Genomic DNA, 47,113 nt, shown 5'->3' with positions numbered 1-47,113 from the left:
CACACTATTGAGTTCTCAAACATCGTTCGCACACTCAGCGCAATGAATCTTTATCATTCACCGTCTTGAGCGGCTGGAGTTCACACTCTAGTAAACAAGTTTAAACCTTGTCAACTGGGAGTTAATCTCCGTGTCACCAGCGTCTCGCGGCGACTTCGATAAATATACGCACACCCCCAACAAACAACAAATCCCCAGGTATTCATGCTTTTTCGAGCAGTTCTTATCCCGGTTGTGAATCGCAGGTCTAGAAAAACGACGAATCCCGCCGCACAAGGCGGCGGGATAGGCATGGTCTGCTCCGACTAAGAAGACCGGTTGTTAGCTGAGCTTGGCACCGGCGAAGTTCTTCTTTCCTCGTCGCAGAACAAGCCACGAACCGTGAAGCAGATCCGTAGCGTCCGGCTCCCACTCATCAGACTCAATGCGCTTGTTGTTGACGTACGCGCCACCTTCCTTGATGGTGCGTCGGGCAGCGCCCTTCGAATCGGCCAAGCCAGCGGCAACCAACAAATCAACAATGGTTCGCGGCTCCCCTGCGGAAATCTCTGCCACAGTGGTCTCAGACAAGGCACCAGCCAGGGTATTTTCGTCCAAATCAGTGAGCTCAGCTTTGCCGAACAGTGCCTGCGCTGCTAGCTCCACAGCCTTCGTAGCCTCTTCACCGTGCACCAATGTGGTCATCTCCTGGGCCAACCTGCGCTGCGCTTCACGACGGAATGGTTCGTCCGCGACCTTCTGTTCGTAGGAAGCAATCTCTTCCTGATCAAGGAAGGTGAACCAACGCAGGTAGTCGATGACCACAGAGTCGCCAGCGTTTAGGAAGTACTGGTACCACGCGTACGGGGACGTCTTCTCCGGATCCAACCACAGCTTTCCGCCACCGGTGGATTTACCGAACTTCTGCCCCTGGGCGTCCGTAACCAACGGAACGGTAAGGCCGTGAACCTTCGCACCGTTGACACGTCGGTTGAGATCCACGCCGGATACGATGTTGCCCCACTGGTCGCCACCGCCGATCTGCAGGACACAATTCAGCTCGTTATGCAGGTGCACGTAGTCGTTGGACTGAAGCAGCATGTAGGAGAACTCAGTGTACGAGATTCCGTCGGACTCCAAGCGACGCTTGACCGTGTCACGGTCCAGCATCGTATTCAAAGAAAAGTTCTTTCCCACGTCGCGCAGGAAGTCAATGACAGACATCTGAGAAGTCCAGTCCGCGTTGTTGACCATGGTCGCCGCGTTCTCACCCTCGAAGTCAATGAACTGGCGCAGCTGCTTCTTGATAGCCACCATATTCTCATTGATGGTCTCCTGCGAAAGCATGGAGCGCTCCCCCACATCCCGCGGGTCGCCGATTTGCCCCGTAGCGCCACCAGCGAGGGCGATTGGGTGATGCCCGGCCTTTTGAAAACGGCGCAGCATAATCATCGGCACCAAGTGGCCCGCGTGCAAGGAGTCACCCGTGGGGTCGAAACCGCAATATAGAGTGATGGGTTCCTCGCAAGCCGCGCGGAGGGCGTCGAGATCTGTGGACTGGTTAATGAGGCCGCGCCACTGCAGCTCATCAATGATGTTCATGGAGGCTCCTTTTACTTCGATTCCGGCTGGACGGGATAAGTGTTCGCAAAGACCACTAAATTCGCGGGATGCGTCTTAGGCATCGTCGTCAGTTGGCGGCCACGGTGTTGCGTGATCGGCCAGCATGACGGGAATACCGTTTTCAATGGGATAGGCCACCCCTAGCCGGTCATTGACCAGTACCTGTTCTTCTTCCAGGTAGTTCAGCGGGCCTTTGTCCTGCGGACACACCAAAATGTCGAGCAGCTTCGGATCAAGACTCATACCCGCCAACCCTACACCTCCTTGGAATCTGCAGAAGGAGTGGTCCCACCAAATTGCAGCTTCAGCGCCATGGAGTGATCCTGCAGGCCACGGACCGAGTTCTGGGCAATGGCGTCACGAATCTCCGTCATCTCTCGATTGAGTATCCCCAGCGCCTCAGTTACCTCTTTGACCGCTGCGGGCTCGTTGAGTTCCGTTACTTCTAAATAGGACTTCACCAAACTGCTCGAGTGCTCCTCAATCATGTCGCGGACAAGGGACTGCTGACTTGGGGCATCATCGAGCCTGTCCCAGTTGTTGAGCACCCACGTTGCCGAGGCGTCGAACTCCGTCCACGCGCGATCTACGGGCGCCGGAATGTCTCGGTGGTGCAGGCTGTAGCGAGTGCTCTTCAGGCTTGTGGTCAGCCGGTCCGCCTCAGACACCGGAGGGGCCGGAAGCTCCTTGCCCTGCCTCTCCGGCGGGATGAGAAATCCGGCTGCCGCGCCGCAGCTGGCCGCCACGATTGGCCAAAGGAATCCCAGGCCGCCGCCAGTGAGGAAGTGCAAGGCAGCGACGAGCACCGTCACTACAACTGCGGCAATTACCTTGCGAGGGGTTACGTCGTCCATGGATGCCTGCCTTCCTTGACAATGGAGAGGGTGATTTACTGATAAGCGCGAATTTCTTCGAAGGCCCCGGCCAGATCACCGTCGATGGCGTTGAAGGTTTTGCCGCCGGTGAGTTGGGCTAGCTCCTCCATCTCTTGAACATTGGCTTCACCGTACAAGATGACGAACACCGGGATATCCTTCTTGTCCGGTGGGAGCTGTTCATACGCCTCCTTAAACTGAGCAAAGGTTCGGCCGCGAGTGACCTCACCGTCGGTCATGAGCACCACGGTGCCAATATCGCCGTCGCCAGTGCTCAGCTCATCAAAGGCTTTAAGCACTGAGTCGAACGTGGCGGTTTCTCCGTCGGCCTGCAAATCCTCTACTCGATCCGCCAGTTCTTTGACCGAGCCCATGTTTTCGGTATCCATCACCGCGCGGGTCACTGGCTGAGGTTCGGACGAGTACGGCATGAGCTTGATTTGCTCGCGGTTACGGAAGGCAACCTGGCCTTGTTCTGCGGTATTGCCGTCCGCAGAGCCGTCGATAAGCGGGCGCAAGCTGCTCTTGAGAAGCTCGATACGCTCACCTTCCATAGAACCCGAGGTATCCAGCACAAGAGACGTGTTGCCGGGTTTGCGCAGCTCGTGGGCGAATGCGGCCTCCAGCGCCTGTGCAGTCTTCTCGTTAGCGGGATAAGGAAGCTCGAACATGGTGCCCGGCAGATCGGAATTGTCCACACGCAGGTGGTAGCTCTTCAGCAGCTGGGAAGAATCACGCAACCAATCAGCCAACGCCTGCACCTTAGCTTCTGCGTCATCGTCTGGGGAGCTATGAAGGGCCGTGAGTGGATAATCCGCGGAAATGACACCATCGGAAGGAATGACCACTTGTAGGTCTGCGCCTTCGTCCTGGAGCTGATAGAGCACGGATTCGTAGTTAATAATCGCGTCCGCTTGCTCCGGATGCTCGCGGAAGCGATCCGCCAACCACCCCGAGGAGCCAGAGGTGAGCGTCTGATTACCAAACAGGTCTTGGACCTTGTCCGAAGCCTTGTAGATATCCTCCTCCGTTAGCGCTCGGCCAGTGTCCGCGAAAGCGGTGGTGGCCGCAGACAAGGCGGAGAAACCCGAGTTCGACGTTGATGGGTCGGTCATCCCAAAGGTGATACCTGAATCTGAAATCTCCTGCCAGGTCGGCTGCGTGGTGTCCCATCCGTGCTTGCGTGCGATATCCTTATGCACGCCCAACGCCACAGGTGAGCGCGCGACGCTGAATTCCTTTCCCAACTTGCTATCGGCACCAATGATGCGGGCGTAGCGGTTGGTGGCGAACCACGTGGCGTCATAGTGACGGTCAAAGGTTCCTTGTTGCAGCGAACGGGAGTTCTCCAACGTGCCTGACTCCGTGGTCATGGTGATATCAAAGCCGAGCTCCTCGGAGGCCTGTTCCAGGACCGGCTCCAGCGGTGCAAGCTCCGTTGCGGCGACAATCTTCAGGTCACCGTCTTGCTCTTGCTCGCTTGAGGTTGAGTCGTCGAGCCAACTGTTTCCACTGACAGCGGAACAAGCAGCAAGAGTCATCATGCACGACACGGCGACGAATGCCTTCAGGGATCGCAACATTCACATCATCCTTTCCGGGAGTTCGTTTCCCGTGATTAATCCCAGCTCTTGCTGAATGGCTTCAAAGTCTTGCCAAGACGTGGGAGGTTGTTGAGTTGGCAGAGGGAGAGGGCTGTACTCCACGTCGGCGACCAGCTTGTCGAAGATGCTGGTCGGCTCCGTGCGGTATCCCTGCATCGCGGCAACACCTTGAATTGAACGGTCACTCACGGCGGCGGCGAAAGCCTCACCTTCCTCCGTTTGCGGGACGACGGTGGAGGTCAGCATTGCACCTGGGACGAGAGCTAAGGGAGTGTAGTCCTTGAGCTTCGTACTGCCCTCAGAATCTGATTGCTTTATAAGTTCGGCTACGTACTCGGCTTCGGTGGCCAACACCATGGGCATCTCGCCCTTCCCAAGACGCAGGTAGGTATCAAAAATTCCCTGCGTGCTAGCCTCTCCGTGTCCTTGACCGACGAGTAGTCGCTGCATGGCATCATCACCGCCTGCTCCTCCCCCGACGGAACGAATCAGGGCGGCATACTGCAGAGCTGCATTGGATTCGCGGAGGCTGGGAACCGCAACATCGACAACGCGAGGAGATCCAAAAGACGGGCTAATATCGCGCCAGCGTGTGCCTTCCTTTGACATCTCGTTCAATTTTGCAAGATCGAGGGACTTGTTACCGCCGTTGTCAACCACCAAGCCTTGAGATTCCATATCACCCACCAAATCCGTATAGACCAGTGCGATGAGTGGCGTAGAGAATGCAACCACCGAGCCGGGGTCGGCCCCAGTGATGGTCGTGAATTTATCTTTCGTCTCAGCAACACGTGCCGCGCCATCCACGACGGGCATGACGAAGTCATAGTCAGGGTCGGGCCTGCTAGCAATCTCTACCAAGTCCTGGGGCGAGAAAACGTCATACGCCACCGAGATGCCAACCTCTGCAAATACTTGTTGCTGCTCCGCGGCTTTAAAAAACTCCTCATCTTCCGGACTGATGGCACCCTTCACGTGGAGGAGGTCGCGATGCGAGGAGGGCGAACTGGGAAAGCTAAAGCTGGGCATCGAAATCCAGCCACGCCCCACGACCACGGAGACGATAGCGACAACCAGGAAGGCGAGGGCTACGATAACTGACTTCTTTCGTCCACCCGGCTGTGCGCTACTCATGACCTAAATCATAAAAGGCACTCCGCCATGGTGCTCGACTTACCGATCGCGCACCCCCGATGCAGTCCCCCGCTGCTGCTATCCGAAAGCGGTTGCCTTAATAAGAACTGCAGAGATCAATGCGGCCACAGCGGGACAGAGAAAAGGGCGGCGACTCTGTCCCGACCATTGGGCTAAAGAAGCGAAGGCACGTTCGCGACCAATGAGAAGAGATCCTTAGGATCCTCCGGGTTGGCAATGATATCGATCTCTGACTCCAAGTCAGTGCCTCTTACAGAATCACGAAGGTAGCGAAGGGCAGAAAAGTCATTGATGGCGAATCCGACATCGTCGAAAAGCGTGATCTGGTCATCGCTTTCGCGGCCCGTCGCCTGCCCAGTAAGTACCTGGTAGAACTCGACCACTGGAAAGTCTGCCGGCTTCTGTTGAATCTCGCCCTCGATGCGCGTCTGTTCTGGGAACTCAACAAAGACCTTGGACTTGTCCAAGATTGAGCTCTCTAGCTCGGTCTTGCCCGGGCAGTCACCGCCGACCGCATTGAGGTGCACGCCAGGTGTGACGTGATGCTCGGCCAGGATTTGGTTCTGGGCTTTATCGGCCGTGCAGGTGGTGATGATGTCGGCGCCCTGTACGGCTTCATCAACACTTGAGCAAGCTGTGATGTTGAATCCCAATGGCTCCAAGTTTCGCTGGAACTTTTCTACTGCCTTCGGGTCAATGTCATAAATAGCGATGTCATCGATCCCCATTACACCGCGGAATGCAAGGGCCTGGAACTCTGACTGCGAGCCAGCCCCCACCATGGCCATACGCTTGGAGTCTTTTCTGGCTAGGTGCTTTGCCACCATGGCGGAGGTGGCCGCCGTGCGCAGTGCCGTAAGCAAAGTCATTTCGGCCTCGAACGTGGGGTAACCGTTGTCGACGTCAGCAAGCACGCCAAAAGCAGTTACCGTCTGAAAGCCACGTGCGGGGTTCGAAGGATGACCATTGACGTACTTGAAGGAGTACTCCTTGCCATTGGAGGTAGGCATGAGTTCGATGACGCCGAACGGGGTGTGAGAAGCCACGCGTGCGATTTTGTCGAATCGCTCCCATTCGCGGTAGTCCGCCTCAAGGTAGTCCACCATTCCGATAATGATGTTTTCTACTCCCTCACGCTGTATCCAGCGCGCCATATTCTCTACATCTACGAACTTGACAGCATGGTTCATTGCAATCTCCGATCTTGATTCTTGTATTAGTTCTTCGGGTGAAGGTCCGTCTGCGGCGCGGCTGGGAAGCGTGAGGTGGGAAGGTGCTTGGCCTTCCTCTCCGCCGCGATGGTGTAGATACGCTCACGCCAGGCAAACCACATGGCAGCGAACACCGGAATGAGAAGCAGCGTAGAGGCCAGAGCGAAGGTTCCGATTGGGTAGTCAAAAGCCATAAGGATAATGACCACCGCGATGAAGGCAAGCACAGACCAATCACCTGCTTGGCCGAAGGGCGAGCGATAATTTGGACGGGTATAGCGCCCCTTCTTTGCCAGGTGCACAAATTTGATGTGCGACATGGCCACGGCGGCCCACGACGCCAACGTGCCCAGCGCGGCCAGATTCAACACGATCTCGAAAGCCATCTCGGGCACCACATAGTTAAGAAACACACCAGCGAGACCGACGAAGGCGGCCATCACGATGCCTCCATAAGGAACGCCAGATTTGGACATGCGGGCACCGAATTTGGGCCCGGAGCCAGCAGTAGACATGTTGTACATGATGCGGCCCGTCGAATACAGACCGGCATTCAATGAGGAAATCGCAGCGGTGATTACCACCAGCTGGAAGATAGGCGCAGCATAACCTGCGCCAAGTGACTCAAAAAAGGTCACGAATGGCGATACTTCTGTGACGTAGGTGGTGCAGGGCAAAACCAGGGTCAGCAGCAGCACGCTGCCGAAATAAAAGACCACGATACGGAATAGAACACTATTCACCGCACGCGGAATATGCTTTTCGACGTCCTTTGTCTCACCCGACGTGGTACCTACCAACTCGATGCCTGCATAGGCAAAGACAACGCCCTGGATGACAATTACTGCAGGCAACAGGCCATTAGGAAGCCAACCACCGGCATCAGTAATAAGGCTGAACCCGGTTGGATCACCGTTGGGGTGGCCTAGTATGACCACACCGATCGCCACGACCATGAAGATGATCAGCGCAACGATCTTGATCATGGAGAACCAATACTCCAGTTCGCCAAAGATCTTCACCGAGAGCATGTTGAACAAAAGGATGCTACATACGACGCCGAGGGCGAGCAGCCACTGCGGAACCGCGTCCAACCACGAGGTATATTGCCCAAACCATTTGATGTAGATAGCCACCGCGGTACCATCCGCCACCAAGGTGGCTGCCCAATTTCCCCAGTAAAGCCAGCCCGTCACGAAGGCAGTCTTTTCACCGTAGAACTCACGCGCATAAGAGACGAAGGAACCCGAACTCGGGCGATACACGATGAGTTCGCCGAGCGAGCGCAGAATGATGTAGCCGAAGAATCCACACACCAAGTACAAGACGGCGAGGAACGGTCCCGCCGTTTGTAGGCGCCCGCCGGTGCCGAGCAGCAACCCGGTGCCGATGGCAGAGCCAATGGCAATCATCTGCAGCTGACGGTTGCTCATCCCCTTCTGGAGACCGTGGTCTTCCGAAGCATAGACCGCTTTCTCTTTCTCATGAGACTCCGTGTTGGGCGGCCGAAGTGTTTCAGTCATAAGGAAAATAGTCCTTTCCGAATCCGGAACGCGATGGAGCTTCGCATTCCCTAAGGAAACGTTATAGGAACCTTATGAGACACACCTCACGTGTACCCCCGTTTTGTGGTGCACGACAACTATGTGCAGTGGAAAAGAGCGCTCTGCGTCACCCCCACATAAGAAAAGAACCGCATGGTCATAAGGACCATGCGGTTTAAGAAGCTGGCGGGTTTAGCGCAGCGGAATCTGCGCCCATTCGCGCGCGCCACGAGCACGCTCGCGAACCTTTTCGCGCTGTTCCACCACGCGGATACCGGCGGTGCCGCCCTTAGTGGAGCGCGACGCCACTGCCCCATCAATGGTCAGCACCTCGCGAACCTCTGGGAGCAGGCGCTTGTCGACGCCCGCCAATTCCTCATCAGTGAGATCCACCAGGTCAACGCCGCGGGACTCTGCAATCTGCACGCACGCACCGGAGGCCTCATGAGCCTCGCGGAAAGGAACGCCTTGGCGCACCATCCACTCAGCCAGATCAGTGGCCAAAGTGAAACCGCGCGGTGCGAGCTCGCGCATGCGATCTTCGTGGAAGGTCAGGGTTTCGACCAATCCGGTCATCGCCGGCAGCAAGAGGTTCAACTGCGCCACCGAGTCGACGATGGGCTCCTTATCCTCCTGCAGATCACGGTTGTAGGCCAAGGGCTGCGCCTTAAGCGTTGCCAGCAGCCCGGTAAGGTTGCCGATGAGCCGGCCGGTCTTGCCGCGGGTCAACTCCGGTACGTCCGGGTTCTTCTTCTGCGGCATGATCGACGAGCCCGTGGACCAGGCATCATCCAAGGTGACGTAGCCATACTCTGGAGTACACCAGTAGATGATCTCCTCGGATAGGCGCGACATGTCCACGGCAATCTGGGTAAGGACGAAGGCCGTTTCGGAAGCAAAGTCCCGTGCTGCCGTGCCATCCAGAGAGTTCTCTGCGGAGGAGTCGAAACCGAGCTCCTCGGCGATAGCCTCCGGGTCCAAGTGCAGCGAGGAACCAGCGAGTGCACCCGAGCCATAAGGAGACACGGCTAAGCGCTTGTCCAGATCCTGGAGGCGCTCAATATCACGCAGCAACGGCTGGGCGTGTGCGAGCAGCTCGTGCGCTAGCAGAACTGGCTGCGCTGCTTGGGAGTGGGTCTTGCCCGGCATGATGGCATCCGGGTGAGCCTCGGCCTGATCAGCCAGGGCTTCCACTAAGTCGGTGACTTGGAGCGCGATATCGCGGATGGCGTCACGAATCCACATCCGGAACAGGGTGGCTACCTGGTCGTTGCGGGAACGTCCAGCGCGCAGGCGTCCACCAACCTCGGGGCCAACAATGTCGATGAGCCCGCGCTCCATCGCGCCGTGGACGTCCTCGTCTGTCGGCAGCGGGGTGAATTCACCAGAAGCAACCTTCTCCCCTAATTCGCTCAGGCCGTTGAGCATGGTGTCCAGGTCGGCGTCGGACAGCAGTCCAGCCTTGTGCAGGACCTTAGCGTGGGCCTTGGAGGCCAGCACATCATAGGGGGCGAGGACCCAGTCGAAGTGGGTGGATACGGACAGGGCAAACATCGCCTCGGAAGGGCCGCCCGAAAAGCGGCCTCCCCACAACGCGCCCTCGTTAGTCTTGTGCATCGTTTCCTTATCTTGACCTTGGCTGTGCTGGTTTACTTGCCTGTGGGGAAACCGCCGTCGCGGTCACGCTGGTTGGAGATCTGCGTCGACAGACCGTGCAGCTGGACAAAGCCCTTGGCCGCAGTCTGATCGAAGGTATCACCGGTGTCATAGGTGGCCAGGTCGAAGGAGTACAACGACTGGCCAGAGCGACGGCCATTGACGGTGGCGGTGCCGGCATGCAGAACCATGCGAATATCGCCGGTGACGTTCTCTTGGGTGGACTCGGTGAAAGCATCCAGGGAGCGCTTCAGCGGCGAGAACCAGAGACCATCGTAGACCTCCTCGGACCAGCGGGCGTCCGTGAGGCGCTTGTAGCGGGCCAGCTCACGCTCCACGGTGACATCTTCCAGCGCCTCGTGGGCCTTGATGAGCACCATGGCGCCAGGAGCTTCGTAGACCTCGCGGGACTTGATGCCCACCAGGCGGTCCTCCACCATGTCGAGACGGCCAATGCCCTGTGCACCAGCGCGGCGGTTGAGCTCCTCGATGGCCTGAAGGACGGTCACCGGCTTGCCGTCGATCGCAGTAGGAACACCCTTATCAAAGGTGATGGTCACCTCGTCCGGGGCATTGCCCAAGTCCGGCTGCTCGGTATAAGCGTAGAGGTCCTTTGTCGGCGGGTTCCACAGATCTTCCAGGAAGCCGGTCTCGACCGCACGGCCCCACACGTTCTGGTCAATCGAAAACGGGGACGCAGCGGACTGCTCGATCGGAAGGTTGATTTCCTCAGCGAAGGCAATGGCCTTATCGCGGGTCCAGGCGTAGTCACGCGCCGGCGCAATGATTTCCAGTGCCGGATCCAATGCGCGGAAGGAGACCTCGAAACGCACCTGATCGTTACCCTTGCCCGTGCAGCCGTGCGAAACATGGGTACCACCGTGGGCCTGAGCGGCCTCTACAAGGTGCTTGACGATGAGCGGGCGCGAGATAGCAGACACCAGCGGGTACTGCTTCATGTACATGCCGTTCGCCTTGATGGTGGGCAAGCAGTACTCTTCTGCGAACTCATCTTTTGCGTCGACAACGATGGACTCGACAGCACCGCAGTCGAGAGCACGCTGGCGCACAGATTCCATATCCTCGCCGCCCTGACCAAGGTCAAGGGACACAGCGATAACCTCGCCGCCGGTCATCTTGGCCAAGTAGGGAATGGCGACGGAAGTATCCAGACCGCCAGAGTAGGCAAGCACAACGCGTGCAGTCATAGTAGTTTGCTCCTTTAAGACAGACAGGTGCTAAAAATTGAACTGATTTATATTATACAGACTTACGTATAAATGTTAAATGCCGCGGCTGGTGAGCTTTTCTGCAAGCTCACGGCCTCCTAGTCCTTCACGCGCTAGGACAAAGATGGTGTCATCGCCTGCAATACAACCCACCACATCTGGCAGGCCCACACGATCAATGAAGGATGCTAGGTACTGGGCAGCGCCCGCGGGCGTGCGGAGCATCGCGATATTGCCGGAGAAATCGTGGGAGACCACGAGTTCATCGAGCATGCGGCGCAGCTTCTCGCGCGGACCGTTGAGCTGGTCTTCGAATTGCTCCAACTCGCCGCCCACCACGTAGAAGGACCGGCCACCATCGCGTTTTACTTTCTTGGCGCCCAGCTCATCGAGGTCACGCGACAAGGTGGCTTGCGTGATGTCGATTCCCTCATCGAGCAAGAGCTCGGAGAGCTGGACTTGGCTCGTGACCCGTGTGCGGTCAAGAATCTCCAAGATCTTTGCTTGGCGGGCATTGCGCGTCGTTGGGGTTGTCGTCATTCGCTTAGTTCTCCTCCTGAGCTGCAAGAAGCCACACGAGCAGCGCCTTCTGTGCATGGAGACGGTTCTCCGCCTCGTCAAAGACACGGGACTGTGGTCCGTCAATCACCTCAGCAGTCACTTCGTTGCCGCGGTAGGCCGGTAAGCAGTGCAGGAAGATCGCTTCTTCCTTGGCACGGGACATAACCTCTGGGGTGACCTGGTAAGGCAGGAACGGGGTGCGACGGTCCTTGCCGTCATCTTCCTGCCCCATGGAAACCCACGTGTCGGTGATAACAACGTCGGCGCCGTCGACGGCCTCGAGAGAATCAGTCACGGTCACCGTGCCGCGCTTCCGGGCACGTTCCACAAACTCCGGCTGCGGCTGGAAACCTTCCGGCGCAATGATCGTCATCTCCATGCCCGCGGTGGCAAAGCCCAACATATAGGAGTTGGCCATGTTGTTGTTGCCATCACCCAGGTAGACGGCCTTGCGGCCAGCCAGGTCACCGAAATTCTCGCGGCAGGTCACCAAATCCGCCAGGATCTGGCACGGGTGCAGGTCATCGGACAGAGCGTTGACGATGGGTACCGTCGCGGTTTCAGCCATCTCTAGCAGGTTTTGGTGCGCGTAGGTGCGCCAGACAATTGCCTCGACAAACCGGGAGAGAACAGCAGCGGTGTCCTGGTACGTCTCGCCTTTGCCCATCTGCGTGGACTTTGTCTCCGTGACGATGGCGTGCCCGCCCAGGTGAGCAATTCCCGCCTCGAAGGAGAATCGCGTGCGCGTCGACGTCTTGTCAAAAAGAACCGCGACCGACTTCGGGCCCTCCAGCGGACGCTCGGAGAAGGGGTCCCTCTTCAGCTTCAAGGCAAGGTCCAAGACCTCTGCCTGTTCCTCCGCTGTGAGGTCGTCATCTGCCAAGAAATGGCGCACGCTCATCCTATTTCCTCCAGTACCTTATGCAGGCGATCGATTGCTTGCGTGAGTTCTTCATCGGTGATCACTAGCGGCGGGGTCAAGCGCATGACCTCGCTGCTTGGGGCGTTGAGGATGAGACCGTGGTCCAAGCCTGCAGCCACAACGTCCTTAGCCACCGATTTATTTAATACAACTCCTAGCATAAGCCCTCGGCCACGCACAGACTGCACAGCCGGAGATTTAGCTAGCTCGGCGCGTAGCCACTCCCCCTTACGGGCGACGTCGGCGAGGAAGGGGGCGTCGACAAGCTCCAGCACCGTCGCTGCCGCCGCACAGGAAACGGGATTGCCGCCGAAGGTCGTGCCGTGGGAACCCGGGGTGAAGAGATCCTTTGCCTGACCACGGGCAATGGTGGCGCCGATCGGCATACCCGCGCCCAAGCCCTTAGCCATGGTGATGACGTCAGGAAGAACGCCCTCATGCTGGAAAGCGAAGAAATCACCGGTGCGCCCCACACCAGTTTGCACCTCATCGACAATCATGAGGATCCCGTGCTTGGTACAGAGCTCCCGCACGGCGCGCAGGAATCCATCGGGCGCGGGTATCACACCAGTCTCCCCCTGAATGGGCTCCAAGATGATGGCGGCGGTATCCTCCGGGTTCTGTTCCACCAAGGTGGTCAAGTAGTCAATGTCGCCGTAGGTATAGAACTCCACTCCGCCTGGGAAAGGTTCGAAGGCCTTGCGCTTGGCAGGTTGCCCGGTCATAGCGAGAGAGCCCATCGTCCTGCCATGGAAACCGTAGTGCGCGGCGAGGATGCGGCGGCGGCCGGTCAAGCGCGCCAGCTTAAAGGCAGCCTCATTGGCTTCCGCTCCGGAGTTGGAGAAGAAGACACGGGCGTCGCTATCCCCCACCTTCTCCAGGAGTTTGCCCGCAGCCTCGACGACGGGTTTGCTGGCAAAGAGGTTGGAGACATGCCCAACGGTCGCCACCTGAGCGCTGACCGCCTCGACGATGGCCGGGTGGGCATAGCCCAGCGAGTTCACAGCAATGCCGGCGAGCATATCGATGTATTCTTTACCGTCTTCATCGGTCACCGTGGCGCCCTTGCCGGACACGATGGCCACGGGTGGGGTGCCGTAGGTGTTGCTTAACACCTCTCCCCACCGTTGCGTCAGTGTGGTCTGCGCGGTCATTTCTTATCGTCCTTCCTAAAGATCGTGCCTTCTGGGTAGTCCTCACGGTTGTAATCATTGGGCAGCACCATCGTGCCGATGCCGCCCGTAGTGAGCAGCTCTAGTAGCACGGCGTGGGCGATACGCCCGTCGATGACGTGGGCGGCGCTCACATCTCCCTCGACAGCCATAAGGCAGGACTCCATCTTCGGAATCATGCCCGAATCCAGGCCTGGGAGCAGGGCTTTGAGTTTGTCGACCTCAATTTTCGACACCAGTGAATCGCGATTGGGCCAGTCGGTGTACAGGCCCTCCACATTGGTGAGGATGACAAGGCGCTCAGCACCCAGTGCTCGTGCCAATGCACCGGCTGCGATATCCGCGTTGATGTTGTAGACCTCGCCGTCATTTCCGGGAGCGATAGTCGAGACCACTGGAATGCGTCCAGCCTCGATGATGTCCATGACGGCGGAGGGATCGACGCTGACGATGTCTCCCACCATGCCGATATCGGTGGGCTCGCCGTCGACGTCGACAAACCGCTTGCGGGCTTTAAACAGACCCGCGTCCTCACCGGAGGTTCCCACGGCGTAGGGACCGTGGGAGTTGATGAGATTCACCAGACCGCGACCCACCTGGCCGAAAAGAACCATGCGAACCACATCCATGATTTCCGGGGTGGTCACGCGGAAACCGCCCTTGAATTCTCCTTCAATGCCCAGCTTGCCCAGCATCTCATTGATCTGCGGGCCCCCGCCGTGCACCACCACGGGCTTAGCGCCCACGGTGCGCAGGAAAACCATGTCGGCGGCGAAGGCGGCCTTGAGCGAGTCATCCACCATCGCGTTGCCACCGTACTTCACGACGACGATCTTGTCGCGGTAGTGCTGCAGCCACGGCAAGGCTTCCGCGAGCACAGTAGCGCGGTCTACATTGCTGAGTCCCTGAATCATCTTTCCTCCCTGTTTCTCTTAGGAGCTGTACGCGGAGTTGATTTCCACGTAGTCGTGGGACAAGTCGGTGGTGCGCACGAAAGCGGTACCGCTTCCACCAGTACCTAGGTCAACGCGTACGTCAATGTCAGCCCCGGAAAGGTCAACATCACGCGCGCCGGGCGCGCCGGTGGACCCAACGCACACAGCCTGGTTATTGAAGAACACCGAGATGTTCTCCGGATCCATATCAGCCTCTGCCATGCCAACTGCGGCGAGCACGCGACCCCAGTTGGGATCCGAGCCGAACATCGCACACTTGAAAAGGTTGTCGCGCCCCAAGGTGCGCGCGGCGTTCAGCGCCTGTTCATCGGTGGAGGTTCCTTCGACCGTGATCTTCACGCGCTTGGTCACACCCTCGGCATCTGCCTGGAGCTGATCCGCGATATCGGAACACACCGCCAGAACAGCAGCATCCAGCTCTTCCTGGCTAGGCTCAACATCGGAAGCGCCAGAGGACAGGATGATGACCGTGTCATTGGTGGAGGTCGAGCCGTCAACGTCAAGCGTGTTGAAGGTCTGATCACTAGCGGTCTGCAGGGCGGAGTGCAGGGCTTGTGGAGAGGCCACGGCATCCGTCGTCACGCATACCAACATGGTGGCCAGAGAGGGAGCCATCATGCCCACACCCTTGCCCATGGCGCCCATGCTCCAGCCCTCGGCCTTAAAGAGCGATTCTTTGACCACGGTATCGGTGGTCATGATTGCCTCCGCGGCGGCCTGACCGTGCGATTCATCAGAACCGAGATCCCCGGCAACCGCTTCAATACCGGCCAATGCCTTCTCCATGGGAAGCAGCTCTCCGATAAGACCCGTCGAGCACGCCGCGATGTTGGCTGCGGGGATATCTGTGTGCTCGGAGACAGCGGCTACCATCGCCGCCGCATCCTTGTCCCCTTGCACGCCGTTGCAGGCATTCGCGTTGCCTGAGTTATAAATGACGGCTTGGATGGCACCGTCCGCTACTGCTGCACGGGAAAGCTTCACGGGAGCGGCCACCACGCGGTTACGGGTAAACACTGCGGCTGCATCAAAGTTGGGACCTTGATTGACCACAAGGGCCATATCCGGCTTTCCGGAGGGCTTAATCCCAGCCGTCGTGGCGCCAGCGAGGAAGCCGGCGGGTGCAGTAATCATTTCTAGTTTCTCCTTGTCTTAGCGGAACTACAGTTCCAGCGGGATTGGGTGGCGCGAGGAACGCGCGGGCGAGTATTTGGCTATCTAGGGGGCGACGGCTGCCTGCGGCAGGCCCAGAGTTTCCTCCCAGCCCAAGGTGAGGTTCATGCACTGAACGGCCGCGCCGGCGGTGCCCTTGCATAGGTTGTCTAAAGCCGCAGTGATGACAAGACGGTTAGCGCGCTCATCCACGTGTGCCTGAATATGAACCATGTTGCTGCCCACCACGTTCTGGGTTTGCGGTTGCTGGCCTTCCGGAAGCACAAGGCAAAATGGCTCGTCGGCGTAGAACTCACGGAAAGCCTGGGCAACACGGCGCTTGTCGACGCCCCCCTTCAGCGGCGCCGTAATCGTGGCCAAAATGCCGCGCGGCAGAGGGGCAAGCACTGGAGTAAAACTCACGGACACCGGCTCCTGAGTAAAGGGGTGCAGGTTCTGCAGTACTTCCGGGGTGTGGCGGTGGGTGCCACCCGGCTTGTAGGCCTTGAGGTTGCCCATTGTCTCCGCGCCCAACTGAGCTACGGAGGCCTTCTTACCGGCTCCGGATACACCGGTAATCGCGATGACGGACAGGTCCGGCTCAATTAGCCCTTGCGCCACGGCAGGAAGGGCCCCCAGGGTAATCGTGGTGGGAAAACACCCTGGAACAGCGACGCGGTTGCTGCCCTGGAGCTTCTCGCGGTTGCCGGGAACTTCCGGGATCCCGTAGGGCCACGCGCCGGCATACTCACCGCCATAGAATGCATCCCAATCTTCTTTGTTGCGGAGGCGGAAATCGGCGGCACAATCGATGACGGTGACGGACTCCCCCAGCTGACGGCCAATCTCCGCCGAATGCCCGTGCGGCAAACCGAGGAATACGATGTCATGGCCGGCGAGGACTTCTGGGGTGGTGTCCTCGATGACACGGTCTGCCAACTGCGGCAGATGCGGCATGAGTTCGGAGACTCGCCCGCCAGCATTAGAGTGTCCCGTGAGCGCGCCAATGCGCAGATCACCTGAAAGGTACGCTGGGTGCGACAGCACGAGGCGTAGAATTTCGCTCCCTGCATAACCTGTGGCTCCGGCGATTGCTACTGAAATACTCATGCAGCCACCCTAGCAAATAATGCAGTCCGCCGTATGTTATTCAAGAAAAACAGCCGCCGTATTTCTTCATTCCATAAACGGCAAAGCTCGGATTCTCGCGGTACAGTGCGAGAATCCGAGCTTTGGAATAGGAAATAGGAGTGACGCGGGGCCGGCTAACTCCGGGCCCTTTTATGAAACGAGGGCTGCATTTGGACTACATGACACGGGAAGAGACGTCCCCCAGTCCTTCCGAACCAGATACGGCCTTCTTTCCTGCGTAGCCTAGGTAGCCCTGTGGGCCAACGAAGTGGATGCCGCCCTGCGCATCGGCGATAGCGGTGACTTCATTGAATTGGTGAACTTGGCCTGGCTGCAGACGCTTGAAATTCGTGGTCGTAAGCCCTTGGTTGAAGCAATCAGCTTTAGAGCGGCCTGCATGGTAAATAAAACGCGGTGCCAGTTGGCCCGGCGGGTTGCACTGCGGGCTGGTAGCTCGTGCGCCTTCGGACAAACATGCTACGTAGGTTCCTTCGATATTCGCGCTTTCACAGTTGACGGTGCCATCGGCATTGGAGAAGCCTTGAGACAGGTCGGCGGAGGCATGCGGGGCAATTGTGAGTGCACCGGCAACGGCGGCGGTGGCGGTAAGACGGGACAACAGACGCATGGTGTAGACAATCCTTTCGGGGGTTGGAAACGCTGCACCTCTGAGGCTATGAGCCAAGCCACACACCTACCAGTGCTGGGGGATCTTTCCCCACGCCTTCGCACGCTTGCGCAAAGGGAAACCCGGCCCACCTGCAGGGTGAACCGGGTTGATGAATTAATAGATGCCGATACGCTAAGCCCGCATCTGTGCGCCGAGACGCTGCTTTGCCAGCTCCGCAGCGGCGAGACGATGCTGGTTCGCTTCCTCATCGGTCAGCGTGCGGTCATCCGCACGGAAAAGAAGCTGGAAAGCAAGGGATTTCTTGCCCTCACCAAGCTGCTCGCCCCGGAAGACGTCGAAAAGCTCCACGGACTCCAGCAGCTCACCGGCGCCCTCCTCAACGACCTTACGAACCTCTTCAGCCGGGGTGGCATCATCGACGACCAACGCGATGTCTTGGTGCAGGGCCGGGAAGGAGGACAGCACAGGTGCCGGGAACTTTTCCTCCAACGGCAGTGCTGAGACATCGAGCTCCATGGCACACGTGCGTGCAGGAAGCTCCAAAGCCTCAAGAACCTGCGGGTGCAGCTCACCCGCATAACCCACGACCTGCTCTTCATCATCGGCGAGGACAATTGCGGCACAGCGACCCGGGTGCCACGGAAGCTGTTCGGCTGCCTTAACTGCAACGTCAACACCAGCGGAACGAGCCACCTGGCGCGCAGACTCGATCGCATCTGCATAGCTATACGCGCGGCCGGTCCCCCACGGACCTTCGTGCTCAATGTTGCCGGTAGCTACCGTAGCCACGTGCAGCGGCTGCAGAGGCAGGGACTCCAAAAGCTCAGCCACGACGGACTCCTCCGGGCGGGACTCCACCGAAGACATCGGCGACACATCAGCGCGCTTGAATGCCACCTGCTGGAGGCCGAAAAGGGCAAGGTCGCTTCGGCCACGGGCCACGTTGCGGGCGATGGCCTCAAGAAGGTTCGGGAGCAACGTCGTGGACAGAATGGCCTTGTCGGACTCGAGAGGATTCTGCACGGCCACCGTCTTACGTCGCGGATCCTCCTTGTCCAAGCCCCATGTATCAAAGGTGTCGTTCGGGATAAACGGCGCCGGCAAGACCTCGGCATAACCGGCATAGGCCAAAGCGTGGCCAATAGCGCGGCGGCGCTTCTGGGCCGGCGTCAGACCGCGACCGCCTGCCGGGGTCGGCAGCACAGTGGGAATGTCCTCTAGCCCTTCTAGGCGCAGGACTTCCTCAATGAGGTCGACGTCCATGGAGATATCCGTGCGCCACGTCGCCGGGGTAACTTGCAGCTCATCACCGTTGTCGGTGACGTCGCAGCCCACCTCGCGCAGGCGCTGGATAATGGTGTCGCGGGAGTACTGCACGCCGGCGTATTCGCTGGGCTTGGCGGTGCGCAGGGTGATGGGCTCGCGCTTGGCGACGTCTCCCACGAGCGTCCTGCCAGCCTCGATGGTGCCGCCAGCAATCTGCTGCAGTAGCGCGCAGGCAACGTCGAGGGCGACCTCGACGATGGCCGGGTCGACGCCGCGCTCGAAGCGGCGGGACGCCTCAGAGGAAAGCTTGTGACGGCGAGAGGTCCGGGCCACGGTGATCGGATCCCAGATGGCGGACTCGAAGTAGACATCCGTGGTCTCATCGGAAATCTCTGAGGTCGTACCGCCCATGACACCGGCGAGGGACTGAATGCCGTTGTCATCACAGATGACCACGTCACCAGCCGACAGCTCACGCTTGACGTGATCTAGGGTCTCGAACTTCTCCCCTTCTGCGGCATTGCGCACCACGAGGTTGCCGCTGATCACATTGGCATCGAAGGCGTGCATCGGGGCACCCAGCAACAGCATGACGTAGTTCGTGACGTCGGTGGCCACGTTGACGCTGCGCTGGCCGGACAACATGAGCTCGCGCTCCATCCAAAATGGGGTTCGGGCAGCGGGGTCGATGCCGCTGACCTTGCGCAGACCAAAGCGCTGGGCTTTGGTTTCCTCGCGCAGGTCAACGTCGATAAGCGCGCCCTGTGCCTGAGGAACAGCAGAGATATCTACACCGGCCGCGCTCGGGTCCTGGGCCACGTCCGGGAAGGTGAGGTCAAACGCCGAAGCCACCTCGCGGGTCAAACCGCGCGCGGAGAGGGCGTAGCCGCGATCCGGGGTGATGTTGACGTCGAAGGCAGTATCAGCCAGACCGATGATGGGGCGGGCGTCCTCGCCGACCTTGTCCGCCACCTCGTCCCCTAGAACGATAATGCCGTTGGCCTTGTCGCCGAACCCGAGCTCAGCGGCGGAGCACATCATGCCGTTGGAGATGTGGTCATAAGTCTCGCGAGCAGCAATCTTGAAGCCGCCGGGCAGCTCAGCACCTGGGAGAGAGACCACGACATAGTCATTGAGACGGAAATTGCGGGCGCCACAGATGATGCCCTGCAGCTCGCCGGTGCCATTTGCGTGGCCAACGTTGACCTGGCAATAACGGATTGGCTTCTTGAACTGCGTGAGCTCTTCAATCTCGACGACCTGGCCAATGACCAGCGGGCCGGTCGTCTCTGGGAGGGCCTCAAATCCCTCGGTTTCAAAACCAACGCGAACAAAGCCGGAGTCCAACTCTTCGGAAGGTACGCTCCAGCCGGAATTCGCGGTGCCCAGGATGCGGGTAACCCAGTCTTGGGAAATAAGCATTGTTTTCTCTCTATCCTTTCTCTGGGTTCCTATGCCTGCACGCCGAAGGGCAGGGTGAAGCGAACATCGCCTTCAACCATGTCACGCATATCGGTCAGACCATTGCGGAACTGCAAGGTGCGCTCAAGGCCCATGCCGAAGGCGAAACCTGTGTACTCCTCGGGGTCGATGCCCACGGCACGCAGAACGTTGGGGTTGACCATGCCGCAGCCGCCCCACTCGATCCAGCCGGCGCCGCCCTTCTTATTCGGGAACCACACATCGACCTCGGCCGAGGGCTCGGTGAACGGGAAGTAGTTCACGCGCATGCGGGTGGTGGTCTCGGGGCCAAAAAGAACCTTGGCTAGGTGCTCCAGGGTGCCGCGAAGGTGGGCCATGGTCAGCCCCTTGTCCACTGCTAGGCCCTCCACCTGGTGGAAGACCGGAGTATGGGTGGCATCGAGTTCGTCGGTGCGGAAAACGCGACCCGGGCAAGCGATGTACAGCGGTACGTCTCGCTCAAGCATCGTGCGTACCTGCACCGGCGAGGTATGCGTACGCAAGACCTGCTTGGAGCCTTCCTTGCCCACATGGAAAGTGTCCTGCAACGTACGCGCAGGGTGATCGGGCTTGAAGTTCAGCGCATCAAAGTTAAAGTACTCGGCCTCAACCTCCGGGCCGTCGGCAATCTCCCAGCCCATGCCCACGAAGATGTCGGCGATGCGCTCCGACAACGCGGTAATAGGGTGCAAAGCACCAGTCTGCGCCCGCGTGGTGGGGACGGTAACGTCGACTTTCTCCGCCTTCAGCTGAGCGGCGCGAGCCTCCTGCTCCAGCACTTCACGAATCTGTGCAAAGCGCTTTTCCACCTTGCCGCGGGCCATGTTTACGGCACGACCGGCGTCCTTGCGCTGATCCTTGGGCAACTGGCCCAGCGACTGGCGGGCCTGCGGAATATAGCCACCGTCACCAAGGTGTTCGCGGCGGGCGGAGGTGAGCTCGTCGAGGTCGGATGCAGCCTCGAAGGCGGCAATGGCCTTCTCCGCGGCGGCCCCCAGGGCCTCTTCGGTCAATTCGATCTGAGGTGTATCGGACACGTGCCTTGATTACCTTCTTCTCGCACAAAAACTAACGCGAGCTATCTTACCGTGCTTAACGACTACTGTGGCCACCAGCCCTAGTCACAGAGCAGAGCTAGCTGTTCTGTTGCTTGGCTGATTCATAAAGACAAATGCTGGCGGCCGTAGCCAGGTTGAGTGACTCTGCACGCCCAAGAATCGGAATGCGCACACGCATGTCAGCTTCATCCAAGAGCTCGCCCAGTCCATGTGCTTCGTTACCGAATAACCAGGCGGTGGGTTGGCTCAGATCTGCCTCAGCTAGATCTACTTCACCATCAGCAGCCGTGGCTAGCACCTGCATCCCGGAAGAGCGCAGCTTGCCCAGGACGTCCTTGATGTTGGGATCGCGAGCAACGGGTACATGAAACAGCGACCCCGCCGACGCGCGCGCGACCTTGCAGCCCAAAGGGTCGACCGCCTCACCGGCGAAGATGACACCGTCCGCCCCCATGGCGTCCGAAGTCCTAATCAGGGTACCTGCGTTGCCAGGCTCAGACGTCAGCACTGGGACTGAGACCAGCTGTGGTTTGCCCGCCAGAATCTTGCCGGCGCTCCACAGGACGGGGCGGCACACGGCGAAGAGCCCGGTGCTCGTCGCGGTATCAGACAGGTGCTTGGCCGCCTTATCCGTGATGGGGTGGACATAGACGTCCATATATCCGCAGGCTTGCACGATGTGGGCGAAGCGCTCGGCGGCTCTTTCCGTCACGAAGACGTCGGTCGCCGCTCCCGTGGACACCGCCGCGTCCACAGCGTTTTCGCCCTCGATGATGAAGCGCTCCGCCTTACGACGGTTGGCCGCGCGGTGCAGCTTGGCCGCATTGACTACGCGCGGCGTGCGTTCGGTAAAAGCAGAGGAGAAATCCAGATCCATGTATGTGACGGTACCGACCGAGCTTCACATTGAAAAGTCCCGCTTGCCCACCACGTTCGGGCGGGCAAGCGGGATAAGAGTTCTCCGCGATTCTCTGCAGACGGTTACTTCTTCAGCGGTACGCCGTTTGCGTCCTTATCGTAATTGGAGAAACCACCGGCGATGAACACGAGCTCAACCCACTTCCAGATCACCAATCCAGCGACGAGGAAAATACCAATGATGATAAAGGAAGTAATAAGGCCGACGACGGCAAGAGCCAGCTGCCACATACCGCGCTTCGTGCGGCCGAGGTAGAAGTTATGAACTCCCAATTCACCCAAGAAGAAGCACAAGAGCAGTGCTACTACCCATGACTTTTGCTCTCCTCCAGCCTGTGGCTGCTGGCCGTAGTGTGACTGGTAAGCGTCCTGCTGCGCTGGAACATTCTGAGCCGGCTGCGAACCACCATACGGGGCCGCGCTATATCCGTACTGGTCGTTCGAAGACCCGAAGGGGTTTGCCTGTTGCGGCTGTCCTCCATTAGAAGCGCCGCCATTGGGCTGATAAGCGTTGTTCGGGTTGGTCATTTCTCTTCTCTCCTTCACACCATGTATCTCTGGCCAGCCCCAAGGACTAAGGGCAGACGGCTTTCATGACAGTACTGTGCAATGTAACACAATCCCTCGGGAGAAGCAGGGCTTAAGGGTTCTTGCGGGCATTACTCCCGCAACGACAAAACCCACCGTCCCTTCATCAGGGGCGGTGGGTTCATCTGGCGTCTACGCGCGGTGCTTAGGCAGCCTTCGGAGCGTTGACGTCCTCCGGAAGTGCAGCCTTAGCAGCCTCGCACAGTGCGGAGAAAGCCTCGAAGTCATTAACTGCAAGCTCGGCGAGGATCTTGCGGTCAACCTCGATCTCAGCCAGGCGCAGGCCGTGGATCAGGCGGTTGTAGGTGATGTCGTTCATACGAGCAGCAGCGTTGATGCGCTGGATCCACAGCTTGCGGAACTCGGACTTACGGGCGCGACGATCGCGGTAAGCGTAAGTCATGGAGTGCAGCCACTGCTCCTTGGCCTTACGGTAAAGGCGGGAGCGCTGACCGCGGTAGCCCTTAGCGGACTTCAGGATTGCGCGACGCTTCTTCTTGGCGTTAACTGAGCGCTTTACTCGTGCCACAGTAATACTTCCTTATCTTGATTGTGAGTGTGTGGGGATGGGAGTTTCGGCGCTGACTATGCGCGGCCGAGAAGGCGCTTGACGCGCTTGGTATCTGCCTTGGCGACGTCCTCGGTGCCCTTCAGACGACGGGTACGCTTGGACGGCTTGCCCTCCAGGAGGTGGCGGCGGTTAGCCTGCTCGCGGCGCAGCTTGCCGGAGCCAGTCACCTTGATGCGCTTGGCGGTGCCCTTGTGAGTCTTCTGCTTCATGAGAATTAAATCCTTAAATCCTAAGTGGAGCGTGGTCTACTTCTTGCCTTTGCGGACGGGTCCAAGAACCATGGTCATGTTGCGACCATCCTGCTTGGGACGCGACTCCACAACGCCGACCTCTGCGACGTCGTCAGCCAAACGCTCCAACAGGCGGAAACCCAGCTCCGGACGCGACTGTTCGCGGCCACGGAACATGATGGTCACCTTTACCTTGGAACCCTTCTCCAGGAAGCGCACCACGTTGCCCTTTTTCGTCTCGTAATCGTGATCATCAATCTTCGGACGGAACTTCTGTTCCTTCACCACAGTTTGCTGCTGATTCTTACGGGACTCGCGGGCCTTCTGGGCCTGCTCGTACTTAAACTTGCCGTAATCCATGATCTTGGCTACGGGCGGCTTCGCGTTCGGTGCAACCTCGACCAAGTCAAGATCCGCTTCGTACGCGAGCTTGCGAGCATCGTCAGTACGGACGATGCCCACCTGTTCACCACCGGGGCCAACAAGACGGACCTCGGGTACTCGGATGCGCTCATTAATGCGAGCTTCAGCGCTGATTGTGGTTCTCCTCGATTGTGGGGCTAGTAGTGTGCCTACCGAGGCCACAAACGAATAAATCCCGGCGCCAGTGGCATCCGGGAGTTTCTTTTTCAAGCACGCACCACCATGTGGCGCCTACTCTTAACCTTTATCCTGCGCTGGAATGGTGATTCCTACGCGGCCTCAGGTGGGAGAAACTCCGCTTGCGGCCCAAGTACCTCCTGGAGGAGGCGCTACGGGCGGTAGTGCGCACTACTTTAACACCACATGCATCAATCACCAAATCGGCGTGCAGGTGAGTTAGTTGTTGGTTCGGCTGACGCACCTTGCCTCTTCGACGCTGCGCTTGCCGACGCCTCCCCAGCCCTCGGCGCTGCGCCAGGCCGCGCACAACCAACCAAGGGCTTTAGCGCGCCCTCCCCCAGCGCCTCGGTGACAACACGGCATACGCCTGCAGCAAGCAAGTTAAGAGCGGGTATAGCCTCCTCGGCGTAGTCGCCGGGCATGGTGACCTCAATGGCCAATCCCACCGCGCCATCGGCATCCTCACCGGCCCCCTCGGTCTCCCGGACCCCAATCTGGCGGTGAGTATACCCATTGTCCTCCTCGGAAAGCCCCCAGCCGCCTTTGGCCCGGGTATGCGGGAGGCGGTCGAGTCCATTGTCTTGCCATTCCACGATGTCATCCATCGCGTCATAAACCTGCGCGGCTTCGGGGATACACGGCAAGTGTGCGCCAAACTTGGCCTGCTCTTCAAGCAACCACGTGGAATATCCAAATGGTTCCTCAAATTCGCCGGATGAGTCATATTCCTTCAAGAGAGCCTTCACTGCGCTTCCCGCGTCCCCCTCGGTCCAACGAACGTGGGACCACAGTGCGTAGGCGGCATCGTTGTCCGATTCCTTAATGGCGAGGTCCACAAGCTCAGGGCTAGCCTCGTCGCGCAAAGCCGCGATGGCGATCGGCACCTTTACGGTTGACCATGCAGGCTCTTCGCCCCTTAGTCCAGCGTTGAATGTTCCCTGTCGATCCGCCACTGACACTCCAGCTTGAACGTCATACTCACTTTCGACGTCTGCGACGACGGCGCGCAGCTCCGCATCGAGGTCGTAGCTGTCCTTAACCCCCTCACTAGATGTTTCTGGAGCTTCCTGCACTGCGTCCCTATCCGGGGCAGAACAGCCCGCCGCAGTTGTAGCCACGGCAAGACCGAGAGCCAGCGCAGCCGCGTGCGTGAGCTTCTGCCCTACCATCACACCATCTCCTTGAGGAACCCTCCCGTATAGGAGCCTTCCACCTGTGCCACATCTTCTGGTGTGCCCTGAGCCACGACGGTACCGCCGCCGGAGCCGCCCTCGGGGCCCATGTCAACGATCCAATCCGCGGCCTTAATGACGTCCAGGTTGTGTTCGATGATGATAACGGAGTTGCCTTTATCCACCAGACCCTGGATGACGAGCATGAGCTTGCGGATGTCCTCAAAGTGCAGGCCCGTCGTCGGCTCATCCAAGATGTAGACCGTGCGCCCATTCGTGCGCTTTTGTAGCTCAGATGCCAGCTTCACGCGCTGTGCTTCACCGCCGGAAAGTGTTGTAGCGGCTTGACCCAGGCGGACGTATCCAAGGCCCACCTCCACCAAGGTATTGAGATAACGGTGAATCGAGGTGATAGGCTCAAAGAACTCTGCGGCCTCTGAAATCGGCATATTGAGGACCTCAGCAATGTTCTTGCCCTTGTAAAGAACCTCCAGGGTCTCGCGGTTATAGCGTGCGCCCTCGCATACTTCACAGGGCACGTAGACATCGGGCAGGAAGTTCATCTCAATCTTGATGGTGCCGTCACCTTGGCACGCTTCGCAGCGTCCGCCCTTGACGTTGAAGGAGAAGCGGCCCGGCTTGTAGCCGCGAACCTTGGCCTCCTGGGTTTCCGCGAAGAGGTTGCGGATCTTGTCGAAGACCCCTGTGTACGTCGCTGGGTTTGAGCGCGGGGTGCGCCCGATAGGGCTCTGGTCCACCTGCACGAGTTTGTCTAGGTGCTCCACGCCCTCGACGCGCTTGGCTCGCCCCGGCACTTGGCGGGCGCGGTTGAGCTTGTTGGCCAGCGTCTTGGCCAGAATTTGGTTGACCACGGTGGACTTACCGGAGCCGGACACGCCTGTAACGCAGACGAGGACGCCCAGGGGGATCTCCACGTCAATGCCCTTGAGGTTATTCTCACGGGCGCCGACCACCTTGAGCATGCGCTCAGGATCGATCGCACGGCGCGTATCGGGAACAGCGAGCTTCTTCTTGCCCGAGAGGTATTGCCCAGTGAGCGATTCCTCCACGGCTTCGATACCGGCGGGTTCACCCTGATAGACCACCGTTCCGCCGTACTCGCCGGCGCGCGGTCCGACGTCGACAAGCCAGTCCGCCTCCCGAATGGTGTCTTCATCGTGCTCCACCACGATCAAGGTGTTTCCGATATCGCGCAAGCGCTTCAACGTGGCGATGAGGCGCTGGTTATCGCGTTGGTGTAGGCCGATGGAGGGCTCATCGAGCACGTAGAGAACTCCCGCCAGGCCGGAACCGATCTGTGTGGCGAGGCGGATGCGCTGCGCTTCACCACCGGACAGCGTGGAGGCGCCGCGGTCGAGGGTGAGGTAGTTCAGACCGACGTCGAGAAGAAAGCGCAAGCGCGCCTGGATTTCCTTTAGTACAGCACCAGCGATGATCTCCTCGCGGTGGCCCAGAACAAGCGAGTCGAGGAATTCTGCTGCCTCCTCGATGGACAGTGCCGTCAGGCCCGCGATGGACTGCTCACCGTGTGCGGTCGAGGCCAAGCGCACCGCCAGGATTTCGGGCTTGAGGCGCGTGCCGTTGCAGGCATTACAAGGAACGCGACGGGTGTACTGAAGCAGGCGGTCCTTCTGCGATTCGGAATCAGCCTGATCAAGCTTGCGCTCCAGGAATCCGATGGCACCTTCAAAAGGCGCGGACCAATTGCGTTGGCGGCCATAGCGATTCTTGTAGCGCACGCTGACTTCCACGTCAGTGCCATAAATCAAGGCGTGGCGCTGCTCCTCGGTCAACTCAGAAACCGGAGTGCGGGGCTCGAAGTCCAGGGCCTTCGCTAGGCCTTCGACAAGCTTGACGAAGTACCTCGCATTGGGACTCGACGTCCACGGTTGGATAGCCTCCACAGCCGGAGCATCCGGGTCTGGGATCAGCAGATCAACGTCGACCTCAAGGCGGGTGCCCAAACCGTCACACACCGGGCAGGAACCGAAAGGTGCGTTGAAGGAGAAGGCGCGCGGCTCATATTCCTCAATGGTCAGCGTGTGGCCGTTGGGGCAGGCGGCCTTCTCCGAGTAGGTGTGAGTGAGCTCTTCCCGGTCGACGAAATCCAGGGTTACCAGGCCATCAGCCAAGCGCAGAGCAGTCTCCACGGAATCCGTCAGCCTCTGCTTTTGGGAAGCCTTGACCTGCAAGCGATCCACGACGACGTCGATGTCATGCTTAATCTGCTTCTTCAGCTTGGGCGGATCACTGAGTTGGTGGAGCTCACCATCCACCCGGACGCGGGAGTATCCCTGCGCCGCGAGGTCCGCGAAGAGGTCAACGAACTCGCCTTTACGGCGGCGCACTACCGGTGCGAGGACCTGAAACTTAAGCTTCTCCTCGTGGCTTAAAACCTCATCCACGATTTGCTGTGGGGTTTGACGCTCAATGACGGCATCGCACTGAGGGCAGTGCGCCGTGCCCGCGCGGGAGAAGAGCAGACGCAGGTAATCATAGATCTCGGTGATGGTTCCCACTGTTGAGCGCGGGTTGTGGTTGGTGGACTTTTGGTCAATGGACACCGCCGGAGAAAGCCCATCAATGAACTCAACGTCCGGCTTATCCATCTGGCCAAGGAACATGCGCGCATAGGAACTCAAGGACTCAACGTAGCGCCGCTGGCCCTCGGCAAAGATGGTGTCGAAAGCAAGCGAGGACTTGCCCGAGCCAGATAGGCCGGTAAACACCACCAATTTGTCGCGCGGAATATCGATATCCACGCCCTTGAGGTTGTGCTCACGCGCACCTCGTACGACCAAACGATCAGCCACTAGTTGCTGCCTTCCTACACAAATGTATGTGTGTTCAGAGAGTTCTCAATCAGAATGTACCCGTATGGTTGGACTTATGAACAACGCGCTTGAGCTTCATAAAATTTCCGTGTCCGACATGGACAACAATTGCTACCTACTGTGTGCGGGCGAGGAAGCGCTGCTTATCGACGCCTCCGCTGACGCCCCCGCGCTTCTTTCTCTAGCCGCAGATAACGGAGTAAAGATCACCTCCGTGCTTACCACCCACCGCCACTGGGACCACGTGCGTGCATTGAAAGAAGCCTTGGACACAACCGGCGCCGTGCACTATGCCTCTTTCCTCGACTCCCCTGCCCTGCCCGCGCCCGTCGACGTGGAGCTCGAGCATGGCGATACCCTGCCTTTTGCCGGCTTCGACCTACCCGTCATCATTTTGCGCGGACACACTCCAGGCGGTGCAGCGGTTGCAGCGGAGATTGACGGTGTCACCAACCTCTTCGTCGGCGATTCCCTCTTCCCCGGCGGCGTAGGGAAAACCACCTCGGAAGGTGACTTCGTGCGCCTGTACAAGGATGTCACGCAGCGGCTCTTTGACGTTTACCCTGACGAAGCGATCGTCCGCCCTGGGCACGGAGAGCCCACAACGCTCGGCGCAGAGCGCCCGCATCTGGACGAGTGGTGGGAGCGGCGTTGGTAACGACGTGTTAGCTGCTGCCCTCACAGCAGCAGTTGTTTAACCCGCGTACTATGGTGTGACGAACGTCTTTACAGATCTATCGAATGGAGCACGTCATGATTCGTAAGTTTGCCCGTCCTATGCTGGCCTCCGTGTTCATCTGGGATGGTGTGGATACGCTCCGCAACACCTCGGAGCACGTCGCGGACACCGAGTCCGTGCTCAAGCGCCTGCGCAAGGTGCTGCCGCGCGAGTATGCAGGCTACATCCCTAACGACCCCGAGCTGGTTACCCGCGCGCTCGGCGGCGCAAAGACCGCCGCGGGCACCAGCTTGGCGCTGGGCAAGGCACCGCGCACCTCCGCTGCTGTGCTGGCGCTGACTCACGTCCCCAACTTGGTTGGAAATGCTTTCTGGACCGCAGATTCCAAGGAAGAAAAGGAAGCACAGCGCAACGGCTTCATTACCAACACCGCTCTGCTCGGCGCCCTGGCCATCGTCACCCAGGACACCGAAGGTAAGCCATCTGTGCGTTGGCGCGCTGCCAAGGCTTCCGAGCGCGCGAACAAGAAGATCCAGCAGGCGCTGCCGGGCAAGTCCGAGCAGCAGAAGTTTGCGGATGACTTCTCCACCCGCGCCAATGAGATTTCTTCTGATGTCACGGCCAAGGCCAATGACTGGTTCGAGACCGCCAAGGACTACGTCGAGGACAACCGCGATGACTGGGAGTCCACCGGACGCGATTTCCTCGAGTCCGCACGCACCTTCGTGGAAGACACCGCCGAGACCGCGCGCGAGTTCATTGAGGACAACAAGGATGACTGGCTCGACGCTGCCCGTGATAACTCCGCTACCGCTCGCAAGGGCCTCGTCAAGGCGGCCGGCAAGGCTCAGGACCGCGCTGACGCGGCCCTGGCCAAGGCCGATTCGCTTGATAGCAAGCGCGCCCAGAAGAAGGCTCGCAAGCGCGCGGAAAAGCTGCAGAAGGAAGCATCCAAGAAGCTCGATAAGGCATTCAAGAAGTTCGGTGACCGCCTCTAAGCACGTCGCCTAAAGTTGCGGATAGCCCCGCAACGCACCGCGATACATGGAAGCGGTGGAGACAACAACGGCTCAGCTAGTATGCTGGGCCGTTGTTCTTTTCCACCCAGGAGAAGCCTTCAAACGCGCCCAAGGAGCCTTGTGTCTGAATCTTCATCCGTGCCTCGCACCGCAAACCCTAGTGCTCAAGCAAACGATCCGCACACCGAGATTGCCAGTGAGCAAGCCTACGTCGATGGCCTTTTTGCGCGTCTCGATAACGAGGTTCACGCCGCAAATGAGCGCCTCAATGAGGTACAGGCTGCCGTCGATCCGCATACCCCGGATGCCGATGCGCTGGTGCGCCGCGAAACCGAGTACCACGGGTTGCAGGCCAAGCTGGACCGTCTAAACATCGCCCAACTCGGACTGGTTTTTGGGCGCATCGACATTGATGCGCCCGGTGATAACCCCACCCCGGAGGGACTAGACCGCCGCTATATCGGCCGCATGGGGCTCGATGCCCGCGAGGAGGATTACCGCACGCTCCTTCTGGATTGGCGCGCCCCGATGGCGCGACCTTTCTACCTTGCCACCACCGCGCACCCCGAGGGAGTCCACGTCCGCCGGCACATCAGGACTACTGGGCGCACGGTAACCGGAATCAGCGACGAAGTTCTCGAAGGCGAGTCACACACCGACAGCAGCGACGTTGCCAGTGAGTCCGCCCTCCACCACGTCATGCAACAGGCCCGCACTGGGCACATGCCTTCCATTGTGGAAACCATTCAGAGGGAGCAGGACGAAATCATCCGTGACAGCACGCGCGGCGTCATGGTGGTCGAAGGCGGGCCAGGAACCGGCAAGACGGCGGTGGCACTGCACCGTGTGGCCTATTTGCTCTACACCTACCGCGAACAGCTAGCCGCCACGGGTGTGCTCATCGTAGGTCCCAACTCCACCTTCCTGGAGTACATCTCCCGGGTGCTTCCGGAGCTTGGTGAAACCGGCGTTGTGCTTTCTACCATCTCTTCCCTCTTCCCCGGCATTGAAGCTACTCACCCTGAGTCCCTGCTCGCGCGCGAAATCAAGGGTTCCGCGGCCATGGTGGAGATCCTCGGCAACGCGGTGAAGGACTATCAGCGCCTGCCGGAACAATCGCGCACGCTCGAAATCGATCGGCTCGAGCTCACCGTGGACCCACAGATGGTCAAGGCAGCACGGACGCGTGCACGGCGCTCGCGCAAACCACACAACGATGCCCAGGCAGCGTTTGCGGAACACCTCACCGAGTCACTGGCCCAGCAGATGGCTGAACGCATTGGCGCTGACCCTCTCGGCGGCAACAACCTGCTCTCCCGCGCGGATGTGGATCAGCTCCACGACGACCTCGCGGAAGAACCCCAGGTGCTGGAGCTCATCGACGAGTTCTGGCCCCACCTGACACCCACCGATGTCCTCGCCGATCTCCTCAGCAGCACCGAACGCATCGATTCGGCGGCCGGCGACTATGATGATGAAACCCGCAGTGCGCTCTACCGTGAGGACGGCCGAGCTTGGGCGCCTTCCGACGCCGCGCTTCTCGACGAACTTGCGGTTCTCATCGGCATGCCCGACCCCGAAGCAGAACGTGTCGCCGAAGAAAAAGAATGGCGCGAGCAGGTCGCAGAGGCAGAAGACGCACTCGATATCCTGAGCTCTTCCGATTCCACCGACAACGATGACGACATGTTCGAAGCAGAGATTCTCTCTGCCCACGACGTCATCGACGCCGAGCACCTCGCTCGACGCCACGAGGTTCGGGACTCCCGCACCACCGCCCAGCGCGCGCGTGAGGACTACACGTGGGCCTACGGGCACGTCATCGTCGACGAGGCCCAAGAACTCACCCCGATGGAATGGCGCATGATTTTTCGCCGTAGCCCCTCGCGATGGATGACTCTCGTGGGCGACACATCCCAGACCGGTGCCCCTGCCGGCGTCGATGATTGGGCGGACACGCTCGAGCCGTTCGTCGGCCAGCGCTTTCGGCTTCACGGGTTAAGCGTCAACTACCGCACCCCGCGCCCAATTACCGAATTGGCCAATCAACTCTTGGAATCCATCAACCCCGAAGCGACGCCAGGTATCGCTGTCCGCGACGGCGTGGACGTCATCTGGCGCGATGATACGGACGACCTTGAGCCAGCTACCTTCCAGGATGATGAAGGGCGCCTGCGGGCTGTGATCACGGCGGCCAACGTTGAGCACACCAAGGGACTAGAGTTTGACCACGTCACCGTAGTCAACCCGGATGACATCGTGGCAGCATCACCGCAAGGTTTGCACAACCTCTACGTGGCCCTCACGCGCGCGACGCAGTCCTTGACCATCGCCGGCCGTTACGCGGAGGTTTTCGGTTAGTCTGGTGCGCATGGCACTTTCCGATATCGCCCGCAAAGTCGAATCCACCGCGAATGCATTCTCACTTAAGCACTCCGCACGCAAAGGCTGGCAACCCAGCATTACTGGCTATGCCGGCTACGGCAACGAGGACTTTGTCCATGTGCTTGGCCGCGTGCTCATGCACGATCCCAAGGCTGAGGAACGCGATACGTGGACCCAACGCGGATACCGCCAATTCTTCACCATCCAGGTCACGCACCACGAGGTCGAAGTAACAGTTGGTGGTAAGACGGTGCCGGGCACCACGAACGACAACGGCTATATCGATGTCCTCGTCCATGATCACGGGCTAGAACCTGGCTGGCACGACGTCACCATTCGCGCCAAAGGCGCAGACGAGGTGCGCGCGGAAGTCCTCATCGTGGACAAAGACACGACATTCGGTGTGGTCAGCGATATCGATGACACCATCATGGTGACCTGGCTGCCGCGAGCCATGATTGCAGCGTGGAATTCCTGGGTAAAGCGCACCAATACGCGAACCCCCGTCGAAGGCATGGCCAGTTTCTACCGGGAGATCTCTCAGCAGCACCCAGAGGTTCCCTTCGTCTACCTCTCCACCGGTGCGTGGAATACCTATGACACCTTGGTCAATTTCATGGGGGAGAACGGCTTCCCACGTGGCCCACTGTTGCTCACCGACTGGGGCCCAACGCCCACCGGTCTTTTCCGCAATGGCCAAGAACACAAGCGCGTCCAACTGCGCAATTTGTTCATTGCTTTCCCCAAATTGCGCTGGCTTCTCATCGGTGATGATGGGCAGCACGATCCTCTGACTTATGCCGACGCCGCGGCGGAGCATCCCGACCGTGTGGCAGCGGTAGCAATACGCAACCTCACGCCACAAGAGCAGCTGCTCTCCCATGGCTCGCTTGCTCCCTTGGTCAAGGTCAACAAAGAGTCTTCTTTCGATATCCCGCTCATTCAAGGCGCCGACGGTAACGCCCTCGCCCGCGCCTATCGCAAGCTTCGGTTCGGCTCTTAGAAAAGCACCACAACGCGCAAACACGCCCCAGAGACTTCCGACGAAGAAGTTTCTGGGGCGTGTGCGCGCCGTAGCCCGAGAAGGCTTAGTTCACGGTGTGGACGATCATGACGTCACAATCAGACTGACGCGCGACATCCGCCGGAACCGAACCGAGCAGACGGCCGGTCAAAGAATTAATTCCGCGGTTACCAACGATGAGCAGGTCAGCCTTGTTGTCGTTGACGATCGACATCAGGGCTTGAACCGGGGTGCCCGGACGCACAGCGGTCTCCACCTTCGTCACGCCGAACTTCTCTGCGTGTTCCTTACCGGAGGCGAGGTTGGCCTGAGCCTTCTCATCGCCGAGAATCGTCACTGAATCCTGGCGCAGTGTCTTGGAGGCTTGCTCCTGGTTCTCGTAGTAGGCGCAACCGATGATGAGGGTGGCATCGAAGGCTGCGGCGATCTTGGCGGCGCGCTCCACTGCGAGCAGGGAGGACTTGGAACCGTCGGTACCGACCACGATCTTGTTGTAATCGCTCATGATGACCTTTCTTCGCTGGGCCCCAACCTTGAGGCCACCGCTAAACAAAATTCTAAAAGCTTTTGCGCACCCGCTAGTCTAACAACGCTGGCGTGTTCGCGTCGATCAGCGCGTGTGCTGTGCACCCGACTGGGTCCCGGCGCTTACTCAGTGGTGTTGACCACCACAACATCCGTGTGGGCCTTACGGGTTAGCTCCGTCGCAACGGAACCGAATACCCGGCCGCGAACTGAATGGATTCCCTTGTTACCCACCACGAACAAGTCGACGTCATAGTCCTTGCCCACCTCGATGAGTGAGTTCACAGGGTCGCCAGACTTAGCGATGATCTCGATGCGCTTCGCGCCCTCGCCGTGCGCGATCTCCGCGGCATTGTTGAGGAAATTCTCCGACATTTCCTCGCTGACAACGGGCACGCGGGCGTCCTCTGCGTTCGGTGCGCCGAGCATCGAACCGGAGTGGTTGTAGAAAGCAGACACGATGATCAACGTCGCATCATAAGCACGCGCCATAGATGCGGCAGAACGGACGGCACGCAGGGATGTCGGTGATCCATCGGTTCCCACGGCGATGACGTTGTAGCTCAGCATGATTCTCCTTATAACTAGTGGTTAATCCCTAACAGTATGGCACGGCTGCCGGCACTGAGTGTGGTGTTACCCGCCCAGTGCACTAACGAGGTCTCAGTACGCCGGCCCAGACTGTTAAATCCCGGCCTCTTTGAGTCCACGTTGCTCCTTCTTCAGGTCCGCGATTTCATCGCGCAAGCGCCCCGCCAGCTCGAATTTAAGCTCTCGGGCGGCTTCGCGCATTTGGGTCGTCAGGTCGTCGATAAGCGCCTGCACCTCGTCGGCAGCCATGGAAGACACATCGGGCTTCTCGACGATTGCCGTGGGGTCCGCCCCCTGCTCCTGTTCATCGGCGTTGTCGTAGACCTGGTCCAAAATGTCAGCGATCTTCTTGCGCAATGGCTGCGGGTCGATGCCGTGTTCCTTGTTATAGGCAATCTGCTTTTCACGGCGGCGCTCAGTCTCCTCGATGGCTTCCTGCATCGAGTCCGTAATCTTGTCTGCGTACATGATGACCTCACCGGACACGTTTCGGGCGGCGCGGCCAATTGTCTGGATGAGCGAAGTGGTGGAACGCAGGAAGCCTTCCTTGTCTGCGTCCAAAATAGCGACGAGTGAGACTTCGGGAAGGTCGAGGCCCTCGCGCAGCAGGTTAATACCAACGAGCACATCGAATTCACCCAAGCGCAGCTGCCGCAGCAGCTCCACGCGCTGCAGCGTATCGATATCCGAGTGGAGGTAGCGCACCTTGATGCCATGCTCCAGAAGGTAATCAGTGAGGTCTTCTGCCATGCGCTTAGTCAAGGTGGTGACCAATACACGCTCCTGCTTAGCGGTGCGGGAGCGGACCTCATCGATAAGGTCATCGATCTGGCCCTTGGTGGGTTTGACCGTCACCTTGGGATCCACCAGGCCGGTGGGGCGAATGACCTGTTCCACGAACTCGCCGCCGGAGGCCGTCATCTCGAAATCACCAGGCGTGGCCGACATGTAGACCGTTTGCCCCACGCGCTCTTCGAACTCATCAAAGGTGAGCGGACGGTTATCCACAGCAGACGGCAAACGGAAGCCAAACTCCACGAGGTTGCGCTTGCGGGCCATATCACCCTCAAACATGCCGCCGATCTGCGGGACGGTCACGTGGGACTCATCGATGATGGTGAGGAAGTCCTCTGGGAAGTAATCCAAGAGCGTCGCCGGCGCCGAACCGGCGGGGCGCCCGTCAACGTGGCGCGAATAGTTCTCAATGCCGGAGCAAAAGCCCACCTGCTCGATCATCTCGAGGTCGTATTCGGTGCGCATTCGCAGGCGCTGTGCTTCGAGCAACTTGCCGCGGTTCTCCAGCTCGGCGAGGCGTTCCGCAAGTTCTTCCTTGATGTCCTCGATGGCCCGCGCCATGCGCTCTGGACCCGCCACGTAATGCGTCGCGGGGAAGATTCGCACCTCGTCGACTCGCTCGAGAACATCGCCCGTCAACGGGTGGATGTAGTAGAGCTCGTCCACGTCATCGCCGAAGAATTCGATGCGCACCGCGCGCTCCTCATAGGCGGGGATGATATCCACGGTATCGCCCTTGACGCGGAAGGTTCCGCGGGTAAAACCCACGTCATTGCGCTCGTACTGGATATCCACGAGCAGGCGCAGGAAGCGATCGCGGTCAATCTCCTCCCCTTCCTCCAACACGACAGAGCGGTCGAGGTAGGACTGCGGCGTGCCCAAGCCATAGATACAGGACACAGAGGACACCACGACAACGTCGCGGCGGGAAAGAAGCGCCGAGGTGGCGGAGTGGCGCAGGCGTTCCACGTCCTCATTAATGGAGGAATCCTTCTCAATGTAGGTATCCGTCTGCGCGATATAGGCTTCCGGTTGGTAGTAATCGTAGTAAGAAACGAAGTATTCAACAGCGTTGTGCGGGAGGAGCTGGCGCAGCTCATTTGCCAACTGGGCCGCCAGCGTCTTATTCGGCGCCATCACGAGTGTCGAGCGCTGCTGTTTTTCGATGAGCCACGCCGCAGTAGCGGACTTACCAGTACCCGTGGCACCCATGAGCACAACGTCGCGCTCGCCGCGACTCAGCCGCTCATCCAGTTCCGCGATGGCGGCAGGTTGGTCGCCGGCGGGCTGGTACTCTGATTCAACACGAAAATCGGCCGAGCGCCGTTCGATTTCACCGACAGGACGGTGTTCCGAGACCGGCAGGATAGGGTGTTCAGCAGCAAAAGCCATGCCGACCAGTCTAACGCGCCGAAGCCTAAACCTGCTAGGTCCCGGCAGCTCAACACCCCAGCCACTGTGTGAGGCAAGAGAGAACGGTTTAGGGCAATACAGCACGCGTCGTGCGCAGCCACAGATCTAACTCACCCGTGGTTTCCCACAGTGCATAGATCGGGGAATTATTGGGCTCCATCGCAGTGTTAATTTTCTTGCGCAGCCAGGCCCGAGTCTGCGGTGTGCGCAGTGCTTTAACGGATTCGACACTGACTCCAGCGGGAAGTTTGTCCGCCGGGGACGTCGCCAGTGCGCCTAAGGCGATGACGACCTCGGCGTCGTCAACATCGATGGGAGAATCCACGCAGCTCTTCTTAAACGTGTCGAGGTCGAAGGAGCCATCACGAATTTCCGCGAGCGCTTCGCACGCGGCGTGATTATCAAAAGGCCCAACGTCCCAGGTTCCCATGGAGGGGCAGATTAAGCACTCAAGATGAACGGGGCACGAGCACAAGGTAAATTTTAGCCACCATATGCTTTAAAAGTTGCCGCTCTCCTTTAGAATCGGCTGGCATGAAGTTTCGTTCCCTCGCCAGCGCAGTGACCATCGCCGGTCTCGTGCCCGTCGCTATCGTGTCCCACACGCCCACCGCCCAAGCTTCTCCGTGTACGGCCTATTCGAAGTCCGGTAGCTTCACGTCGAAGCCCGAGGCCTCCGGGCCGGGAGGTGGCTCTTCGCTAGGAGGGCTCGACGCGCTGCTGGGTAGCTCCTCTCGTTCGAGCAGTTCAGGTGACTCCGCAGCACCACAGCGCAGCAACTATAACCAGCGCCAAATCACCGGCGGACCGACCCAAATCATGCAGCTCATCACCGGTTCCGGTTCCCCGAACCGCACCGACCAAAAATTCGACATTTCCGGAACCGACCTCGGCATTGCCTACTCTGACAACGCGGGCCGCTCCTACTACGTCTTCGGCGATTCCATGGATTGTTCGAGCGACGGTGATGGGTGGCGTTCCAACCTCCTCTTGCGCACGAGCGACCACGACTATGGTGATGGCCTGCGTCTGGAGGAGGCGCTGACTAATTCCGGATGGTCCGCCAATGGCCGTGCAAAGGAGTTCATCCCCTCCCAGAAGGTGGGAGATCAAGATACCAACGGCGAGCGCACCACCATCCCCACGGCGGGCATCGTGGTCGACGGCGTGCACTACATCGACTACATGTCCGTGCGCTCTTGGCACGACCCGAAAACCGGCTGGTCAACCAACTTTGGTGGGACCGTGAAGTCGACCGACGGCGGAGTCACGTGGCGCGCGGTACCGGAGGCCACACGCACTAACGCTAGCCACGGGACGAACGCTCCCATTCCCGGCGGCGCAAACTACCGCCCAGGGTTCGAAAAGCTGCAGCAATCGGCCTTCATCGAGCACGACGACTATATCTACCGTTACTCCACGGGAAACGGCCGCCGTGGCCCGGCATATTTGTCCCGCGCGTTGAAGTCTGAATTCCCCAACGAAGATGCCTTCAGCTACTACTCAGATGGCTCATGGGTGAAGGATCCCGCGCGGGCCACCGAGGTGCTCGATGGCAAGGTCTCCGAGCTTTCCGTGGCCTACAACCACTACTTGGGCAAGTACGTCACCATGTATGGAGTGGAGGGAGAGGGCATCGTCATGCGCACCGCAGATAGCCCCGAAGGACCGTGGTCACCGCGCCGCATGCTTGTGGGCGCGAAGACCACCGAGGTTGTCAGCGGCGAGCCACTCAACGACACGTACGCGCCCTTCGTGCTGCCAGACCAGGATGACCAGCACCTGTATTACACGCTGACATCGTGGCACGATTACAACACCATGCTGATGCGCACTGACCTTGATTTCGTGGGCGAGGACATGGAAAACAACGACCACATCGCAGTCTCTGACGTCATAGCAACGCGCTAGGAGCTTCTGCCAGGAAGTTGCTGCTAGGAAGCTGCGTGCCTAACCTAGGCGGGCGCGCAGCTTCTCGGCGACCCCCTCGACCTGCTCATCCAGTGCTTCGAGGGGGCCGTTGTTGTCAATGATGAAATCAGCGACAACACGCCGCACGTCGTCCGGAATCTGCGCCGCAATCCTGCGGCGCGCGTCCTCCTCATCCAGCCCGCGGTATGCCACCAGGCGGCGCACACGCTCCTCTGCGTCAACGTCAACAACAATGGTGGCGTCCATATCCTTGTGGAGTCCTTTGTCCACGAGGAGCGGCATATCGTAGACCACGAAATCGGCACCAGCCTGCCGCGCTGCGTCGAAGCGGGCTTGGGTTTCCTCGTTAATGCGCGGGTGCGTAATCGAGTTGAGCACAGCGGTCTTCTCGCGACTAGAGAAGGCACGGGAAGCTAGTAACCCCCGGTCCAGGCTCCCATCTTCTTGGAGAATGTCTTCCCCGAAAGCCTGCGCCAGTTCTGTAAGCGCTGGTTGACCCGGTTCAACAATGTCCCGGGCTATCTGATCGGCATCCACTAGTTCCCAGCCGTGGCGCACGAGAAGCTGCGCCACAGTCGATTTTCCGCTGCCGATTCCGCCGGTGAGTCCAATGAGTTTCATACCGGCTTAGGATACGCGAAAGGCCGCCCCTCCCACAGCGGGGAGAAGCGGCCTTTCTGCAAGAACTAGATCGTCTCGGACTAATCGGCGGAGCCTATCCGAGAGGACTTAGCTTTTAGTTGCCAGCGAGCTTGTCGCGCAGAGCAGCAAGCTGCTCGTCGGAAGCGAGGGAGCCGCCAACCTCTGCCTGAGAATCGGATGCCGGAGCTGCATCCTGAGACTCGGAAGAGTAGTTGGAGTTGGCAGCGGACTCGGCGGCCTCAGCGGCTGCAGCACGGTTGCGCTCGATCTGAGCGGTGTGCAGGTTGAAGCGACGCTCGGACTCTGCGTAGCGAGCCTCCCAAGCCTGGCGCTGCTCGTCGTAGCCCTCGAGCCACTCGTTGGTCTCCGGGTCGAAGCCCTCCGGGAACACGTAGTTGCCCTGCTCGTCGTAGGAGTCAGCCATGCCGTACTTGGACGGATCGAACTCGTCGGTGTAGTCCTCGTCTGCCTGCTTAACGGACAGGGAGATGCGGCGACGCTCGAGGTCGATGTCGATGACCTTGACCATGACTTCCTGGCCAACGTTGACAACCTGGTCCGGAACCTCCACGTGGCGCTGAGCCAGCTCGGAGATGTGGACGAGGCCCTCGATGCCCTCCTCGACGCGAACGAAGGCGCCGAACGGAACGAGCTTGGTGACCTTGCCCGGGACGATCTGGCCCACAGCGTGGGTGCGGGCGAAGACGCGCCACGGATCCTCCTGGGTTGCCTTCAGGGACAGGGACACGCGCTCGCGGTCCAGGTCGACGTCGAGAACCTCGACGGTGACCTCGTCGCCCACAGTGACAACCTCGGACGGGTGGTCGATGTGCTTCCAGGACAGCTCGGAAACGTGAACCAGGCCGTCGACACCGCCGAGATCGACGAAGGCGCCGAAGTTGACGATGGAGGAGACAACGCCCTTGCGGACCTGGCCCTTCTGCAGCTGGTGCAGGAACTCGGAGCGGACCTCGGACTGGGTCTGCTCGAGGTATGCACGGCGGGACAGGACAACGTTGTTGCGCTGCTTGTCCAGCTCGATGATCTTGGCCTCGAGCTCCTGGCCGATGTACGGCTCCAGGTCGCGGACGCGGCGCATCTCAACGAGGGAAGCCGGGAGGAAGCCGCGGAGGCCGATGTCCAGGATGAGACCACCCTTGACAACCTCGATGACGGTACCGGTGACCGGCTCTTCCTTGGCGTGCAGCTCTTCGACGGCGCCCCAAGCACGCTCGTACTGTGCGCGCTTCTTGGACAGGATCAGACGGCCTTCCTTGTCCTCCTTGGTGAGAACAAGTGCGTCGATCTCGTCGCCGACCTCGACAACCTCATCCGGGTTGACGTCGTGCTTGATGGAGAGCTCGCGGGACGGGATGACGCCCTCGGTCTTGTAACCGATGTCGAGCAGGACCTCGTCGTGGTCAACCTTGACCACGGTGCCCTCGACGATGTCACCATCGTTGAAGTACTTGATGGTGGCGTCGACAGCTGCGAGGAAGTCCTCTGCGGTTCCGATGTCGTTGATCGCAACCTGAGGGGTGTTAGAAGTTGGCATGTAGTTATGCTCCGAATAAACGTAGGAGATCGTAATTGGACAGTTACGCGTCTCTTGAAAAGCGTCATTAAGCAGCGCGAATGCGCAAGGCTTAAGATGGATTTCAATCCCGACTCGCAGCCGTGCCGAGCTCTCCTACAGTAGCCCAGCGCGTCCCGAGTCATAGACACGCCCGTATAACCCTACATCCTCGCAGCTAAAACGGCAAATGCGCCATGGAAAAAGAATTGGGAAAGGAAGAATGTCTGCAGCAGCGTTTTCGGCATCCTCTGCCAACCGAGATTTTTGGGATCGTGACGCCGATTCCTACCACGCGGAGCATCCCGAGTACCTATCCTCTTTCTACTGGTGCCCGGAAATGCTGCATGAGGCTGAGGCGCAGCTGCTTGGTGACGTCTCCTCCGCCACCGTTCTCGAGCTGGGTTGCGGCTCTGCGCCGTGCACGCAATGGCTGCAAGGACGCACGCACTTTGCGACGGGTTTTGATCTCTCGTCGGGAATGCTCTCCCATGCCGCGCCCGAGCTACCACTAGTCCAAGCTGATGCCCTAGCGCTTCCCTATCGAGACGAATCCTTTGACGTCGTCTTCTCCGCCTTCGGCGCCTTGCCCTTCGTAGCAGACCTGGACGCGGCGCTGCGCGAGGTCCACCGTGTCCTGCGTCCACGTGGACGCTTCGTCTTTTCTGTGACGCACCCAATGCGCTGGGTCTTCCCCGACGATCCCCAGAACCTCACAGCAGAGCTGTCCTATTTTGAGCGCGCCTACCTCGAGCAGGATGCCAACGGTGAGCTTAGCTATGCCGAGTTTCACCGCACGATGGGTGATTGGGTGCGAGCACTACAGGTTCGCGGTTCCTTCGAGATTTGCAACCTCATCGAACCCGAGTGGCCAGAGGGCCTCGACATCACGTGGGGCCAGTGGTCTCCAGAACGAGGTGAAATTTTCCCTGGCACCGCCATCTTCGTGTGCGAAGCACGATAGCCCGGACGCCTGCCCACCCTGGTGCGGAGTGTGCCGCCCGCAGCGAACTAAGCTGGCAGCCATGCTTTTAGAACGCCTCGGGATTTTCCTACGCCGCACGGTGGCCTGGTGGATTGACGCCTTCCTCGCCGCCGCTGTCATCGTGGTAATCAAATGGGCAATCAACCTCAGCACCGACGGAGTATTGAACGGCAGAGCAGGAGCTATCTACGACATCATCGCGCTCGCCCTCGTCTTCTACGTCTACCGGGTGTGGGCGGAGTCAATTAAGCACACTTCTCTGGGCAAGTGGTCACTGAAGCTAGAAGTCATCGCTGAGCATCCCGGAATCGCCAGCGCAGCAATTCGCAACAGCTGGCTACTCCTTACTCTTGTTGCACTGACAGGGCTCCCCTATGTTGAGGCAACCATCTTGGCCATCCTTGGCCTCAGCGTCCTTGTGCTGGGCCAAACCCCCTTCGACCTACTCGCCGGGTGTTTAGTCGAGCGCCGCACGCCCACCGAGGACGAGCGCGCGGTGGGCTTGACCTAAGCCCCTAGTGCGCTGCGGCATCCCAGTTCTTGCCCACGCCAACGGACACCTCGAGTGGCACAGTCAACTCGATAGCCTTGTCCATTTCGCGCTCAAGGATGCGCTGCACGTCTTCTGCCTCCCCGGGAGCCACCTCCACGACAAGCTCATCGTGAACCTGAAGCAGCACGCGCGAGGCCATGCCTTCAAGGGCCTTATCCACGCGGATCATGGCAACCTTGATGATGTCCGCAGCAGTTCCCTGGATGGGCGCGTTCAAGGCCGCGCGCTCGGCGTTTTCTCGCGCCACGCGGTTATCGGAGTTGAGCTCCGGCAAGTAGCGGCGGCGCCCGAAGACCGTCGAGGTGTAGCCATCCTTACGAGCTTGCACGACCACATCGTCGAGGTAGCGCTTCACGCCACCAAAGCGTTCGAAGTAGCTCTCCATAATTTCCTTGGCTTCCCGTGCCGGGATGCCCAGCTGCTGCGATAAGCCAAAGGCGGAAAGCCCATATACCAAGCCATAGGACATAGCCTTGACTCGGCGGCGCAGCTCCGAGGTGACCTCATCCACCGGTACATCGAAAACCTTGGATCCGACGTAGTTATGCAGGTCCTCGCCTTCGCGGTAAGCCTCGATGAGCCCGGGGTCTGCGGAGAGATGCGCCATGACGCGCATCTCAATCTGGGAGTAGTCGGCCGTGATCAAGGTCTCAAAGCCTTCGCCGACCACAAAAGCCGAACGGATCTGGCGTCCTGCCTCAGTACGCACCGGAATATTCTGCAGGTTCGGTTCCGTCGAAGACAGACGGCCCGTCGAAGTCACCGTTTGGTTAAACGTGGTGTGGATGCGGCCATCCGGCTGAATGGTCTTAATGAGACCTTCCAGCGTTGTCTTCATCTTCTGATACTCGCGGTGGGCCAGCAGGTGATCCAAGAAGGGGTGCGGATGAGTTGCAGCAAGCTGCTCAATTTCCTTAGCCGCGGTGGAATAGCCGGTCTTGGTCTTCTTCGTCTTCGGCATGTCAAAGGTATCGAAGAGCACCGACTGCAGCTGCTTCGGGGAATTCAGGTTGAGAGAATCATCACCGGCCAGCTCGCGGGCGGCGCGTTGCTGTTCATTGACCTGCCCAATGAAGGCATCGCGCTGAGTTTCTAAGACATCTCTGTCGACCGCAATACCGGCAGCCTCCATGCGGGCAAGGACGCCTACCAGCGGCAACTCCAGGTCGGTATAGAGCTCGAAGGAGTCAATCTCCTGGAGTTGACGCGTTAGTTCTGCCGCTAACTCCATAATGGCAGCGGCCTGATCCACCAGTGGGTTCTCATCAAGGATGGAGAGCTGCTCCGTGGCCGCTCCAAGGGACTTCTGTAGGTGACGCTGGTACACGTCCGTCAACGCATACGTGCGCTGCCCCGGACGCAAGAGGTAGGCGGCAAGGGCGGTGTCGTGGGCAATTCCGTGCAGTTCAATCCCCCGGCCGGCCAACATGTGCCAGGCGGCCTTCGCCTCGTGTAGGTATTTCGGCGAGTCTGATGACAGCCACGCGGCCAGCGCGGCGTCATCCTCAGCATCGAGATCTGCCAACTCAATCTGGCGGCCCTCAAAGGAGGAATCGACCAGTGCCAGTGCCGCAGCATCACCCGCGCCCGGGGTCCCATCACCTTGTACGAAGACTGCTACGTCTTCCTTACCCTCGAGCCACTCAGCCAGCGGTGTGTCCACCACGGTAACCGTGACGTCCGGGGCTTCCTCTGCCGCAGCGGCTTCGGCGTTGGCGTCGTGCGGGACGGCGTTGAGGACCCGCTCGCGCAGGTTGGTGCCGAATTCGAGCTCGTCGAAGCGAGCCGCAACCTCGCTAGCGACCGCTCCCTTAAACTCCAGATCCGCAGGGCCCACCTCCAGGTCCATATCCGTCACCATTTGGGTGAGCTGTCGGTTGAGCTTGACCTGTTCGATGCGGTCGCGGAAGTTCTGGCCCGCCACCCCCTTGATCTCCTCGGCATGCTCGATGAGCCCGTCGAGGGAGCCATACTGGGTAATCCATTTCGTGGCGGTCTTCTCCCCCACCTTTGGCACGGAGGGCAAGTTATCGGAGGGGTCGCCACGCAGGGCCGCGAAGTCTGGGTACTGCTGTGGGCTCAGACCGTACTTCTCCTCCACTGCCTCTGGAGTAAAGCGATGCAGCTTGGACACCCCGCGCATGGGATAGAGGACGGTCGTGGAGTCGTCGACAAGCTGCAAATAGTCGCGGTCACCGGTGACCAGGAAGGTCTCATAGTCCGCGCCCGCCTGCGTGGACAACGTAGCCACGATGTCATCGGCCTCGAAGTTCTCGCGCGACAGCGTGGTGATTCCTAGCGTCTCCAAAACCTCACGGATGAGCTCAACCTGCCCCCGGAACTCTTCCGGCGCGGCTTCACGCTGTGCCTTGTAGTCAGGGAACATCTCCGTGCGAAAGGTCTTGCGGCCCACGTCGAAGGCTACCGCGACGAAGTCCGGCCTCTCCTCCGCCAAGATATTCGCCAGCATAGAAAGGAATCCGTAGACCGCATTCGTATGCTGCCCGCCCGAGGTAGAAAAGTTCTCCGCGGGCAGTGCATAAAATGCGCGGAAGGCCATGGAGTGGCCGTCGATGAGCAAGAGTCGGGGCTGAGAAGTAGTCACCCGGCCCATCCTAACGTGTTGCGCCAATCAGCACCGACGCTGCCCTTAGGCAGCCAATTAGGTTCCCATTGGTCAGCTGCGCTAGTATCGTTGCTTGTGCGCCCCTGTAGCCCAATTGGCAGAGGCAACGGATTCAAAACCCGTGTAGTGTGAGTTCGAGTCTCACCAGGGGCACAATTCCACCCCGCAACAGAGAATGTTGTGGGGTATTAGTCTTTTCAACCGAAAGGAACCCGTCATCATGCGTCGCACGATCATTGCCTTGAGCACCGCAGCCGCCCTTACCTTGGGCGGTACCACTGTTGCTACCGCTGCGGAATCCAGCACCGACAAGGAAGTTTCTTCCAAGGTGGAAGGCTCCTCTTATTACCAGGAGCTGCGCAAGTCCGCAGCCTCCTCCGATGACCCGCAGTTGAATACCTTCTACACCGTGCTTCTCGACGGTCTCGTAGGCCTCGCCGCCTTCGCCATCTTGGGCTCAATCTATGGCGAAGTGGCAAAGCGCTTGCCGATGTAGTCAACGTATAACCTTCTATGGGCTGAATAGTTTGCATAAGCGCGTCGCACAATGAGAGAATAAGGAGTCATCTGCTCATTCCTCTCCCTCGGCACGGCATCCCCACCGAGGAGACTGTCAACGTTACTTTCGGTTTATGCACTATATTCTTAACGCCATTCGCGGCGCCCTCATTGGCATGGCCGAGCTGGTCCCCGGAATTTCCGGAGGCACCGTCGCGCTCATCGTAGGCATCTATGAACGCGCTTTGCACAACGCCAATGATCTCATTTCCGGCCGTTTCAAAAAGGTTGAATGGGGCTTCCTCGTCTCAGTCGCCGCCGGCATGTTCCTTGCCGTCTTCGGTTTTTCCACGTTGCTCCACAACTTTGTGGAAGGGCAAGTGTCCTTGTCCCGCGCATTGTTCCTCGGCATGGTCGCCGTGTCCATCATCGTTCCAATTAGCATGATGTCGCGGTTTACGCCCGCGTCCATCGCTGCATTCATCATCGCCACCGTCGCGATCTTCTTCGTTACCGGCTTTACTTCAACTCCCGTCGAGGACCCCAGCCTGATTGTGGTGTTCTTGGCGGCCATGGTGGCCGTCTGCGCGCTCGTCCTCCCCGGCGTGTCGGGCTCACTCATCTTGCTGACGATGGGCCTCTACCAGCCTGTCATTGGCGCGGTCTCTGACCGGAACATGACCGTCGTGGGCGTCTTCGCCCTCGGCGCGGTGTGCGGCCTTGCCGCATTCGTCAAGGTATTGAATTACCTACTCGATACCCACCGCGATCCGACCCTCGCCGCCATGGCCGGCTTTATGCTGGGCTCACTTCGCGCATTGTGGCCGTGGGGCGCGGACCAGGATGCTTCAACACCGCTTATCCTGCTCATGTTCGCGCTCGGCGGCATCATCGTCGCCATTTTCATCGTCGTGGATAGGCGCAAAGCCGCAAGTTATCAAGAGAGTTAAAGCATGAATAAGAAGAAGGCCGTCGTGGGCGCCGTCGGAGCGCTGGCCTCTGTTGCCCTCTCCGGCTGCGTCACCAACGAGGAGCCGGCGCTGCCAGAAGGCTGGTCAGAGCCTAACGTGGACGAAGTACCCGAGATCGCCGCGATGTACCAGGACGCAGATGGGGTCCTCACCGTAGGCACAAACCCACCGTTTGCGCCTTTCGAGTTCAAGGATTCCGATGGTTCACTCATCGGTCTTGAAATGGACTTGGCCAATGCAGTCGCTCAAGTGATGGGCCTCAAATTCCAGCCGGTGGAGCAGGACTTTTCCATGATTTTGCCGGCAGTCCAGTCCGGGCAGATTGATCTCGGCGGGTCTGGGTTTACCGATACCGATGAGCGCCGTGAGAACTTCGATTTCGTCGATATCCTCTACGCCGGCATTCAGTGGGCGGAACTCACCGACGGCCCCAACAAGGTTGATCCATCGAATCCCTGTGGCCTCACCGTCGCGGTGCAACGCACCACCGTGTCCGAGACGGACGACTTACGTCCGAAGCAAGAAGCCTGCGATGGGGACCTGACCATCCTTCCCTATGACACGAGTGACAACGCCGCCCTTGCGGTACTCATGGGCCGCGCGGACGCGCTTTCGGCGGACTCACCAGTCTCTGCGTGGGCGGTCAACCGCTCGGGCGGGCGTATGTCCATGGTCGGCGAAATGTTTGACGCCGCTCCCTATGGGTTTGCCGTACCTAAGGACTCCGAGCTCGGACCTGCCGTGGCGGCCGCGCTCCAGCACCTTATTGACACCGGGAC

The 47,113-nt window shown here is 59.4% G+C and carries 42 protein-coding genes and 1 tRNA gene (1 of these 43 cut by a window edge); 11 read left to right on the top strand and 32 right to left on the bottom strand.

Going from position 1 to position 47,113, the window contains the following annotated elements; genetic code table 11:
• Positions 1-321: 321 nt before the first annotated feature.
• The 25 genes from tyrS to uvrA all read right to left on the bottom strand — a co-directional run bounded on the left by tyrS (position 322) and on the right by uvrA (position 28,102).
• Positions 322-1,581, bottom strand: a complete 1,260-nt coding sequence (gene tyrS, locus HMPREF2760_RS04785; protein WP_070523122.1) for a tyrosine--tRNA ligase — start codon at positions 1,579-1,581, stop codon at positions 322-324.
• A gap of 75 nt (positions 1,582-1,656) precedes the next feature.
• Positions 1,657-1,845 carry a Trm112 family protein gene (locus HMPREF2760_RS04780; RefSeq protein WP_070523125.1) on the bottom strand — a complete coding sequence of 63 codons (189 nt, stop codon included), beginning with the start codon at positions 1,843-1,845 and terminating at the stop codon, positions 1,657-1,659.
• A gap of 11 nt (positions 1,846-1,856) precedes the next feature.
• Positions 1,857-2,456 (bottom strand): hypothetical protein, encoded by a 600-nt coding sequence (locus HMPREF2760_RS04775; protein WP_070523128.1) that lies wholly within the window; start codon positions 2,454-2,456, stop codon positions 1,857-1,859.
• 35 nt (positions 2,457-2,491) lie between these two features.
• Positions 2,492-4,060, bottom strand: a complete 1,569-nt coding sequence (locus HMPREF2760_RS04770) for a vWA domain-containing protein (protein WP_070523133.1) — start codon at positions 4,058-4,060, stop codon at positions 2,492-2,494.
• On the bottom strand, positions 4,061-5,215 hold the full coding sequence (locus tag HMPREF2760_RS04765; RefSeq protein WP_070523136.1) for a hypothetical protein: 1,155 nt from the start codon (positions 5,213-5,215) through the stop codon (positions 4,061-4,063).
• 173 nt (positions 5,216-5,388) lie between these two features.
• Positions 5,389-6,426 (bottom strand): ornithine cyclodeaminase, encoded by a 1,038-nt coding sequence (locus tag HMPREF2760_RS04760; protein WP_070563332.1) that lies wholly within the window; start codon positions 6,424-6,426, stop codon positions 5,389-5,391.
• A gap of 26 nt (positions 6,427-6,452) precedes the next feature.
• On the bottom strand, positions 6,453-7,970 hold the full coding sequence (locus HMPREF2760_RS04755) for an amino acid permease (protein ID WP_070563330.1): 1,518 nt from the start codon (positions 7,968-7,970) through the stop codon (positions 6,453-6,455).
• 213 nt (positions 7,971-8,183) lie between these two features.
• Complete coding sequence (argH, locus tag HMPREF2760_RS04750) at positions 8,184-9,608, bottom strand: argininosuccinate lyase (protein ID WP_010190047.1); 1,425 nt, start codon at positions 9,606-9,608, stop codon at positions 8,184-8,186.
• 32 nt (positions 9,609-9,640) lie between these two features.
• The gene (locus HMPREF2760_RS04745; protein ID WP_010190050.1) at positions 9,641-10,855 is read right to left on the bottom strand and encodes an argininosuccinate synthase; all 1,215 of its coding nucleotides are present in this window, start codon (positions 10,853-10,855) and stop codon (positions 9,641-9,643) included.
• Between the two features lie 75 nt (positions 10,856-10,930).
• Entirely contained in the window at positions 10,931-11,416 is a 486-nt protein-coding gene (locus HMPREF2760_RS04740; protein WP_010190051.1) for an arginine repressor, read from the bottom strand.
• A 4-nt stretch (positions 11,417-11,420) separates the two neighbouring features.
• A complete protein-coding gene (argF, locus tag HMPREF2760_RS04735) occupies positions 11,421-12,338 on the bottom strand; it encodes an ornithine carbamoyltransferase (protein ID WP_070523151.1) in 918 nt (305 codons plus the stop codon).
• Positions 12,335-13,513, bottom strand: coding sequence for an acetylornithine transaminase (locus tag HMPREF2760_RS04730; protein ID WP_070523154.1), 1,179 nt, complete (start codon positions 13,511-13,513; stop codon positions 12,335-12,337). The genes argF and HMPREF2760_RS04730 overlap by 4 nt, the downstream gene beginning before the upstream one ends.
• Positions 13,510-14,445, bottom strand: a complete 936-nt coding sequence (gene argB / locus HMPREF2760_RS04725) for an acetylglutamate kinase (protein WP_070523157.1) — start codon at positions 14,443-14,445, stop codon at positions 13,510-13,512. The genes HMPREF2760_RS04730 and argB overlap by 4 nt, the downstream gene beginning before the upstream one ends.
• 18 nt (positions 14,446-14,463) lie before the next feature.
• Positions 14,464-15,621: a bifunctional glutamate N-acetyltransferase/amino-acid acetyltransferase ArgJ gene (gene argJ / locus HMPREF2760_RS04720; protein WP_070523160.1), complete on the bottom strand. Its 1,158-nt coding sequence runs from the start codon at positions 15,619-15,621 to the stop codon at positions 14,464-14,466.
• Between the two features lie 84 nt (positions 15,622-15,705).
• A complete protein-coding gene (gene argC / locus HMPREF2760_RS04715; RefSeq protein WP_070523164.1) occupies positions 15,706-16,749 on the bottom strand; it encodes an N-acetyl-gamma-glutamyl-phosphate reductase in 1,044 nt (347 codons plus the stop codon).
• Between the two features lie 196 nt (positions 16,750-16,945).
• Positions 16,946-17,398, bottom strand: a complete 453-nt coding sequence (locus HMPREF2760_RS04710; protein ID WP_070523167.1) for a hypothetical protein — start codon at positions 17,396-17,398, stop codon at positions 16,946-16,948.
• A gap of 174 nt (positions 17,399-17,572) precedes the next feature.
• Complete coding sequence (gene pheT / locus HMPREF2760_RS04705; protein ID WP_070596735.1) at positions 17,573-20,089, bottom strand: phenylalanine--tRNA ligase subunit beta; 2,517 nt, start codon at positions 20,087-20,089, stop codon at positions 17,573-17,575.
• 29 nt (positions 20,090-20,118) lie between these two features.
• Positions 20,119-21,165, bottom strand: a complete 1,047-nt coding sequence (pheS, locus tag HMPREF2760_RS04700; RefSeq protein WP_070523173.1) for a phenylalanine--tRNA ligase subunit alpha — start codon at positions 21,163-21,165, stop codon at positions 20,119-20,121.
• Between the two features lie 97 nt (positions 21,166-21,262).
• Positions 21,263-22,063, bottom strand: coding sequence for a TrmH family RNA methyltransferase (locus tag HMPREF2760_RS04695; RefSeq protein ID WP_070563113.1), 801 nt, complete (start codon positions 22,061-22,063; stop codon positions 21,263-21,265).
• Between the two features lie 104 nt (positions 22,064-22,167).
• Entirely contained in the window at positions 22,168-22,632 is a 465-nt protein-coding gene (locus HMPREF2760_RS04690) for a TM2 domain-containing protein (protein ID WP_070523181.1), read from the bottom strand.
• 205 nt (positions 22,633-22,837) lie between these two features.
• The gene (gene rplT, locus HMPREF2760_RS04685) at positions 22,838-23,221 is read right to left on the bottom strand and encodes a 50S ribosomal protein L20 (protein WP_005323264.1); all 384 of its coding nucleotides are present in this window, start codon (positions 23,219-23,221) and stop codon (positions 22,838-22,840) included.
• A gap of 56 nt (positions 23,222-23,277) precedes the next feature.
• Positions 23,278-23,472: a 50S ribosomal protein L35 gene (rpmI, locus tag HMPREF2760_RS04680; RefSeq protein WP_010190075.1), complete on the bottom strand. Its 195-nt coding sequence runs from the start codon at positions 23,470-23,472 to the stop codon at positions 23,278-23,280.
• Positions 23,473-23,508: 36 nt separating this feature from the next.
• On the bottom strand, positions 23,509-24,078 hold the full coding sequence (gene infC, locus HMPREF2760_RS04675) for a translation initiation factor IF-3 (protein WP_083299163.1): 570 nt from the start codon (positions 24,076-24,078) through the stop codon (positions 23,509-23,511).
• 206 nt (positions 24,079-24,284) lie between these two features.
• Entirely contained in the window at positions 24,285-25,265 is a 981-nt protein-coding gene (locus HMPREF2760_RS04670; protein ID WP_232755626.1) for a serine hydrolase, read from the bottom strand.
• Entirely contained in the window at positions 25,265-28,102 is a 2,838-nt protein-coding gene (gene uvrA, locus HMPREF2760_RS04665; protein WP_070523188.1) for an excinuclease ABC subunit UvrA, read from the bottom strand. The genes HMPREF2760_RS04670 and uvrA overlap by 1 nt, the downstream gene beginning before the upstream one ends.
• A 76-nt stretch (positions 28,103-28,178) precedes the next feature.
• Between uvrA and HMPREF2760_RS04660 the strand changes: the two genes are divergently transcribed.
• From HMPREF2760_RS04660 to HMPREF2760_RS04645, 4 genes are all read left to right on the top strand, one after another.
• Entirely contained in the window at positions 28,179-28,781 is a 603-nt protein-coding gene (locus tag HMPREF2760_RS04660) for an MBL fold metallo-hydrolase (protein ID WP_070523192.1), read from the top strand.
• A gap of 95 nt (positions 28,782-28,876) precedes the next feature.
• Positions 28,877-29,800 (top strand): DoxX family protein, encoded by a 924-nt coding sequence (locus HMPREF2760_RS04655; protein ID WP_070523195.1) that lies wholly within the window; start codon positions 28,877-28,879, stop codon positions 29,798-29,800.
• Between the two features lie 141 nt (positions 29,801-29,941).
• A complete protein-coding gene (locus HMPREF2760_RS04650) occupies positions 29,942-32,182 on the top strand; it encodes a HelD family protein (protein WP_070523198.1) in 2,241 nt (746 codons plus the stop codon).
• A gap of 10 nt (positions 32,183-32,192) precedes the next feature.
• Positions 32,193-33,209 carry an App1 family protein gene (locus HMPREF2760_RS04645; RefSeq protein ID WP_070596734.1) on the top strand — a complete coding sequence of 339 codons (1,017 nt, stop codon included), beginning with the start codon at positions 32,193-32,195 and terminating at the stop codon, positions 33,207-33,209.
• Positions 33,210-33,294: 85 nt separating this feature from the next.
• Here HMPREF2760_RS04645 and HMPREF2760_RS04640 read toward each other — a convergent pair whose 3' ends face one another.
• The 4 genes from HMPREF2760_RS04640 to HMPREF2760_RS04625 form a co-directional block, all read right to left on the bottom strand.
• Positions 33,295-33,735: a universal stress protein gene (locus HMPREF2760_RS04640; protein ID WP_010190091.1), complete on the bottom strand. Its 441-nt coding sequence runs from the start codon at positions 33,733-33,735 to the stop codon at positions 33,295-33,297.
• A gap of 143 nt (positions 33,736-33,878) precedes the next feature.
• Positions 33,879-34,325: a universal stress protein gene (locus HMPREF2760_RS04635; protein ID WP_070596733.1), complete on the bottom strand. Its 447-nt coding sequence runs from the start codon at positions 34,323-34,325 to the stop codon at positions 33,879-33,881.
• A gap of 114 nt (positions 34,326-34,439) precedes the next feature.
• Entirely contained in the window at positions 34,440-36,533 is a 2,094-nt protein-coding gene (gene uvrB / locus HMPREF2760_RS04630; protein ID WP_070523207.1) for an excinuclease ABC subunit UvrB, read from the bottom strand.
• Between the two features lie 88 nt (positions 36,534-36,621).
• A complete protein-coding gene (locus HMPREF2760_RS04625) occupies positions 36,622-36,984 on the bottom strand; it encodes a DUF4259 domain-containing protein (protein WP_198530966.1) in 363 nt (120 codons plus the stop codon).
• Positions 36,985-37,088: 104 nt separating this feature from the next.
• On the opposite strand from HMPREF2760_RS04625, the gene HMPREF2760_RS04620 reads away from it, so the two are divergent.
• Positions 37,089-38,465, top strand: coding sequence for a DUF4185 domain-containing protein (locus HMPREF2760_RS04620; protein ID WP_070523213.1), 1,377 nt, complete (start codon positions 37,089-37,091; stop codon positions 38,463-38,465).
• 39 nt (positions 38,466-38,504) lie between these two features.
• On the opposite strand, the gene coaE is transcribed toward HMPREF2760_RS04620, so the two are convergent.
• Positions 38,505-39,107 carry a dephospho-CoA kinase gene (gene coaE / locus HMPREF2760_RS04615; protein ID WP_070523216.1) on the bottom strand — a complete coding sequence of 201 codons (603 nt, stop codon included), beginning with the start codon at positions 39,105-39,107 and terminating at the stop codon, positions 38,505-38,507.
• 115 nt (positions 39,108-39,222) lie between these two features.
• Positions 39,223-40,683 carry a 30S ribosomal protein S1 gene (rpsA, locus tag HMPREF2760_RS04610; RefSeq protein WP_010190105.1) on the bottom strand — a complete coding sequence of 487 codons (1,461 nt, stop codon included), beginning with the start codon at positions 40,681-40,683 and terminating at the stop codon, positions 39,223-39,225.
• A 241-nt stretch (positions 40,684-40,924) separates the two neighbouring features.
• Here rpsA and HMPREF2760_RS04605 point away from each other — a divergent pair, with 241 nt between their 5' ends.
• Both HMPREF2760_RS04605 and HMPREF2760_RS04600 read left to right on the top strand, forming a co-directional pair.
• Complete coding sequence (locus HMPREF2760_RS04605) at positions 40,925-41,665, top strand: class I SAM-dependent methyltransferase (RefSeq protein ID WP_070523219.1); 741 nt, start codon at positions 40,925-40,927, stop codon at positions 41,663-41,665.
• Between the two features lie 61 nt (positions 41,666-41,726).
• A complete protein-coding gene (locus HMPREF2760_RS04600; protein WP_070523222.1) occupies positions 41,727-42,197 on the top strand; it encodes an RDD family protein in 471 nt (156 codons plus the stop codon).
• A gap of 4 nt (positions 42,198-42,201) precedes the next feature.
• Here the strand turns inward: HMPREF2760_RS04600 and polA are convergent, their stop codons facing one another.
• Positions 42,202-44,853, bottom strand: coding sequence for a DNA polymerase I (polA, locus tag HMPREF2760_RS04595; RefSeq protein WP_070596732.1), 2,652 nt, complete (start codon positions 44,851-44,853; stop codon positions 42,202-42,204).
• A 91-nt stretch (positions 44,854-44,944) separates the two neighbouring features.
• Between polA and HMPREF2760_RS04590 the strand changes: the two genes are divergently transcribed.
• From HMPREF2760_RS04590 to HMPREF2760_RS04575, 4 genes are all read left to right on the top strand, one after another.
• Positions 44,945-45,018: transfer RNA gene (locus HMPREF2760_RS04590), tRNA-Leu, on the top strand.
• Between the two features lie 67 nt (positions 45,019-45,085).
• On the top strand, positions 45,086-45,361 hold the full coding sequence (locus tag HMPREF2760_RS04585) for a hypothetical protein (RefSeq protein ID WP_070529889.1): 276 nt from the start codon (positions 45,086-45,088) through the stop codon (positions 45,359-45,361).
• A gap of 136 nt (positions 45,362-45,497) precedes the next feature.
• On the top strand, positions 45,498-46,313 hold the full coding sequence (locus HMPREF2760_RS04580) for a DUF368 domain-containing protein (RefSeq protein WP_070596731.1): 816 nt from the start codon (positions 45,498-45,500) through the stop codon (positions 46,311-46,313).
• Positions 46,314-46,316: 3 nt separating this feature from the next.
• Positions 46,317-47,113, top strand: the 5' portion of a protein-coding gene (locus HMPREF2760_RS04575; RefSeq protein ID WP_070596730.1) for an ABC transporter substrate-binding protein. 85 nt of this gene lie beyond the right edge of the window; the window shows 797 of its 882 coding nt (coding positions 1-797); its start codon is at positions 46,317-46,319; the stop codon falls past the right edge of the window.

This window comes from Corynebacterium sp. HMSC065D07 (assembly GCF_001810695.1).
In the GTDB taxonomy this organism is placed as follows: domain Bacteria; phylum Actinomycetota; class Actinomycetes; order Mycobacteriales; family Mycobacteriaceae; genus Corynebacterium; species Corynebacterium hesseae.
Note: the sequence above shows the minus strand (reverse complement) of the source record. Positions and strands in the feature narration are given on the sequence as shown.

What these genes read in the sequence shown, in the direction of transcription:
- tyrS (WP_070523122.1), bottom strand. Translation starts at nt 1,581, where the DNA reads ATGAACATCATTGATGAGCTGCAGTGGCGCGGCCTCATTAACCAGTCC.
- HMPREF2760_RS04780 (WP_070523125.1), bottom strand. Translation starts at nt 1,845, where the DNA reads ATGAGTCTTGATCCGAAGCTGCTCGACATTTTGGTGTGTCCGCAGGAC.
- HMPREF2760_RS04775 (WP_070523128.1), bottom strand. Translation starts at nt 2,456, where the DNA reads ATGGACGACGTAACCCCTCGCAAGGTAATTGCCGCAGTTGTAGTGACG.
- HMPREF2760_RS04770 (WP_070523133.1), bottom strand. Translation starts at nt 4,060, where the DNA reads ATGTTGCGATCCCTGAAGGCATTCGTCGCCGTGTCGTGCATGATGACT.
- HMPREF2760_RS04765 (WP_070523136.1), bottom strand. Translation starts at nt 5,215, where the DNA reads ATGAGTAGCGCACAGCCGGGTGGACGAAAGAAGTCAGTTATCGTAGCC.
- HMPREF2760_RS04760 (WP_070563332.1), bottom strand. Translation starts at nt 6,426, where the DNA reads ATGAACCATGCTGTCAAGTTCGTAGATGTAGAGAATATGGCGCGCTGG.
- HMPREF2760_RS04755 (WP_070563330.1), bottom strand. Translation starts at nt 7,970, where the DNA reads ATGACTGAAACACTTCGGCCGCCCAACACGGAGTCTCATGAGAAAGAG.
- argH (WP_010190047.1), bottom strand. Translation starts at nt 9,608, where the DNA reads ATGCACAAGACTAACGAGGGCGCGTTGTGGGGAGGCCGCTTTTCGGGC.
- HMPREF2760_RS04745 (WP_010190050.1), bottom strand. Translation starts at nt 10,855, where the DNA reads ATGACTGCACGCGTTGTGCTTGCCTACTCTGGCGGTCTGGATACTTCC.
- HMPREF2760_RS04740 (WP_010190051.1), bottom strand. Translation starts at nt 11,416, where the DNA reads ATGACGACAACCCCAACGACGCGCAATGCCCGCCAAGCAAAGATCTTG.
- argF (WP_070523151.1), bottom strand. Translation starts at nt 12,338, where the DNA reads ATGAGCGTGCGCCATTTCTTGGCAGATGACGACCTCACAGCGGAGGAA.
- HMPREF2760_RS04730 (WP_070523154.1), bottom strand. Translation starts at nt 13,513, where the DNA reads ATGACCGCGCAGACCACACTGACGCAACGGTGGGGAGAGGTGTTAAGC.
- argB (WP_070523157.1), bottom strand. Translation starts at nt 14,445, where the DNA reads ATGATTCAGGGACTCAGCAATGTAGACCGCGCTACTGTGCTCGCGGAA.
- argJ (WP_070523160.1), bottom strand. Translation starts at nt 15,621, where the DNA reads ATGATTACTGCACCCGCCGGCTTCCTCGCTGGCGCCACGACGGCTGGG.
- argC (WP_070523164.1), bottom strand. Translation starts at nt 16,749, where the DNA reads ATGAGTATTTCAGTAGCAATCGCCGGAGCCACAGGTTATGCAGGGAGC.
- HMPREF2760_RS04710 (WP_070523167.1), bottom strand. Translation starts at nt 17,398, where the DNA reads ATGCGTCTGTTGTCCCGTCTTACCGCCACCGCCGCCGTTGCCGGTGCA.
- pheT (WP_070596735.1), bottom strand. Translation starts at nt 20,089, where the DNA reads ATGCTTATTTCCCAAGACTGGGTTACCCGCATCCTGGGCACCGCGAAT.
- HMPREF2760_RS04695 (WP_070563113.1), bottom strand. Translation starts at nt 22,063, where the DNA reads ATGGATCTGGATTTCTCCTCTGCTTTTACCGAACGCACGCCGCGCGTA.
- HMPREF2760_RS04690 (WP_070523181.1), bottom strand. Translation starts at nt 22,632, where the DNA reads ATGACCAACCCGAACAACGCTTATCAGCCCAATGGCGGCGCTTCTAAT.
- rpmI (WP_010190075.1), bottom strand. Translation starts at nt 23,472, where the DNA reads ATGAAGCAGAAGACTCACAAGGGCACCGCCAAGCGCATCAAGGTGACT.
- HMPREF2760_RS04670 (WP_232755626.1), bottom strand. Translation starts at nt 25,265, where the DNA reads ATGGTAGGGCAGAAGCTCACGCACGCGGCTGCGCTGGCTCTCGGTCTT.
- HMPREF2760_RS04660 (WP_070523192.1), top strand. Translation starts at nt 28,179, where the DNA reads ATGAACAACGCGCTTGAGCTTCATAAAATTTCCGTGTCCGACATGGAC.
- HMPREF2760_RS04655 (WP_070523195.1), top strand. Translation starts at nt 28,877, where the DNA reads ATGATTCGTAAGTTTGCCCGTCCTATGCTGGCCTCCGTGTTCATCTGG.
- HMPREF2760_RS04645 (WP_070596734.1), top strand. Translation starts at nt 32,193, where the DNA reads ATGGCACTTTCCGATATCGCCCGCAAAGTCGAATCCACCGCGAATGCA.
- HMPREF2760_RS04640 (WP_010190091.1), bottom strand. Translation starts at nt 33,735, where the DNA reads ATGAGCGATTACAACAAGATCGTGGTCGGTACCGACGGTTCCAAGTCC.
- HMPREF2760_RS04635 (WP_070596733.1), bottom strand. Translation starts at nt 34,325, where the DNA reads ATGCTGAGCTACAACGTCATCGCCGTGGGAACCGATGGATCACCGACA.
- uvrB (WP_070523207.1), bottom strand. Translation starts at nt 36,533, where the DNA reads ATGGCTTTTGCTGCTGAACACCCTATCCTGCCGGTCTCGGAACACCGT.
- HMPREF2760_RS04625 (WP_198530966.1), bottom strand. Translation starts at nt 36,984, where the DNA reads ATGGGAACCTGGGACGTTGGGCCTTTTGATAATCACGCCGCGTGCGAA.
- HMPREF2760_RS04620 (WP_070523213.1), top strand. Translation starts at nt 37,089, where the DNA reads ATGAAGTTTCGTTCCCTCGCCAGCGCAGTGACCATCGCCGGTCTCGTG.
- coaE (WP_070523216.1), bottom strand. Translation starts at nt 39,107, where the DNA reads ATGAAACTCATTGGACTCACCGGCGGAATCGGCAGCGGAAAATCGACT.
- rpsA (WP_010190105.1), bottom strand. Translation starts at nt 40,683, where the DNA reads ATGCCAACTTCTAACACCCCTCAGGTTGCGATCAACGACATCGGAACC.
- HMPREF2760_RS04605 (WP_070523219.1), top strand. Translation starts at nt 40,925, where the DNA reads ATGTCTGCAGCAGCGTTTTCGGCATCCTCTGCCAACCGAGATTTTTGG.
- HMPREF2760_RS04600 (WP_070523222.1), top strand. Translation starts at nt 41,727, where the DNA reads ATGCTTTTAGAACGCCTCGGGATTTTCCTACGCCGCACGGTGGCCTGG.
- polA (WP_070596732.1), bottom strand. Translation starts at nt 44,853, where the DNA reads ATGGGCCGGGTGACTACTTCTCAGCCCCGACTCTTGCTCATCGACGGC.
- HMPREF2760_RS04585 (WP_070529889.1), top strand. Translation starts at nt 45,086, where the DNA reads ATGCGTCGCACGATCATTGCCTTGAGCACCGCAGCCGCCCTTACCTTG.
- HMPREF2760_RS04580 (WP_070596731.1), top strand. Translation starts at nt 45,498, where the DNA reads ATGCACTATATTCTTAACGCCATTCGCGGCGCCCTCATTGGCATGGCC.